This is a genomic window from Polynucleobacter necessarius (assembly GCF_900095195.1).
Lineage (GTDB): Bacteria > Pseudomonadota > Gammaproteobacteria > Burkholderiales > Burkholderiaceae > Polynucleobacter > Polynucleobacter necessarius_G.
In genome coordinates, this window is record NZ_LT606950.1 from 336,785 (window position 1) to 394,455 (window position 57,671).

Below are 57,671 nucleotides of genomic sequence, written 5' to 3' on the forward strand. Positions count from 1 at the left end.
ACAGGTGATAATGGGGCATGACAATCCAGAGCGCTTCTGAAATTACCTCTCATATCCTGGTTTTGGGGGTTGGCGGCACCATTGCGGGTGTAGCTAGAGACCCATCCAAGCCGTTTACCTACACTGCGGGGCAACTAGAGATCGGCGCTATTTTAGAGAAGTTGGGAGCAGGCTTACCAAGCTCGGTAAAACTGGTGTCACGGCAAATGGCCAATATTGACAGCGGGGATCTTAGTGAAGAACTACTAACCCAGATCGCCAATACAGTTATAGATGAGCTGCCGAATCCATTATTAAAAGGGATTGTGATTACCCACAGTACCGATACCGTTGAAGAAACGGGATTTTTTCTGGACAGCACTTGTGGCAAGCTTGCTGAAAAATTAGGCAAAAGGGTGGTCTTAACCGGTGCAATGCTGCCTTCCAATGCTGCGAGGGCGGATGGCCCGCAGAACCTCGCGGATGCCATCCAATGGGCTGACACTGCGCCTGAAAATTGCCCAGGTGGGGTATTTGCCGTTTTTGCTGGCAAGGTTTGCATGGCACGGGATTTGGCAAAGCGCCATACGAACACCTTCAATGCCCCGCTAATGGATTCACCATACTCCACAACCGGGTTGATTAACCCCTCATGGTTGTCACGTGTAAAAGCTGTCCAGTCTGCGTTGAGTGAAGATTTGCCAGTTCCACAGGGTGTTGGCCTTGGGTGGAGATTGTTACTAGCCATCCTAGCGCACGGCCGCAGTCTATCGATGCGTTGCTCGGAGCGGGTGTTGAGGGGTTGGTGCTGGCCGGCACAGGAATGGGCGGCGTTCATCAGTCATGGTTGGGGCCTCTCAAACAAGCGCAGATTCATGGTGTTGGCCTAGTTGGGGCATCCAGGACGGGGGCTGGCCTGACGGTAGCCATTTGGGATGGTTTGGACTCCGTGTCTGCAGGGGAGTTAAATCCGCCAAAAGCCAAAATTGCCCTTCAGCTAGCGCTGAATGCCGCAAAGAACCCCAAAGCAAATTCTAGATCCCTGACTTGGCAGGGTTTTTTGCTAGAATAGTGGTCTTGCCTGAATTTCGGTAAGGATTTAAAAAGTGTTGTGAGCAGTACCTACAATTTGTTACTACCTTGTCACACTGGCGCTAGTTTCCAAACCATCAGAAATTAGCAAGACGCCCAGGTGACTTTATCCTTAAGGAGTGTTTGATGCGTCATTATGAAATCGTCTTTATCGTCCATCCGGACCAAAGCGAGCAAGTGCCGGCGATGATCGATCGCTACAAAGCTATATTAGCAGCTGCGGGCGGCAAAATTCATCGTATTGAAGATTGGGGTCGTCGTCAGATGGCTTACATGATCGATAAGCTTGCCAAGGCCCACTACGTTTGCATGAACATTGAGTGCGACCAGAAAACTCTGGAAGAGCTCGAGCATGCGTTCAAATTTAACGATGCTGTTTTGCGTCACCTCATCATCAAAACTAAGAAAGCAGAAACTGAGCCTTCTATCATGATGAAAGAAGTGCAACGTGAGGAAGCGCGTAAATCTGCTCAAGCCGACGCTCCTGTAGCGGCGGAATAAGTTCGAAATTTGAAGGGGAATACACAGCTAGAGAACGTATCAGAGAAGCGGGGCGGCGTTGAATCATTTCACCCTCACTGCAATCTTGGTATCTAAAGACGCGATTCGATTTACACCAGCAGGAATACCGGTGATGCATTGTCAGCTTGAACACAGCGGACAAGTAAACGAGGTAGGAGTAGCTAGGAAAATTCAGATGAGTGTTGAAGCCATTGCAATCGGTCCAATACAACGGGATCTCGACAAGATGGATTTAGGAGCCGAGGCGGTGTTTGAAGGATTCTTAGCACCGAAGACTCTACGTAATCAAAGACTGGTTTTCCACATTAACCATATTCAATTAAAAATTTAAAGAGGAAATCATCATGGCGTTTGGAAAGAAACCAGATTTCAAAAAGAAACCCGCTCAGAATTCATTGTTCAAGCGTAAGCGTTATTGCCGTTTCACTGTTGCTGGCGTAGAACAGATCGACTACAAAGATGTAGACACATTGAAGGACTTTATTGGCGAAAACGCCAAGATCACTCCTGCTCGTTTGACAGGCACAAAAGCGAAATACCAGCGTCAGTTAGACACTGCTATCAAGCGTGCTCGTTTCTTGGCTTTGTTGCCATTCTCAGATCAACACAGAAAATAATTGGGAGCCCTCAATGCAAATCATTCTTTTAGAAAAAGTAACAAACTTGGGCAATCTCGGTGACGTCGTTCGCGTTAAAGACGGTTTCGCTCGTAACTTCTTAATCCCACAACGTAAAGCGCGTCGTGCAACTGAAGCAGCGATTGCTGACTTTGCAGCGCGTCGTGCTGAGTTGGAAAAATTGGCTGCTGAAAAATTGGCTGCTGCTGAAGCAGTTGGCGTCAAGCTTAAAGATTTGGTCCTTGAGGCCAATCAAAAAGCTGGCGTTGACGGTCGCTTGTTTGGTTCTGTAACCAATCATGACATCGCGGACGCATTGAAAGGTAAAGGTTTCACAATTGAGAAGGCTTCTATCCGTATGCCAACTGGCCCATTGAAAATGGTTGGTGATCATCCAGTGGCGGTTGTTGTACATACCGACGTCGTGGTTGACATCACAATTCGTGTGGTTGGCGAACAATCTTAGTTCGCCTGTAAACTAGCCTCATGGCTGAATCCCGTTCACGTTCCGTTACGCTGAATCCCGGCATGGCGGGTTCTGGGGATGCGGTCGTGCAGGCTCTAAAAGTTCCTCCCCATTCTGTAGAAGCCGAGCAATCCTTGCTCGGTGGTCTACTGATCGATAACTCAGCTTGGGACAACCTTGGCGGAGTTCTCAACAACAAAGATTTCTATCGCCCTGAGCATGCATTGATCTACAAGGTTATTGCGCGCCTCATAAGCGACAATCATCCTGCTGATGTCATTACTGTGTATGACGCAGTGAGGTCAGAGCAGGGTGGCGACTTAGTCAGCGTTGACTATCTCAATTCCTTAGCACAAAACACACCGAGCGCAGCCAATATCAAGGGCTATGCGGATATCGTGCGCGACCGCAGTATTTTGCGTCGCCTGATTGAGGTATCGGACAGTATTGTGAGCTCGGCATTTGTGCCTGAGGGTCGTACGGTTCGCACGCTTCTGGATGAGGCTGAGACTCGCATCTTGCAAATTGGTGAAGATGGCAGTCGTAAGGCCGATTACCTCGAAATCGAGCCCCTATTGCGCTCTGTAGTCGCCAGAATTGACGAGTTGTATAACCGCCAAGGCGGTAGCGACATTACTGGGATAGCTACAGGGTTTATTGATCTCGATAAACAAACCAGTGGTCTGCAAAAAGGTGACTTAGTGATTGTTGCTGGGAGACCCTCGATGGGCAAGACAGCCTTCGCACTCAATATCGCTGAGAACGTAGCGCTCGCTGAAGGTTTGCCGGTTGTGGTGTTCTCTATGGAGATGTCCGGTGAGCAATTGGCGGCACGTTTGTTGGGATCGGTTGGGCGCGTCGATCAGAGTCGTATGCGTACCGGTAAGTTGCAAGACGATGAGTGGCCACGGGTAACGGATGCCATTGCTCGCCTTAGTAATACGCAAATCCTCATTGATGAAACCGGTTCATTATCGAGTCTCGAGTTGCGTGCACGCGCACGTCGTATTGCCAGAAACTTTGGTGGCACACTTGGTCTAGTGGTGATTGATTACTTACAGTTGATGAGTGGCTCAGGTTCTGAGAATCGTGCTACCGAAATTTCTGAAATCTCCCGTTCATTGAAGTCACTTGCCAAAGAACTGCAATGTCCAGTCGTGGCGCTCTCGCAGTTAAACCGCGGTCTTGAACAACGTCCCAATAAGCGACCCATCATGTCCGATCTTCGTGAGTCGGGCGCGATTGAGCAAGATGCTGACTTGATCATGTTTATCTATCGTGATGAGGTCTATCACCCAGACACCACTACTGATAAGGGCGTGGCTGAGATCATCATTGGTAAGCAGCGTAATGGCCCTATTGGAACGGTTCGCTTGAGCTGGCAAGGCCCCTATACCAAGTTTGATAACTTGGCTTTGGGCTCAATCGGTTATTCCTCAGGCGGCTACGAGCCGTTCTAAAAAACTTCTATTACAAATTGGTATTACTGAGGCGCTTCACTTCGCTATACGCCTTGCTTCAGTGAATTTTGCTGCCCAATAGGGCGATGTAATGTAGTCGAGTCGCACGGTACCGCCTGCACTAGGTGTGTGTACGAAGCGACCTTGACCAACATAAATTCCGACATGGGAATACTTTTCACCCGTGGTATTAAAAAAGACAAGATCGCCTGACGCTGGTGGTTGGTTATCAATGCTTCTGCCCTGCGTGCTCATCTGTTGAATGGTCCGAGGTAATTTAATACCAGCTGCTTTGTTATAAACATACACAATCAGACCACTGCAATCAAAGCCACCTTTGGGGGTATTTCCGCCATAGAGATAAGGCACATCGACCAATCCTACGGCAGCAATCGAAATATCTTCGGTTCCAACGCTGATATCTTGCTGAAACTGCGCAACCTTGGAGGGCCCTGACTTGCTGTTAAAGATGGAGCAGCCTGATAACAGGTAGACACAAATAAAAATGCCGCACCCAACAAGAGTGCAGCATGAGAAGGTTTGTTTAGAGTGCGTCGGCACATGATCCGCAAGACGAGAGCGCTCACCCCGCGCTAGCGTTACGTGACCACTGTGACGCCAACCCTTAAAGCGATCTACTACATACGTTAAACCAGAAGAGCCTTCGGTTAAGTAGGGTGTATCGATCTGCGCGATGTTGCCTAAACAGACGATCTTAGTGCCGAGGCCAGCGCGAGTCACTAAGGTTTTCATTTGTTTTGGCGTGAGGTTTTGCGCTTCATCAATGATGACAAATTTGCTAACAAAAGTTCTGCCGCGCATGAAGTTCATGCTCTTAACTTTAATGCGGGAGCGAATGAGCTCTTGAGTGGCAGCTCGACCCCATTCACCAGCAGCATCATTGCGTTGGAGTACTTCGAGGTTGTCGTCAAAAGCGCCCATCCAAGGCTGCATCTTTTCTTCTTCTGTTCCTGGTAGGAAGCCAATATCTTCACCCACCGGCACTGTGGCACGAGTAATGATGATTTCGTTATAACGCTTGCTGTCCAAAACTTGTTCTAGTCCAGCGGCTAAGGCCAGAAGGGTTTTACCAGTACCGGCTTGACCCAATAGAGTCACAAAATCGACATCTGGGTTCATGAGCAGGTTCATAGCAAAATTTTGCTCACAATTACGCGCAGTCACACTCCAAACATTGTTCTTTTGGTGTGAGAAATCCCGTAAAGTTTGCAAAAGAGCAGTCTTGCCATTGATTTCTTTCACCTGAGCATAGAACGGTGTTGAGCCATCAGGATTTTCTTGAAACACAAATTGATTGATCAGCATGCTGGGCACTGTGGGGCCAGTGACTCGGTAAAACATGGTTCCAGATTTAGAGTCATCCCAGCTCTCCATATCCTTGCCATGCTTTGGCCAAAAGTCTGCAGGCAGTGACATCACACCTGAATACATTAAGTCACGGTCTTCTAGGACCTGGTCATTGAAATAATCTTCTGCAGGCAAGCCTAAGGCGCGCGCTTTAATGCGCATGTTGATATCTTTGGATACCAATACAACCTCTTGGCCATTGCGCGTTTTTTGCAGTTCGCTAACCACTGCCAAAATGAGGTTATCACCTTTGCCTTCAGGCAAACCTTCAGGCAACGCTTTAGTAGAGAGTTTGGTCTGGAAATACAGGCGGCCCGATACATCTTGGTTGCCAAGTTTATTTAAGGGGATGCCGTCATCCAATGTGCCGCTGGTGCCAGCAATCAATTGATCCAGCGAGCGGCTTACCGTACGGGCATTGCGCGCAACTTCAGTCATGCCTTTCTTGTGATTATCCAGCTCTTCCAGCGTGGTCATTGGGAGGTACAAATCGTGCTCTGAGAAGCGAAATAAGGAGCTTGGGTCATGCATTAAGACGTTGGTGTCCAATACAAACAAGCTAGGAGGGCCAGTACGCACTACCCGCTTTGGTTTTGCTGGTGCGGTAGCTTTACCTTCATTGCGCATTGAACTGCGATCCGATTTTATTTTTTCAAGAGCAATTTCCGCTGCGGATAAATCTTCCTCAGCATCATTTACCCAATCTGCACTTTTAACCACCACTGGTTTTGCTGGAGCTGGGCGTTTTTTTAAGTCATGAGTATCTTTGCGACTTAGCTTCACTTGATCAGCAATTTGAGTTGGGATGGGTGGCAATGGCATGCAGACTCTCCTAAAAGAAAAAACCGTCAAGCGTAGTGCAGTGACGGTTTATTGTGAAACGGGTTGCAAGGGCTTCCAAAAATCGGCGGGGGTTGTTCTCCAAACCTGCTCTGAGATCTTTCAGGTTTTTGATTTAAAGGATTGTCAGACTTCCCCGTCGCTTACGGTGCATGGATTCACTTTACCCCAAATTTTGGGGTTTGCAAGCACCTTGGAATAAATTGTTGTAAAAAATTACTTAGTAGCTTGGGCAGCTTGTAATGCCTCTGTCACATGGCCTGGAACCTTTAGGCCGCGCCACTCTTTTGCCAGCTTGCCAGTCGAGTCAAACAGAAAGGTGCTGCGCTCAATGCCGCGGACCTGCTTGCCGTACATATTCTTCATTTTGATGACGTCAAAGAGCCGGCAAAGCTTTTCTTCTGTATCGGCTACAAGCTCAAACGGTAGGCCCAATTTGCTGCGGAAATTGTCGTGTGACTTGAGGCTATCGCGAGAGACGCCAACAACTAAGGTGTTTGTTTTTGTAAACGCATCAATATTATCCCGAAATTCACCAGACTCGGCTGTGCAACCAGGCGTCATATCTTTAGGGTAAAAGTACAAAACCAGTTTTTTTCCTTTAGTAGACGCAGGTGAAAACGTGAGGCCCGATGTCGCTGGAATAGCGCATGCTGGAATAGGTTGGCCGATGGCTATTGTCATGATGGTTCCTTTAAGTGTGCCTCTGTAATGTGTATTTCGTTTATTCTGCGTTATTTGCTCAAGTTGCTCTAATTATCTTGAACAATAAGTTCACCACTGCGATTCGGGATTTCACCCCAAGTCAGTGGTAATACCGCTATTTTATCGAGTTGGTTGGTGGCTTTCCAAGATTGGTGAAGTTCGCCCATAGTAACAAGGTCGTGGCCTTGATTAAGCCAACCCATCAGTAGTTTTTCAAACGCTGGCAGTAGTTTTTGACCCTCAAGTTCGGCATGTAATGTGAATACTTGATCGTTTGGGTTGCTATTGGCTATTGCTAGCAGTTTGTTTACTGCGCCAAATGCATCGGCACCATCGGTGCCAATCAGTTCATCAAATGTCGGCAAGGTCGTTGGGTACTGCACATGTTTTGCGTTTCCTGATGGCAGTGCGAGTCGGTAAGGCACTAAGTTCGGCTCTGCTCTGCCATCGGACGAGAATTGGATTCCCCATTGATCAAGTTGCTCAAACGCTGCTTCATTCATTTGCCAACCAGCAGCACCATAGGTTGCTGGAGTATGGCCAAAAATTTCTACAAAGCGATCCCAACTCTTTTGCATCATCGCTTTTGTCCAGATGGCATCTTGATGGCGAACCGCATCCTGCCAGGCAACATGGTCCCAAGTATGAATACCAGTTTCATGACCAGCTTGATCAATCGCGCGCATTTCTGCAGCCGCGTTTTTTCCAATATCTGGACCCGGTAATAAAATCCCGTAGAGCAGGGTTTTAATGCCATAGTGCTCTACAACCGAAGTACGACCCACCTTCTTAAGAAAGCCTGGTCGAAATACGCGTTTGAGTGCCCAGCCAGTATGGTCTGGGCCCAGACTAAATAGAAAGGTAGCTTTTAAACCAAAGCGATCCAGCGTTCTCGCAAGATTGGGCACTCCCTCTCTGGTGCCGCGTAAGGTATCAACATCTACCTTGAGAGCAATCTTCGCCATGTAACCGAATGCTGGTGCTTATTCTTTATCGACTAAAGAACGGGCCTTCTCGACGTCCTGACGATAGGCTTCAAAAATATTCTTGAGCGCATCTGCCATCGTAGTGGTCGGTTTCCAGCCCAATTCACTCATCGTATTGTCGATTGCAGGGACGCGGTTTTGTACATCCTGATAGCCCTCGCCATAGTAGGCGCCCGAGGTTGTTTCAACAATCTTCACATCATTTGCTGTCTTGGCGTATTCCGGAATACTGCGCGCGATCTCCAACATTTGATTTGCCAATTCACGAACAGAGTGATTATTTTTGGGGTTGCCAATGTTGTAGATCTTGCCGTTAGCGACACCATCTTTGTTATCGATAATGAGCATTAGGGCATCGATGCCATCGTCAACATAAGTAAAGGCGCGTTTTTGGGCGCCACCATCTACTAGGTTAATTGGTTCACCGCGGACAATGTGACCCAAGAACTGGGTCACTACGCGAGATGAGCCTTCTTTTGGTGTGTAGATGCTATCGAGACCTGGTCCAATCCAGTTAAATGGACGGAATAGGGTAAAGCGCAGACCCTCCATGCCGTAACCCCAAATCACGCGATCCATGAGTTGTTTGGAGCAAGCGTAAATCCAGCGCGGTTTATTAATTGGCCCATACACCATACTCGATGTAGATGGATCAAATTCGCTATCCTCACACATGCCATAAACCTCAGAGGTTGATGGAAAGACTAAGTGCTTCTTGTATTTCGCTGCGGAGCGAACGATGGGTAAATTTGCTTCGAAATCCAGTTCAAATACTTTGAGAGGCTGTTGTACATACGTTGCTGGCGTCGCAATGGCAACTAAGGGCAGGATGACATCGCATTTGCGAATGTGATACTTAACCCACTCTTTATTAATGGTGATATCGCCTTCAAAAAAGTGCATGCGAGGATGATGGATTAGATCTCCAAGACGATCATTCTGCATATCCATGCCATAGGCATCCCAATCGGTTGTCTCCAGAATGCGCTTGGAAAGGTGGTGACCAATAAATCCGTTCACACCAAGAATGAGTACTTTTTTCATTATTACTGCCTCGTTTTAATCGAATTCGTATATCTGTATGCTGCTTATTACTTTGCCGGAAACCATTCCAAGACCTCAATGGCTTGTTGATTGCCGCAAATACCAAATACCCGATTATCAACCACTTGGATGCCAGGAGTCCCAAGATCCAGATTTACTGGAAAGGGTCCTTTGAGGCTGGATTTCGCAAGGATCATGGTTTGGCCTTGAAAGTCGGTAAAGGCTCCAGGGTAAGAGGGTGCCACTGCTCTGATTAGGTTATGCACCTGTTGCGCGGTCTGATTCCAGTAGATTTGCCCATCAGCGGGCTTGCGACCACCAAAATAACTGCCTTGATTTAGTAGGTTGGGTGAACGAGGTACATTGCCTTGAAGTAACTCAGGCAATACTGTCCGAATGACTTCAGCCGCAGCGCGACTAACTTTGCTAAAGACCTCTGTTGCGGTTTCATCGGGGCCAATGTCCACACTAGCTTGCCCCACAATATCGCCTGCATCTGGCTTCGTTTCCATGACGTGCAAAGTAGCACCGGTTGTTGTCTCACCATGCAAGATAGCCCAATTGACTGGAGCGCGACCGCGGTACTTTGGCAATAAAGAGCCATGCATGTTCAGTGCAGCAATCTTGGCGCATTCCAAGATTGGCGCGGGAATCATGTAGCGGTAATAAAACGAAAATAAATAATCCGGTGAAAGTGCCTGAAGCTTTGGAGTCAGACCGCCTAACTCTTCAATGCTGGGAGTAATGTAGGCAATATTTTTCTCTTGACAGAGTTTGGCAACGCTACCGAACCAAACATTTTCATTGGGGTCATCTTGATGGGTAACCACCAGATCAATCTGGATGCCTGCTTCCAGTAAGGCTTTTAGACAATTGACGCCGACATCATGGTAGGCGAATACGACTGCGCGCAATTATTTTTTCTCTAAGACGGTTTGCACAACGTAACGAGGGCGATTACGAATTTGCTGATAGATACGTCCAATGTATTCGCCGAGCAAACCCAAGCCAAAGAGCATTACGCCAATCAAGAAGAAAGTGAGCGCAAAGAGGGTAAAGACCCCTTCAACTTCGGCTCCAAGAACAAAACGACGCACTAACAGATAGGCAAACAGGCTGCCAGCTGCCAGCGAGAGCAGCATGCCCAGAATCGAGAAGATCTGCAAAGGCATGATGGAAAACCCAGTGACCAAATCAAAATTCAGGCGAATGAGTTGATATAGGCTGTATTTGGATTCCCCTGCAAAACGCTCTTCGTGTTTTACAGTGATTTCGATGGGGTTAGCAGCAAAGGTGTATGCCAATGCTGGAATGAACGTATTGCTCTCATCGCATTGGCGAACCAAGTCAACGATACGACGACTATAGCCTCGCAACATGCACCCTTGGTCCATCATCGTGATGCGGGTAATGTTTTCGCGCAGACGATTCATAGCACGGGATGCAAATTTTCTAAAAAAACTATCTTGGCGATCTGCGCGAATCGTGCCAACGTAATCGTGACCCTTCAGAAGTTGCTCGGTCAGGGCATCAATTTCTTCGGGTGGATTTTGTAAATCCGCATCCAAAGTAATGATGTGCTCACCTCTTGCGTATTCAAAACCAGCCATGATAGCCATATGTTGACCAAAATTACTATGAAACAACACAGCGCGTGTTACGTCTGGACGCAGCTCAACTTGTTTTGCCAAAATGCCCGCAGAGCGATCTTTGCTGCCATCGTTCACATAAACGACTTCGTAATGCAGGTTTCGTTTCTTAGCGAGAGTATCTAAAGCGGGGTACAGGCGATCAAACAATGCTTGGAGTCCATCTTCCTCGTTGTAAACGGGGATGACGATGCTCAGCGTTGGATTGGCGGCTAAATTGGCAGTCATGATGCGATTTTGCCTGATTTTGCTGGCAAAACCTCTAAAACCGAATAGGGCTAGTTTTTGCGGTGTTTCTTCAGAATTTCAATGAATCCGCAGCTGATGCGGCGGATATCTTCATCAGCCATTGCAGGAAACAGGGGGAGAGTCAAAATGGAGCGACCAACGCATTCTGCAATGGGTGTATCACTAGTTTTATATCCCTGGTTTTTATAGAGAGTAAAGCCAGTAATTGCAGGATAGTGCACACCAGTGCCAATACCGATTTCCTTGAGCTCGGACATTACTTGAGTGCGATCGCAGTCTAACTGTTCTAGTGGAAGAACCACTTGGAACATATGCCAATTTGTCTCCGAAAAATTTTCCACGGGTAACTCAAGAGGCAAATTTTCTAATCCAGCGGATTGGAGCCCAGCGCGTATAGCGTCAAAGTATTGGCGTGCTAATGCTGCACGACGAGTTTGATACGCAGGCAGTTGTTTAAGTTGGTGAAGACCGATCACAGCATTTACATCGGTTAAGTTATCTTTGCCGCCCAGCACATCGACATCCATGCCATCCATCCCTTGGCGGGTTAATCCTTGGAGGCGGAACTTTTCAGCGAGCGTTGCTTCATCGGCATTGTTAAGTACGAGGCATCCGCCCTCAACCGTAGTGAGATTCTTATTGGCCTGAAAACTAAAGCTCACTAAGTCCCCAAAGCTACCAATCTTTTGACCGTTCCATTGCGAACCAAAGGCTTGTGCCGCATCTTCAATCACACGTAGGTTGAATTGATTGGCCAAGGTATATAACTGATCCATGTCCACTGGCAAGCCTGCTAAGTAGACTGGCATGATGGCACGCGTTTGGGGGGTGATGGCAGCAGTTACCTTAAGGAGATCAATATTACGAGTGACAGGATCAATATCCACGAAGATCGGTTTAGCGCCAACACTCAAAATGACATTCGATGTTGCCACCCAAGAAATTGGTGTCGTGATCACTTCGTCACCCTCGCCGATGCCAGCAACTTGCAGGGCAATCTTCATCGTTGCCGTGCCATTAGCAAAACAACGCACAGGTCGTCCGCCAAAGTAGTTGCTGAGAGTAGCCTCAAACTCTGCCGACTTCGGACCCGAAGTTACCCAACCGGAGCGCAATGCGTCTGCAACCGCATCAATGGTTTCTTGATTGAAGCTGGGGCGAGTAAAAGGAATAAAGGCGGGGGCGTTTGACATGGCTCTTATATTACTTCACTCGATTACTGGCTTGAGGTGGAAACTTCTGGGTGTTTAACGATGACGCGCCGAGAATCTCGATCGATTTCTTGCATAGGAAAATTTTGTGCCTGAAGCGCTTCATATTGCTCAGGAACCATGATGGCATACGCTGTTTGATCCTCTTTCCAGCGAGCAATAAAGGCATCGAGCGTCTGCAACCACAGTTCGGGTTGCTGCTCGACACCAAAGCGTAATTCATCTGGATCTTCCACCATGATCATGGTTCTACCTAAGTAGAACGACATTGTGTGATCCAGTAAACGGACGGAATAAAAGTTCACGCCTGCTGGAATGGTTGCTTTAACGCGGTTCGCTAAATCGATGCCAGATACAGCTCTTCCTAAGGTTTCGTGACCGGTGCCAGCAATCATGGCGCACAAGAAAAAGCCGCAAGCAAAACTCACAATACTTTGAAGACCCTTGCGTCTCGATTGCCATGCTGCATAAAGGCTAAAGACAATGAGTGCGATTAATGCAGTAATAATCCAATACGTGTATTGAGCATAAGCCGTAATTTCATCTGGCCTTGCTTGCTTGCCGATTTCGGATAAGAAGAAAAATCCAGCGCATCCCAATAAAGCAGAAGCAATAGCTTGCAGCCACCAAGGAAGTTTCATGCTATTCGTGTGACCTAGCAGGTGGTCCAAGCGGTTTCCAATCAATAAAGCCAGCGCAGGAAAAATGGGAATGATGTAGCCGGGTAATTTGGAGCGCGACACACTAAAGAACGCAAAGATCACCGCAAACCAACATACCAATAACCAGCCACTAGAGAAACTGCGCTGACGTTCTTGCCACGCTTGCGTTATCGACCCCGGAATTTGAAGCACCCAAGGCAAGATGCCGATAAGTAATAGCGGTACAAAATAATAGATTGGTCCCGTTCGACTGTGCGCATCTTGCGTGAAGCGCTGTAGGTGTTCGTGAATAAAGAAAAATTCTAAGAACTCGGGATTGCGTTGTGCAACCAAGATAAACCATGGGGCTGTAATAAGAAGGTAGAGAGTGATTCCGCTAAACAAACGCAGCCGCGTCCAAACTTTCCAATCCCAAGTAGTGAGGGAGTGGGCGATAAACACCATAGTGGGTATTGCTGCACCAATTACACCTTTTGATAGGGTAGCGAGAGCCATAAAGAACCAACAAGCCCACATCCAATGTCGCGTGTCGGACTGATTTTGAGAGGTTTGCGCTATTAAAAGACTGCACAGAGCTGCAACTAAAAATGCAGACAGCCCCATATCCAAAGAATTGAAGTGACCACTAATGATCCACATCGGGCTGGACGCCAAAACTACTGCAGCTAACCATCCTGCTCTGGCGTTATAAATACGCGCCCCGGTAAATCCAATTGCCACAATCGTGAAGAATCCAGTTAACGCCGTCCACAATCGAGCCTGCCAATCACCAATTCCGAAAACTTGAAATGCTGCGGCAGTTGCCCAGATTTGCAGCGGTGGCTTCTCAAAATATTTATAGCCGTTATAGCGAGGGGTGATCCAATCGCCGGTCACCAGCATTTCTCTAGCCATTTCTGCATACCGACCCTCATCGGAAGGAATGAGGTGGCGATAATTTAGAGTGCCAAACCAGATCAACGCATAAATCACGAGCAAGAGCAAAATCTTGCCGGAGTGAAGGGCAGCCGATTGGCGTATGTGCCAAAACTGCATTAAGTCGGCTCCACAATCAGCGCTAAGAGAACTTGACGACCTTCGCCGGCCAAAATGTTGTAGGTACGACAGGCTGCTTGAGAATCCATAATTTCAAAGCCGATCTTGGCATCAATCAGGGCTTTGAGGAGTTGCGGTTTTGGAAAGCGTTGCTGACGACCTGTCCCAATGAGGACCAATTCTGGCTTGAGGGCGATCATTTGAGCAAAATGGTTTGCTTCCAAAGCGTCAAAGGATTTGGCTGACCATTCAGAAATAGCCCCATCTGAGCATAGTAAAACCGCATGGGCGTATGGGACTTGGTTGATTTCCATGTAGCCATCACCATAGCCGGTGATCGTATTGGCTCCTGAATGGGGGTCAGGTTGAAGTTTCACGTGGACTCTCTGTCATAATTGTGTGGATTATAGCTGGCTGTTTTTTTCCGAGATTTCAAGAACTTACCCATTAATTTATTGTGAAACCCGTTCTAAAGTCCCAAAAACTCAATCACGTCTGTTACGACATTCGTGGGCCAGTGCTCGAGCTCGCTCAGCGCATGGAGGAAGAGGGTCACAAAATCATCAAATTAAACATTGGAAATGTAGGGGTTTTTGGCTTCGATCCACCTGAAGAGATTCAGTTGGACATGATTCGGAATTTAAGCAATGCCTCTGCGTATTCAGATTCCAAGGGTATTTTTGCGGCCCGCAAAGCCATCATGCAGTATTGCCAAGAAAAAGGCATTCAAGGCGTCAATTTAGATGATGTGTATACCGGCAACGGCGTATCTGAACTGATCGTGCTGTCGATGAACGCATTGCTCAATGATGGTGATGAAGTTCTCGTGCCTACACCAGACTATCCGCTGTGGACTGCTGCAGTCAGTTTGTCTAGTGGTACACCAGTGCACTATCTGTGTGATGAAGCAAAAGAGTGGGCGCCCGACTTAAATGATTTGCGTAAAAAAATTACGCCACACACAAAAGCGATAGTGGTGATTAATCCAAATAATCCTACTGGTGCTATCTTCTCAAAAGAAGTATTGCTAGAGCTTACACAAATTGCCCGCGAACACGGTTTAATTCTGTTTGCAGATGAGATTTACGACAAGATGTTGTATGACGGTGAGAAGCACATTTCTCTGGCTTCCTTATCAAATGATGTCGTTGTCATTACCTTTAATGGCCTATCCAAAAACTACCGCTCATGCGGCTACCGCGCTGGCTGGATGGTGGTTTCCGGGGATAAGGAAATGGTGCGTGACTATATCGAGGGCCTCAATATGTTGGCATCGATGCGTTTGTGCGCAAACGTTCCAGGTCAGTACGCTATTCAAACAGCGTTAGGCGGTTACCAAAGTATTAATGATCTCGTTAACGAAGGTGGACGACTTGCGAAGCAGCGCGATCTCGCTTGGAAGTTAATTACCGATATTCCAGGAGTCACCTGCGTCAAACCAAAATCGGCGCTGTATTTATTTCCTAGATTAGACCCTGATGTTTATCCGATTGAGGATGACCAACAGTTTGTAGCAGGTCTATTGAAAGAAGAAAAAGTATTGCTTGTGCAGGGCTCTGGTTTTAACTGGGGCAAGCCTGATCATTTCCGCGTAGTGTTCTTACCTCATGAGGATGTGCTTAAAGAGGCGATTGGTCGCCTTGCCCGTTTTCTTGAGCGTTATCGTAATAAGCATGGCCGCAAGGCTTCTTCAACCGCAGCAAAGGCATCATGAAACCGATTCAAGTAGGTCTATTAGGTATTGGCACCGTTGGTGGTGGCGTATTCACTGTTCTCGAGCGCAACCAAGATGAGATCACCCGCCGTGCAGGTCGTGGTATTCGAATTAATACCGTTGCCGATTTAAACGTCGAGCGTGCGAAAGAGATCGTTCAAGATCGAGCTCAGATCGTCAATGATGCACGTGCCGTTATCAATAACCCTGAAATTGACATTGTGGTGGAGTTGATCGGCGGCTATGGTATTGCCAAAGACTTGGTACTAGAGGCGATTGCTGCTGGAAAGCATGTAGTGACCGCAAATAAAGCATTAATTGCAGTGCACGGCAATGAGATTTTTAAAGCGGCTCATGCTAAGGGTGTGATGGTGGCTTTTGAGGCAGTCGTTGCTGGTGGAATTCCGATCATCAAGGCGCTGCGGGAAGGCTTAACCGCCAACCGTATCGAATGGATTGTCGGCATTATTAACGGCACTACCAACTTCATTCTCTCTGAGATGCGTGACAAAGGCTTGGACTTTGAAACCGTCCTGAAGGAGGCGCAACGCTTAGGCTATGCAGAAGCAGACCCCACCTTTGACATTGAAGGCGTTGATGCTGCGCACAAGGCAACCATCATGAGCGCAATCGCATTTGGTATTCCAATGCAGTTTGAAAAAGCGCACGTCGAAGGTATTACCAAGTTAGCTGCTATCGACATACGTTATGCCGAGCAACTGGGTTACCGTATTAAGTTATTGGGCATTGCTAAGAAAACCCCAACTGGGGTGGAGTTGCGCGTTCACCCAACCTTAATTCCTGCGAAGCGTTTGATTGCTAATGTTGAGGGTGCTATGAATGCCGTGCAGGTATTCGGTGATGCTGTAGGCACCACTTTGTATTATGGCAAGGGTGCTGGCTCCGAACCCACGGCCTCTGCCGTGATTGCGGATTTAGTGGATATCACTCGTTTGCTAAGTGCTGATGCCGAACATCGTGTTCCATATTTAGCCTTCCAGCCAGATGCGGTCCAGGACACTCCCGTTTTGCCGATTGGCGAAATCTCCACAAGTTATTACTTGCGTATGCGCGTTGCAGATCAGGCAGGCGTATTGGCGAATATCACCAAAATTTTGGCTTCTCATGGCGTATCCATTGATGCCCTTTTACAAAAAGAAGCCGATGAAGGTGAAAGTCGGACTGATCTGGTTGCATTGACGCATGAAACCAAAGAGAAGAATATGTTGTCAGCGATCAAAGAGATTCAGAATCTCAAAACGGTGGCTGGCGATGTAGTGAAGATTCGTCTAGAAAATCTGTCTTAAATTTATTTCCGCACAATTCTGTAAAACCCATGCGTTACCAATCGACTCGTGGCAATAGCCCACAACAATCCTTCTTAGAAATTTTGTTGGGTGGGTTGGCGCCAGATGGCGGCCTTTATTTGCCGACGCATTACCCGCAAGTTGCCCCTACTCAGCTGGACTCTTGGCGTGGATTGTCCTATGCGGATTTGGCCTATGAGGTCTTGAGTCTGTATTGTGATGACATTCCTGAAGCAGATTTGCGTGCTCTTTTACGCAAAACCTATATCGAGCAAGTTTATTGCAACGGCCGTCCACAAGATAATGCTAAAGACATCACCCCTTTACATTGGTTGGGTGAGGAGCGGGGCACTCGTATCGGTTTATTAAGCCTTTCGAATGGCCCAACTTTGGCATTCAAAGATATGGCGATGCAATTGCTTGGCAATCTTTTTGAATACGCATTAAAACGCACCGGTCAGAATCTCAATATCCTGGGCGCTACGTCTGGTGATACAGGTAGCGCTGCTGAGTATGCCATGCGTGGTAAAGAGGGTGTCCGCGTATTTATGCTTTCGCCTCGCGGCAAAATGAGCGCCTTCCAATCGGCTCAGATGTATTCATTGCAGGACCCTAATATTTTTAATCTGGCAGTTGCTGGCGTCTTTGACGATTGTCAGGATATTGTGAAAGCGGTGAGTAATGATCCCACTTTCAAAGCCAAGAATCAGATTGGTACCGTGAACTCCATTAACTGGGGTCGAGTAGTCGCTCAGGTGGTGTACTACTTCCAGGGGTATCTGCTGGCGACAAAATCTAGCTCCGAAAAAGTTTCATTTACTGTGCCCTCTGGAAACTTTGGCAATGTTTGTGCTGGCCATATTGCCCGCATGATGAGTTTGCCGATTGAGCATCTTGTGGTGGCCACCAACGAGAATGATGTTCTGGATGAATTCTTCCGTACCGGGGTTTACCGTGCACGTAAGTCTGCCAAGACATTGCACACCTCAAGCCCATCCATGGATATCTCCAAAGCAAGTAACTTTGAGCGGTTTGTTTTTGATTTTATGGGTCAAGATGATAACGCTACTGCTGCAATGTTTAAGCAAGTTGATACTACCGGTGGCTTTGATATTTCCCAGGAAGCTGTATTCAAAGATCTCGGTAAATACGGTTTTCAATCTGGACGAAGCACACATGCAAATCGTCTCGAAACGATTCGTGATATCGAGAGTAAGTACGGTATCATGATTGATACGCATACAGCAGATGGTGTAAAAGTTGCTCGCGAGCACTTGCAAGCAGGCGTCCCAATGCTGGTTCTAGAAACGGCTTTACCAATTAAGTTTGAAGAAACGATTCAAGAGGCATTAGACTGTCCCGCTGAATGCCCGCCTGCATTCAAAGATATCAAATCAAAGCCGCAGCGTGTGGTCAATATTGATGCCGATGTCAATCAGGTTAAAGAATTTATAACAACACACGTTGGTTAAATATCGAGCTCAGAACTTGAACAAATTCACAAGGTGATCATGGCAGTAAATAAGCCCCCAATGTTGACAGCGCAGCAGGCTTTAGATCATTTGATTTCACATGCAAATCCTGTAGTGCAGAGTCAAAAGGTAGCTACTCAAGAGGCGCTCGGTCGAGCGCTCGCTGAAGATGTTGTGAGCTTGGTAGATGTTCCTCCATTGGACAATACCTCAATGGATGGTTACGCGGTCCGAACAGCGGATACCTTAACATCGGGCCAAATCTTGAAGGTTGCGCAGTCCCAGACGGCTCTACCGATTTAGTTCAAGTTATATCGTTCCAACATTGGGTCAGTGGATTCGTCGTCGTGGCGAAGATTTAACGGCAGGCAAAGCCGCATTAACCGCTGGCACGTTTTTACGGCCTCAAGAGTTGGGCGTTGCTGCATCTGCGGGCCAAACCCATTTAAATGTAAAGCGCCGAGTAAAAGTGGCAGCGTTTTTTACGGGCGATGAGTTGGCCTTGCCAGGTGCACCCCTCAAACCAGGCGGCATCCTACAACTCGAATCGCGATACCTTGCTGGCATGCCTGAAATTATTAGGCTGTGATGCTACTGATTTAGGAATTGTCCCCGATCGATTGGATGCAACGCGACAAGCACTTCGTAATGCGAGTAAAGATCATGACTTGATCATTACCTCTGGTGGGGTATCCGTGGGTGAAGAAGATCATATAAAGCCTGCTGTGACTGCTGAGGGACGTTTGGGTCTTTGGCAAATTGCGATTAAGCCCGGAAAGCCGTTAGCCTTTGGTGCCGTTCGAAAGTCAGATGAGTCGAAAGATGGTGAAGCGTGGTTTATTGGCTTGCCTGGCAATCCAGTTTCGAGCTTTGTCACTTTCTTATTATTTGTGTGCCCATTTATTTTGAAGCTTCAGGGTCGTGATGTAAAAGCGCCACACTCGTATTTCATGCGGGCTGATTTCGACTGGCATAAGGTGGATCGTCGTAATGAATTTTTACGCGTTAAGCTTAATGCCCAGGGCGGACTGGATTTATTTCCCAATCAAAGTTCCGGGGTGCTGACAAGTGCCTCTTGGGGAGATGGTCTGATTGACTGTCCACCTGGACAAGCCTTTAGTTGCGGCGACCTTGTGAAGTACATCCCCTTTGATGCGCTTCTAAAGTAATCGGTATACGATTGCCATATAAAAATCGAACTACGATTCTTTGCATCCTTGCGTGAAGCGTTTGGCACTTCGCAGGAAACAATCAATGTACCTGCGACGGTTAAGACGGTTGCTGAGGTCATCATGGTGGTGCCAACCCCGGATGGGGCTGAAGTAGCCTTTTTTCCACCAGTTACGGGCGGCTAATATGCCAATCCGAATTCAAGAAAATGATTTTGATATTAGTGCAGAGATTGCTGCATTACGTCAGGGCGATCCAAGGGTCAGTGCCGTAGTCTCTTTTTTAGGTACGGTACGCGACATCAATGATGGCAGCCAAGTGAAGGGGATGACCCTAGAGCATTACCCTGGCATGACAGAAAAAGCTCTGGAGGAGATTATCGCCCAAGCTAAAACTCGCTGGGATATCTATAACACGCTCGTCATTCACCGCGTTGGCCCCTTATTGCCTGAAGATCAGATCGTTCTAGTTGTAGTCACCAGTGCGCATCGAGGGGAGGCATTTGCTGCTTGCGAGTTCATCATGGACTACCTAAAAACAGCGGCCCCATTCTGGAAAAAAGAAGATACCCCGACAGGGGCACGTTGGGTTGATGCCAGAGTATCCGATGATGCCGCGCTAGAGCGTTGAAAAAAATAACCACCATTTTGTATAACTGCAATCCATGATGAGGGCTTCTATGAAGAAAATATTGGCATTACTGCTTTGTTTAACCACCCTCAGTGTTTATGCAAATACGGAGCGCCCTATCGTGCAAATTGATACTGGCATTTTGCAGGGTACCGTTGAACACAATATGAAGGCATTTAAAGGCATTCCCCATGCCGCTCCTCCGCTTGGTGAATTGCGTTGGCGTCCGCCTCAGCCTGCCAAATCCTGGGAGGGTACTCGCGATACCAGTCAGTTTGGTGATGTTTGTCCCCAGCCGTATGTGAAGAACTTAAGTACTGGTCTTCGTGCACCCGGCAATGAAAACTGCCTGCATTTAAATGTATTTACGCCCACGCAAAACGCTAAGAATCTGCCAGTGATGGTTTGGATTCATGGGGGTGGTATGTTGGTAGATGGTGCACGAGATGCGCAATTTACCCCAATTAATCTGATTAAAAATGGCGTTATTGTTATCACCTTTGATTACCGCCTGGGTTCCCTGAGGTTCTTTGCGAGCAAGGAGTTAATTAAGGAAGCAAAAGCTAGAGGTGAGCCTGTTGGTAATTACGGCACGATGGACCAAATTGCTGTTTTGAAATGGGTTAAAAAGAATATCGCAGCGTTTGGAGGGGATCCCAATAACGTCACTATTTTTGGTGAGTCTGCTGGGGGACGCAGTGTTACCTGGTTAATGGTCTCAGATTCAGCTAGAGGGCTTTTTCATCGAGCGATTGCAGAAAGTGCTCAGCAAAGTCCACTGCGTGGCTTGACTCAAAAACATTTGGGAATGACGCCGCAGGTTGATATCGATGCTAAGGCGTGAAGACAATGAAAGAGCTGCGCAGCCTCCCAAATGCTTCATTTACGAGAAATTTTTGCGCTAGAGCGTTTAAAGGATGCTTTTTAATACTGAACAAATCACCCTTCGGGGTGATTTTTTTATGTAGATTAACGAAGGCTGAAAAATGCCAGTTTTTGATCTCTGGGCAGACCCTTTAACTTCGCTTCCGCCTTCGAAGCTTCTGAGCGATTGGGGTGCTCTTGAGTGGCTAGAAGAGTGACTGGCCTGCGTGAGCGTGTGTAGCGTGCTCCTTCTCCAGAGTTGTGGGCTTCCAGTCGATGTTCCAGACGGTTTGTAATGCCAGCATAGTAGCCGCCATCGGAGCACTCGAGAAGATAAACAAGCCAGCTCAAAAATAGATCAAATTCGGTTTAAAAAAGGCTTTAAAAGCCTTGAAATTGGCAATATTGCCCCTATATTCTATAGGCATAAATAAAGACAGTATTGAGGCATACAAAAATGAGAATCGATAAATTAACAACTAAATTTCAGCAGGCTTTGAGTGAAGCTCAGAGCATTGCTTTAGCAAAAGATAACCAATATATCGAGCCAGCCCATGTGTTACTGGCCATGTTGCGTGATTCGGACGGTGGCTCCAAGAGTCTTTTGACGCGTGCTGGCGTGAATGTGCCTGGCTTGGAAAAGGGTGTCGAAAAAATTATTGCAAACCTACCAGAGGTGCAGGGCACTAGCGGCGAAGTACAAGTTGGTCGCGACCTAAGTAATTGGTTAAATTTATGTGAAAAAGAGGCCAATAAACGCAATGACCAATTTATCGCTGGCGAACTATTTCTATTGGTGGTAGCTGATGACAAGGGTGAACTTGGTAAAGTTGCGCGTGAGAATGGTTTAAATCGGAAATCGTTAGAAGCGGCTATTGATTTAGTGCGCGGAGGAGAATTGGTGAATAGTGCAGATGCTGAAGGTCAACGCGAGGCCTTAAAAAAATACACAGTCGACTTAACTGAGCGTGCGCGCATGGGTAAGCTTGATCCAGTGATTGGGCGTGATGACGAAATTCGTCGCACTATTCAGATATTGCAGCGTCGTGGAAAAAACAATCCAGTACTCATCGGTGAGCCTGGTGTTGGTAAGACTGCGATTGTGGAAGGCTTGGCTCAACGGATTGTCAACGGTGAAGTGCCCGAGACGCTTAAGGACAAGCGTGTATTGGTACTAGATATGGCTTTGTTATTAGCTGGCGCCAAATACCGCGGTGAATTTGAGGAGCGTCTCAAGGCGGTTCTCAGCGACGTTGCTAAAGATGAAGGTCAAACCATCATCTTTATCGATGAGATTCACACAATGGTGGGTGCAGGTAAGAGTGATGGCGCGATGGATGCTGGCAACATGCTCAAGCCTGCCTTGGCACGTGGTGAGTTGCATTGCATCGGCGCAACCACTCTAGATGAGCACCGCAAATATATCGAAAAAGAGCCTGCACTCGAGCGTCGTTTCCAAAAGGTGATGGTGGAAGAGCCCAGCGTAGAGGCAACCATTGCCATTTTGCGTGGTTTGCAAGAGCGTTACGAGCTTCACCACGGTATTGAAATTACCGATCCAGCGATCGTTGCAGCTGCAGAGTTATCGCACCGTTACATTACTGATCGTTTCTTACCAGATAAGGCTATCGACTTGATCGATGAGGCAGGTTCGCGCATCCGCATGGAAATTGATTCCAAGCCAGAGGTCATGGATAAGCTTGATCGCCGCTTGATTCAGCTCAAGATCGAGCGTGAGGCTGTTAAAAAAGAAAAAGATGAGGCTTCTCAAAAGCGCTTGGCACTGATTGAGGAAGAGATTAAGCGCTTGGGAGCTGAGTACGCTGATTTGGAGGAGATCTGGAAGGCCGAGAAGGGCGCTGTTTTGGGTGCTGCTCACCTCAAAGAGGAAATCGAAAAAGTTCGCGCAGAAATTGCTAAGCTCCAGCGTGAAGGCAAGCTCGAGAAAGTGGCTGAGTTGCAGTACGGCAAGCTTCCAGAGCTCGAGGCGAAATTAAAGTCTGCAACAGCGGCGGAAGCTAAAGGCGACAAAGATGGTGTCGTTAAGAACAAGCTATTACGAACACAAGTTGGTGCCGAAGAGATTGCAGAAGTGGTCTCTCGTGCAACGGGGATTCCGGTATCGAAGATGATGCAGGGCGAGCGCGACAAGTTGCTGAAGATGGAAGAGTTGTTGCATAAGCGTGTAGTGGGGCAAGACGAAGCGATTCGTGCAGTTTCGGATGCGATCCGTCGTTCCCGTGCTGGTTTGGCTGAAGAGAATCGTCCTTATGGATCATTCTTGTTCTTGGGGCCAACTGGTGTTGGTAAGACTGAGTTGTGCAAAGCTTTGGCTGGATTCCTTTTTGATAGCGAGGATCATTTGATTCGCATCGATATGAGTGAGTTCATGGAGAAACATAGTGTTGCGCGTTTGATTGGTGCGCCTCCAGGTTATGTAGGTTACGAAGAAGGTGGTTACCTAACTGAGCAGGTCCGTCGCCACCCATATAGCGTCATCTTGTTTGATGAAATCGAAAAAGCCCACTCCGATGTCTTTAACGTCCTCCTGCAAGTGTTGGATGATGGTCGTCTGACGGATGGTCAAGGTCGTACGGTAGACTTTAAGAACACTGTGATTGTGATGACTAGCAATATTGGCTCGCATTTGATTCAATCAATGGCCGATAAGAAGCAAGCGGAGATCAAGGAAGCGGTCTTTGAAGAGTTGAAGAATCATTTCCGCCCTGAATTCTTAAACCGTATCGATGAAATCGTCGTGTTCCATAGATTAGGTAAAGATAGCATCGCCAACATCGCAAAGATCCTACTGAAAAATCTCTCTGAACGCCTAGCTAGGGTTGATATGCAGTTGGAAGTGAGTGATGCCGCTTTGAGTAAATTGGCTGAAGTGGGATTTGATCCGATCTTTGGCGCAAGACCGCTCAAACGTGCAATTCAACAGCATATTGAAAACCCAGTTTCCAAGATGATTCTGGAGGGAAAATTTGGACCCAAAGATGTAGTACCTGTAGATGTGGATAAGAATGGCGAATTTAGCTTTACTCGCCAGGTTCACTAAGTCTGAACGTACTCATTTAATGCTTTGCAGGAATATTCCTGCACCAGTACACTCGGTACATGACTGTTGCGCTCGGTAGGCGTGGCAGTGATGTCCGCTTATTGGTCTCATTAGCCTAGCGCACGGCAGCTCCCATTTCTTTCATTTAGTGCCTCCTCCCATGTTTCCATGGTTGAAGGATGCCTTTGCATTGAGTTATGCCGAGCTCGGTTTGCTCATGTCTATTTTCTTTGTGACCTCGTGCATTATTCAGGCGGCTTCCGGTTTTCTGGTGGATCGTATCGGTGCCAGACCAGTCTTATTTGCGGGGGTAAGTTTGCTGGCATTAGCGGCATTAACGTATTCGCAAAGTACGGGATATTGGATGTTGATTGTTGGTGCGGTGATTGCGGGATGCGGCAATGGGATTTTTCATCCAGTGGATTACACATTGATTAACCATAAGGTGTCGCAACCCAACTTACCATATGCTTACTCCATGCATGGAGTAACCGGATATTTGGGTTGGGCTGCTGCACCAGCATTTATGGTTGTATTACCCAATTGTCGGATTGGCGCACAGCTTTTTTATCTGCCGCCTTATTGGAGGTAATCATTCTGCTCATTCTTTGGGTTAATAAAAGCCAATTGCTGGATAACTTCACGAACGTCATGCCGACAGCCATGCTAGTGTTCAAGCAGCCAATCCAGGGGCATCTCCAGCGAGCGCCTTTGCCTTTTTGAGGTTGCCGGCTGTTTGGTTGTGTTGGGTGTTCTTCTTTTTTAGTATGGTACCGACCTCGAGTTTGCAATCCTTTGCGCCGAGTGCGCTATTTACCATTTACCTAGTGCCGTTAAGTATTGGTAGCTATTACATTACGTTATTGGCATTAGGTAGCGCAGGTGGCGTTTTATTTGGTGGATTTCTGGCGGCAAAATTGCAGGCGCCAGAAAAAATTGTTTCCACATGCTTATCTATTACAGTGCTCCTGTGCATTGCGCTGGCTACTGGATTTATCGCGTCCGATCTCATTCCGATTATTTTCTTTGCACTTGGTTTTGGATATGGTGTGGTGGCACCGTCTCGTGATTTGTTGGTAAAAAAGGCGACGCCACAAGGTGTGGCTGGTCGTGTTTACGGCATTGTGTACTCAGGTATTGATTTAGGTGCTGCTGTAGGCCCATTTATCTTTGGCTTATTCATGGATGCAGGCTTACCTAAGGCACTATTTATTGGTATCGTCCTATTCCAATTGATGATCATCCCGACCGTATTCAAGGTCTCATCGGATATTGCCCCAAAGGCTAAGTAATCTCTTTGATAGATTTCATAATATGAAACATCATTACACTGCGTAAAATGCGGGGCCCCACTTAGCCGAAGAGTAGATTTTGTGAAATGAATCAATATTTCACAAAATAAGAATTTGTTTCTAAGTAACTGAATTTATTCGGTTAAATAATTTTCAAAAAATCTGATATTCCCCTTTCTGAGTTTTGATAAGCCTATAAACTCTTATATAAGACATAAGACTTAAATGGTCTAAAACGTCGTCCAATTTTGAAGTATTTGTTTAACTTAGGGAGAAATAACATGGCAGATCGCAAAGCTGAAATTGCAGCAATTCAGAAGGACTGGGACACAAATCCATGCTGGAAAGGTATCAAGCGCGGTTACACAGCAGAGGACATTGTATGTCTTCGTGGCTCATTGAAGATTGAGCACACATTGGCTAAGCATGGCGCTGCAGGCGTTCACTTTGAAGACCAATTGTCATCTGTGAAGAAGTGTGGTCACTTGGGTGGCAAGGTATTGTTGCCAACAACAGAATCAGTGCAGAAATTGATTGCTGCCCGTTTGGCAGCTGACGTCATGGGTGTTCCAACCATCATCTTGGCGCGTACCGATGCTGAAACAGCGGATTTGTTGACATCCGATTACGATGAAAACGATAAGCCATTCTTGACTGCAGAAGGCTTCTACAATACACGTAAAGGTTTGGATCAAGAATTTCTCGTGGTTTGGCTTACGCTGAATACGCCGATATGGTTTGGTGTGAAACTGGCACTCCTGATTTGGAATTTGCGCGTCAATTTGCAGAAGCAATTCGTGCGAAATTCCCAGGCAAGATGTTGGCATACAACTGTTCACCATCTTTTAACTGGAAGAAAAACTTGGACGATGCAACGATTGCGAAGTTCCAACGTGAATTGGGTGCAATGGGCTACAAGTATCAGTTCATTACTCTCGCTGGTATTCACTCTATGTGGTACAACATGTACGACTTGGCGCAAGACTATTCTAAGCGTGACATGACTGCGTATGTTGAGAAAGTTCAAGAGCCAGAATTTGCTGCACGTGATCGTGGTTACACCTTCGTTTCACACCAGCAAGAAGTGGGTACTGGTTACTTTGATGATGTCACCACCGTTATTCAGGGTGGTAAGTCATCCGTTACCGCATTGACTGGTTCTACTGAAGAAGAGCAGTTCCATTAGGAATCCCTAAGTAGTCTTGTAGTAGCAGTAACATCCTTACTGCCACGGCATCTAAATTACCCCACAAGGGTGACTTAGATGCCGTTTTCGTTTACATTCTTTCCATGGCAAATTGCATACTTTGCACCGACACACTCAAGCCCCAGGAGGGAGAGCTGATTTGGCGTGGTGATGATTGCCGCATCATTATGGTTAATGACCCAGACTTTCCGGGATTCTGTCGCGTAATTTGGAATCGGCACGTCCCGGAGATGTCCGATCTTACCTGCGGTGAGCGCGAACACATCATGTCTTTAGTGTTTGCGGTTGAGGAGGTGATGCGCGATGTAATGCAGCCTGACAAAGTCAATCTTGCAGCACTAGGAAATATGGTGCCGCATATTCATTGGCACGTCATTCCAAGGTTTAAAGACGATGCATTTTTTCCAGGATTGGCGTGGTCAACAAGAACTCAAGAAACTACTAAATCCATTCTAGAGAGTCGAATCAAATTGGCCCAGAAACTGCCTGCTGCTATCCGCGAAGAAATCTCGCAAATGTATTAAATCAAGCGCTTTAGGGCTTCGAGGTAGTTCTCGGGGCTGAGCGGTTTACCCTCGCGCTGCGCTTCCCACATCACTTGACCTAGGCACTCCATCATTTGGTGTTGTGCTTCGTGCATCGACCCCAGTTTCTTAGAAAGTGATTCTGCGATCGCCTTAATGCCTGGCGGTTGGTCGATCGAAATTTGTTCGCTAATAGACAAATGCATTGAGAGATGCAAGAACGGGTTCGTTTCCCCGCGCTCAGGAGCGTAATCCTGCTCAAGTGCGCCCTCAGGGTCGGCTAAGAGAGCATGGTATTCGGGATGTTGCTCCATCCAATCGCTTGCCAGGGTTTGCATGGGATCCAGAATTTGCTGATCGGTTTTCTTTTTCCAGGTGTCGCAGAAAAAGCGGCGAACCTCTTCACGGGTTGGATTAAATATCGCCAGGAACATTTCCTTTGCTAGTCTTTTGCTTAAACCCGCAGAATGGCTCTACGATGCATTGTGCGCAATCTGGATTGCGTGCCTTACAAGTGTATCGCCCATGCAGAATTAACCAGTGGTGCGCATCTATTAGGTATTCTTTTGGTACGCGTTTTAGCAATTGTTTCTCTGCTGCCAACACATCTTTTCCAGGAGCTAGGCCGGTTCGATTAGAAACCCGAAAGATGTGTGTATCTACCGCAATGGTGGGTTGCCCAAATGCTGTATTGAGAATGACATTCGTTGTTTTTCTACCAACGCCTGGAAGTGCTTCGAGCTCTTCGCGCGTTTGTGGAACTTCGCCACCATGTTTTTCTATTAAGAGGCGACAGGTTTCCTGAATATGCTTGCCTTTCGAGTTAAAAAGGCCAATGTGTTGAATAAAAGGGCGCACACCCTCTTCACCTAAGTTCAATAGTGCTTGGGGAGTATTAGCGACTTTAAAAAGCTTGCGGGTGCCTTTATTCACAGATACATCGGTAGCTTGAGCCGATAGCAGCACGGCAATTAAGAGCTCAAAGGGTGTGTTGTATTCGAGTTCGGTAGTGGGTTTGGGGTTATTGGCTTTGAGCTGCTCAAAAAAAGCACGACGCTTTTCAGGATTCATCATGATTTTTGTTGTGCTCTCGCAATCGCGGCTGCAATGATCGCACGTTTGCGCTCTTTTTCTTCTTCTGCACTCAATGGCTGTTCCGCATTAACTGCTGCGAGTTTGTCAGCTGCTTTTTTCGCTAAGCGTTCATCATTATCCCGTTGCTCACGGTCAAGGCGTGCTTCACGTTGATGGTAGCGCTGGCGAGCAATGTCTGCTAAGTCTTGCGACCAGGCATTCCAGCCGGTTTTAGTGCCCGTGACATCGATCATGCTGATGCAGTCTACAGGGCAAGGGAGGATGCACAGATTACACCCAGTGCACCATTCCGTCAGCACGACATGCATTTGTTTGGAGGCACCAACAATCGCATCTACGGGACAGGCTTGAATGCACAACGTACAGCCGATGCATCTTTGTGGATCGATAAACGCTACTGGCCTGGGTCTCTCAATGCCGCATTCTGGATCGATGGTTGGATGCTTCTCAAATGCGTCTTGAGGATAGATCGGGGTTAGGATATGACTTAGTCTTTTGATACCTTCAATACCGCCTGGAGGGCAGCGATTTGGAGGGACTTGTCCAGATGCCATGGCTTTTGCATAGCCTCTGCAGTCAGGATAGCCGCACTTTGTGCATTGGGTTTGAGGTAAAAGATCCTCTAAGAGATTGGCGAGTTCGTTCACCGGTTTAGAAGTCATTACTGAGGAGTTCTAGTAAAGCGGGGGCTGATCAGCCCCCTGTTTTGTATCGCGCGCGAGATTTGAATTACGAATGTCTCTTTGTTGCTTGTTGTTCACGAATGAAAGTTTTGATTTTTGGATACACCTTATCGCGCCAACGGCGACCAGAGAAGATGCCATAGTGACCAGCACCCGCAACTTCGTAATGATCCTTGCGCTCTTTTGGGATGCCAGCACATAAGCCATGAGCAGAACGTGTTTGACCGCTTCCAGAAATATCGTCTAACTCGCCCTCAACCGTGAGGAGAGCGGTCGTTTTAATGTCTTGGGGTTTGACCAACTCGCCAGCCACTTCCCAGGTGCCGTTTGGTAATGCATATTCTTGGAATACCGTTTTGATCGTATCCAGGTAGAACTTGGCATCTAAGTCCAATCCAGCGTTGTATTCATCATAGAAGCGGATATGCGCCTCAGCATCCTCTTCATCGCCGCGAACCAAATTCGCAAAGTAATCCCAATGGGATTGCAAATGGTTCTGTGGGTTCATGGCGATAAAGCCAGTGTGTTGCAAGAAACCAGGATAGACACGACGTCCAGCGCCAGGATAGGTTGGGGGAACCTTATAAATCACGTGGCTCTCAAACCAATCATGTGACTTTTGTTCCGCTAAGTTATTCACAGCGGTTGGGGGCTTGCGTGCATCGATTGGACCACCCATCATGATCATGGAAGCAGGGGTTGCTTCGCCTGCGGAGGCTATGAGAGAAATGGCGCCCAAGGTTGGAACTGTCGGCTGATATACTGAGATCACATGTAAGTTTTCTGCGCCGATAAAGCGGATGAATTCTTGAACATAATGAACATAGTCGTCTAGACCAAACTCACCTTCGCTCACGGGAACGTTGCGTGCATCAATCCAGTCGGTGATGTAGACCTTGTGATCTTGCAAAAGGGTGCGTACGGTATCGCGCAAGAGAGTTGCGCGGTGGCCAGATAACGGTGCCACGATCAATACAGATGGATCCTCTTTGAGTTTCTTGATGGTTTCTGCATCATCTGAGAAACGCTTAAAGCGAATTAATTTACAGAATGGTTTAGTGACCTTCGTAATTTCATGAATCGCAACTTCATGGCCATGAGCCATTACCGAACGAATGCCAAACTCGGGTTTTTTATAGTTCTTGCCTAAGCGATACAGAAGTTCATAGCTGGCAGCTAAACGCTCCGATCCAGGTACCTTAGAAGCTGGGTTTGAGGCATTAACGAAAGCCTCAGAGGCAGCGCGCGCCCAAGAGCTGATGGGCTGAAGTAAGGCTTTTTGGAATTCGTGTAACTGATAAAGCATGATACCTCCTGTAAATCGATATAACCGCTAACTAGCCTTTAGGCAAGTACGCGGGCGATTGCTTTGGCTACTTTATCAATATTTTTGGTATTGAGCGCAGCCACACAAATGCGTCCAGTGAAGAGGGCATAAATGCCATCTTCTTTCTGTAAGCGATCCACTTGCTCGGCAGTTAAGCCTGAGTAAGAAAACATACCGTGCTGCTTTTCAATAAAAGCAAAATCTTGCTGAACCCCAGCAGCGGCTAATTTTTCCACTAAGCCATGACGCATTGCTTTAATACGGTCACGCATCTGTGCTAATTCATCTTTCCAAAGCTGACGAAGTTCAGGTGAATTTAAAACAGCGGCAGCAATAGCAGCGCCATGAGTTGGTGGGTTGGAATAGTTTGTACGAATAACACGCTTCAATTGAGAAAGTACGCGCGTGGATTCGTCTTTGCTTTGAGTCACGATTGATAGTGCGCCAACACGCTCACCATAGAGTGAGAATGATTTGGAAAAGGAGCTGGATACAAAGAATGACATGCCAGATTCCGCGAAGAGGCGAACAGCAATGCCATCTTGCTTAATCCCGGCTGCAAAGCCTTGATAGGCCATATCTAAGAAAGGAATTAAGCCTTTGTTCTTGCAGATATCGATCACTTGGCGCCACTGTGCTTCCGTGATATCTGCGCCAGTCGGGTTGTGACAGCAAGCATGCAATAACACCGTTGTGTTTTTAGGGAAAGACTCTAAAGACTTCACCATGCCATCGAAATCGACACCGCGTGTTTTGCCGTCAAAGTAGGTGTACTCAACGACGTCAAACCCCGCAGATTCAAAAATGCCGCGATGGTTTTCCCAGGTAGGGTTGCTAATAGCGCAAGGTGCACCCAAGTTCAGACGCTTAATAAAGTCTGCGCCAACACGCAATGCGCCAGTGCCGCCTAAGCATTCAGCAGTGACTACGCGACCATCTTTGATCAGCGCAGAATCGGCACCGAACAATAAATTTTGTACTGCGCTGTTGTAAGGGTTTGGGCCTTCAATCGGAATATAGCTACGTGGAGAGTGTTTCGCCACAATCGCTTCTTCAGCTTTGATAACGGCTTGCAAGAGGGGCACTTTGCCTTCGTCTGTGTAGTAGACGCCAACACCTAAATTCACTTTGTCAGGACGCTGATCAGCAACGTATGTTTCGGTGAGGCCAAAAATGGGATCTTTAGGGGCGAGCTGGACGGATGCAAACAGGGTCATGTGATCTAAACGTAGTGGTTAAATGGTGAATTAAAGTCGGTTTTTCGGGTAATTGACGTTAAATTGGGCTTAATTGTCTGTTTTTGAAGTCAGAATCAACTATTTCTAAATAAAAACGGCAAAATCAATGTTTGTACTAAATTCGCTGTGAATAAATCTCATAGATGAAATGATAGCCGAGATGCCCCCTAAGTCACCCAAAAATAGCCCCAAAATGGAAGTCCAGGAAGCGCAGAAAAACCCTGCTGCAGACCCGTTGGGCGAGGTAGGGCATGATCTGGATCCAACCAAGTTTGTTAGCTTTCCTGGGTCACCTTATCAGCTCTATCAACCTTTCCCTCCAGCCGGAGACCAGCCAGCGGCGATCGGGGGTCTGGTAGAGGGGGTTGAGGATGGGTTGACCTTTCAGACTCTCCTCGGGGTAACTGGCTCAGGTAAGACCTTCACAATGGCCAACGTCATCGCTAGAACAGGGCGTCCAGCCATCGTTTTTGCCCCGAACAAGACCTTGGCGGCTCAGCTCTATAGCGAATTTCGGGAATTTTTCCCTAAAAACGCGGTGGAATACTTCGTAAGCTACTACGACTATTACCAACCGGAGGCCTATGTTCCTCAGCGCGACCTGTTTATCGAAAAAGACTCTTCGATCAACGAGCATATTGAGCAAATGCGTTTGTCTGCCACGAAGAGTTTGTTAGAGCGTCGCGACGTCATCATTGTTGCTACGGTATCTGCAATTTACGGTATTGGAAATCCCGGTGACTATCACAGCATGGTGATGACATTGCGACCTGGCGACAAGATGAGTCAGCGTGAAATTTTGGCAAGACTCGTCGCGATGCAATATGAACGCAATGAAATGGATTTCAAGCGTGGCGTGTTTCGAGTGCGTGGTGACACGATTGATATTTTCCCAGCAAAACATAATGAACTGGCTGTGCGGGTTGAATTATTTGATGACGAAGTAGAAAGTTTGCAGTTCTTTGATCCGCTAACGGGAAAAATTCGGCAAAAGATTCCTCACTTTACGGTCTATCCAAGTTCGCACTATGTGACCCCTCGCGAGACAGTGCTCAAAGCCATTGAAACGATTAAAGAAGAGTTGCGCATTCGGTTAGATGAGTTTGTTAAAGATGGCAAGCTGGTAGAGGCGCAACGGCTGGAACAGCGCACCCGATTTGATTTGGAAATGCTTAATGAGCTCGGCTTCTGTAAGGGCATTGAGAACTACTCACGCCATCTCTCTGGTGCCGCACCGGGTGAAGCTCCCCCGACCTTGGTGGATTATTTGCCGAATGATGCGCTGATGTTTTTGGATGAGAGCCACGTCTTGATTGGCCAGTTGAACGCGATGTACAACGGCGATAAATCGCGCAAACATACCCTGGTGGAGTTTGGTTTTCGCTTGCCTTCAGCAATGGACAATCGACCTCTCAAGTTTGTCGAGTTTGAAACCAAAATGCGCCAAACTATTTTTGTGTCTGCAACACCAGCGGAATATGAGAATGCACATCAAGGACAAGTTGTTGAGCAAGTAGCAAGACCAACTGGATTGGTTGATCCGGAAATTGAAGTTTTGCCAGCAAGCACCCAAGTGGATGATCTGCTTAGTCAAATTCATGAACGCGTAAAGGTTGGTGAGCGCGTATTAGTGACTGTACTTACCAAGTGGATGGCAGAGCAGTTAACCGATTTTTTATCGGACAATGGTGTCAAAGTACGTTACGTGCACTCTGATATTGATACGGTCGAGCGCGTCGAAATTTTGCGCGATTTGCGGCTCGGTGTATTTGATGTGTTGGTGGGCATCAATCTGTTGCGCGAGGGATTGGATATTCCTGAAGTATCCCTAGTGGCGATTTTGGATGCCGATAAAGAAGGCTTTTTGCGTTCTGAACGATCCTTAATTCAGACCATCGGGCGAGCGGCCCGAAATGTCCGTGGCAAAGCTATTCTGTATGCCGACAAAATAACGGATTCCATGCGCCGCGCGATGGGGGAGACTGAGCGTCGTCGTGCCAAGCAGATAGCCTTCAATACGCTGCACGGGATAAAGCCTAAGGGCGTGCAGAAACGCATTAAAGACATTATTGATGGCGTTTATGACGTCAAAGAGAAACATCAAGAGATGCAGGTAGAGCAGGAGCGTGCTCGCTATGAGGATATGAGCGAGAAAGATTTATCTAATGAAATCAAGCGCTTAGAAAAACAAATGAACGCTGAAACCAAAAATTTGGAATTTGAAAAGGCTGCTAATACGCGAGATAGGCTCACCAAGATCAAAGAAATGGCGTTTGGGGCTCGCTCTCGGGACCCGATGCTTTAATTCCTCGCTTTCAAGGGGGATTTTTGGGATAATTCCCGAGCAGTTTGCTGGGTCTTATGGTAAAGTTGAGCGTAATGGTTGGGTATTACCGACCCGTCCATTGGCTGTCCATAACAATCCATTGTCAAGGTGACATATGAGACTTACTACTAAAGGTCGTTTTGCAGTAACCGCGATGATTGATTTGGCTCTGCGCGAGGCGCACGGGCCTGTAACGCTTGTCGGAATTAGTCAGCGACAAAAAATTTCACTCTCTTACCTCGAACAGTTATTCGGCAAATTACGTCGATTCAACATCGTGGACAGTACGCGTGGCCCTGGTGGCGGGTATACGCTCGCTCGCCCATCCAATGAGGTAAGTGTTGCCGACATTGTTGTGGCTGTCGATGAGCCATTGGATGCCACTCAGTGTGGCGGAAAAGGAAACTGTCAATCAGAGGAAGATAGTCATGGCTGTTGTATGACACACGATCTGTGGAGCAATCTCAATTTAAAAATGGTTGAGTATCTCAGCTCGGTGACTCTGAAAGATTTGGTTCAGCAGCAAGAGGGGCGTGGCGTAGTGATTCAGGATATGCGCCAGAAAAAAGTCAAAGTAGAAAGCGCAAAAGCGGAAAAACTTACTCCAGCTGTTGCTGCGAAAAGGGGCCTGTAACCAAAGTGCCGCTGGTGAACTCCGTATTTAATTTGGCGCGACAAAGCTAACTCTTACATTATTTGAAACACAATATGAACGCACCAAGAATACTGCCTCAACAACCGGTTCCAATGTTTAGTCCAAAACACTTTCCAGTGTACATGGATTATTCAGCAACTACACCGATTGATCCGCGTGTGGTTGACAAGATGTTGCCGTATTTGCGTGAGCAATTTGGCAATGCGGCATCCCGTAGCCATGCCTATGGTTGGGCTGCAGAAGAGGCTGTTGAGTGGGCGCGTTCAGAAGTGGCTCTACTAGTTCATGCTGATCCAAGAGAAATTATATTTACGAGCGGAGCGACTGAGAGCATCAACTTAGCTCTAAAGGGTGCAGCCCATTTCTATAAGGATCGTGGCAATCACATTATTACGGTGAAGACTGAGCACAAGGCGACCTTGGATACTTGTCGCGAACTTGAGCGAGAAGGTTTTGAGGTGACGTATTTAGATGTGTTGCCCAATGGCTTGATTGACTTCGTGCAATTGGAAACCGCAATGAAGCCTGGCACCATTTTGGCTTCGGTAATGTATGTCAACAACGAAATCGGCGTTGTGCAAGACATTCCACGTATCGGTAAACTCTGCCGCTCACGTGGCGTTATCTTTCATGTTGACGCAGCGCAAGCTACTGGCAAAGTAGAAATCGATTTAGAAAAAATTAAAGTGGACTTGATGAGCTTTTCAGCGCACAAGACCTATGGTCCTAAAGGCATTGGCGCCTTATTTGTGCGCCGTAAGCCCCGTATTCGTATTGAGGCCCAGATCCATGGTGGCGGCCATGAGCGCGGTATGCGTTCTGGCACCTTGGCGGTTCACCAAATTGTGGGTATGGGTGAAGCATTCCGCATTGCGCGTCTCGAGATGGCCGAAGAGAGTAAGCGTATTCGTGCGTTGCGCGACCGCTTGCTTGATGGTTTAAAAGATATTGAAGAGGTGTATGTGAACGGTGACATGGATAGTCGTGTGCCGCACAACCTCAATATCAGTTTTAACTATGTTGAAGGCGAATCCATGATGATGGCGCTCAAAGATTTAGCGATCTCATCCGGTTCTGCTTGCACCTCTGCCTCCCTAGAGCCTTCGTACGTTTTGCGCGTGCTCGGTCGTAACGATGAATTGGCACACAGCTCCATTCGCTTTACCTTGGGTCGCTTTACAACTCAAGAAGAGGTGGACTTCACCATTCAGTTAGTTAAAGACAAGATTGCGAAATTACGCGAACTTTCTCCACTGTGGGAAATGTACAAAGATGGAATCGACTTAAGCACGATTCAATGGGCTGCACACTAAAAGATATATTGAAAAGTTAACGAGGAAATACCATGGCATACAGCGAAAAAGTCATTGACCATTATGAAAATCCCCGCAACGTTGGCTCTTTTGAAAAGAGTGACACCAGCGTTGGTACCGGCATGGTTGGGGCGCCGGCATGTGGTGACGTGATGAAGCTACAGATTCGTGTGAACGATCAAGGCGTGATTGAGGATGCCAAGTTCAAAACGTATGGTTGTGGCTCTGCAATTGCCTCATCTTCATTGGTTACTGAATGGGTCAAGGGTAAGACCTTGGATCAAGCATTAGAAATTAAGAACTCTTTAATTGCTGAAGAGTTAGCATTGCCACCTGTGAAAATTCACTGCTCGATTTTGGCGGAAGATGCAATCAAGGCTGCGGTTGCTGACTATAAAGAAAAATATCCAACCAAATAAGCAATAACTGAATCATCATGGCAATTACCTTAACTGAAAAAGCAGCAAAACACGTTACTCGCAATCTTGAGAAGCGCGGTAAAGGTTGCGGCCTACGTTTAGGCGTGCGCACTACGGGTTGTTCAGGCTTAGCGTATCAGCTCGAGTATGTGGATGAACCTGCTGTTGAAGACCAGGTATTTGAGTCAAATGGCGTAAAAGTATTTGTTGATCCAAAGAGCTTGGCTTACTTAGATGGAACAGAATTGGATTTCGTGCGTGAGGGTTTGAACGAAGGATTTAAGTTTCAAAATCCCAACGTAAAAGACGAGTGTGGTTGTGGCGAATCCTTCCGCGTCTGACGATTACTTTCGCTTCTTTGGCCTAAACCAGCAATTCAAAATCGATTTGCCTGCGCTTGATCAGGCATACCTAACCATCCAAAAAGAAGTGCATCCTGATCGCCATGCACGCGGCAGCAAGTCGGAGCAACGGATAGCAATGCAAATGGCTACATTAGCCAATACCGCGCACCAAACACTGAAGAATCCTATTCAACGAGGTTTATATCTCTGCCAATTGCATGGTGTAGATGCCACCCTGGAAACCAATACTGCCATGCCGGCCGTCTTTCTCATGAAGCAGATGGAATGGCGCGAAAGCCTGGATGAGCAAGCAGAAGATTTGCCGGCCTTAGAAGAATTGATGTCTGAAGTAGAGCAATCCAAAGAAGATACATTGATGGAAATTGTCCAGGCTATAGACGGCGCTAAAAACTATCAGCGTGCCGCTGAGCTTTTGCGTGGCCTCTTATTTATTGATAAGTTTGCTGCTGAGCTTGATGATGCTATTGCAGCCTTAATCTAGTCTACCCGTACACTATCGTTCCATGGCACTCCTACAAATTTCTGAACCCGGTAAGTCGCTTGCGCCCCATCAGCGTCGCATTGCGGTGGGAATCGATTTGGGAACAACGAATTCTTTAGTAGCGATTATTCAAGATGCATTACCAAAAGTGCTTGCAGACGAGCAAGGACGCGAATTGCTGCCATCAGTGGTGCGGTATTTGCCAAATGGCCACACTCAAGCAGGGTTTGAGGCGCTAGAACATGTGGTGAGTGATCCTAAGAATACGATTGTTTCCGTAAAGCGCTTTATGGGTCGCGGGCTTACAGATGTGGAGCACATTGAGAACGCACCATACGATTTCGTTGATCAACCTGGCATGCTCAAACTACGAACCGTTGTAGGCGATAAAAGTCCAGTCGAAGTGTCGGCCGAAATTTTGGCGCGCTTGCGTCAACTGGCTGAAGATTCGGTGAATGATGAGATTGTGGGCGCTGTGATTACGGTACCAGCGTATTTTGATGATGCACAACGTCAAGCAACCAAAGATGCAGCAAAGCTGGCTGGAATTGAAGTATTACGCCTGCTAAATGAGCCAACCGCTGCAGCAATTGCTTACGGTTTAGATAATGCCTCCGAAGGAATCTATGCGGTATATGACTTAGGTGGTGGCACGTTTGATATCTCAATCCTGCGGATGAGTAGGGGGGTATTTGAAGTTTTTTCCACTGGCGGTGATTCTGCTTTAGGCGGCGATGACTTTGATCATCGTCTCTACTGTTGGGTAATTGAGCAGGCTAAATTACCACCGCTATCGATTCATGATCAGCGTACCTTGCTTCAAGCGTGTAAACATGCCAAAGAGTTGCTCAGTCACAACCCCTTAGCGCGTGTGCATGAGACCCTTTCGGATGGTACGGTCGTTAATGTTGGTATTAGTCAGGCCCAGTTTTTTGAGATTACTCAGAACTTGGTAAATAAAACCCTTATAGCCTGTAAAAAAGCATTGCGAGATGCTGGCCTTAAGGCTGAAGAGGTAAAAGGTGTAGTCATGGTTGGCGGATCGACACGGATGCCAAACGTGCAACGTGCTGTTGGCGAATTGTTTGGAACCCAACCCTTAAATAATTTAAATCCAGATCAAGTGGTGGCTCTTGGTGCAGCAATGCAAGCGGATTTGTTGGCAGGTAATCAAGGTAAAGATGATGAGTGGTTATTACTCGATGTCATTCCACTCTCCCTCGGTATTGAAACCATGGGCGGATTGGTTGAAAAAATCATTCCACGTAATACGCCGATTCCAGTTGCTAGAGCGCAGGATTTCACAACCTTTAAGGATGGGCAAACTGCGCTAGCAATACAAGTTGTCCAGGGTGAGCGTGAGTTAGTGCAGAACTGCCGATCTCTTGGTCGTTTTGAGTTGCGCGGTATTCCACCGATGGTGGCAGGTGCCGCTCGCATTCGAGTGACTTTTCAGGTTGACACTGATGGGGTGCTATCGGTCAGCGCTACTGAGCAAGGTTCTGGAGTCCAAGCTTTCATCGATATCAAGCCTTCGTATGGTTTAACGGATGCTGAAATCACGCGCATGCTACAAGATGGATTTGCCTCCGCTAAAGAAGATCTGTTGGCGCGGTCATTGCGTGAGGAGCAAGTAAGCGCCCAACGTTTATTGGATGCTGTGCAAACAGCTTTAGACAGTGATCGCCATTTGCTGACTCTAGAGGAGCAGGCGGCTATTGATCAAGAGATGGCGAAGCTGCAAAAGATTTTGTTGGAAGAGACCGATAGTTCTGTGGTCCGGAAAGCGGTTGATCATGCTGCAAAAGCAACCGATGCGTTTGCGCAAAAACGCATGAACTCCAGTATTCAAAAGGCACTATCAGGCAAGAATGTTGCTGAGATATAGAGTATTTCATAAAAATAGATAACACCATGACGCAAATTGTTGTTGTTCCCCACAGTGAATATTGCCCAGAAGGCGCAGTCGTTGAAGCATCACCAGGCACTTCAATTTGCGAGGCATTGCTCGAGAACGATATTCCGATTGAGCATGCTTGCGATATGGTTTGTGCCTGCACTACCTGTCACGTGATCGTCAAAGAGGGTTACCAAAGCCTGAATCCCCCCGATGAAAATGAGGAAGACATGCTGGATCGGGCTTGGGGTTTAAATCCCCAATCCCGTCTTTCTTGCCAAGCCATTGTGGCCAAAGAGGACCTCGTGATTGAAATTCCCAAGTACTCGATTAATCACGCCAAGGAAAATCACTAAAACAGATCAATCCAGGCACTAATTTAGCGCATTGCGTTCAAATGAATGCATTGATGGTCAGCGCCATGGATGGTAACCACTAATATGAAGTTGTTCATTCTGTAGTGTGTTTTCCGTAGTACCTCCATAAATCTTTTTAAGCCATCCTTCGGGGTGGCTTTTCTTTTTGGTGGTGATTAACAATCCACAGATTGATCTAATGAACTAATCATCTTTCGAATTCTGAATTTCTTAGTTCACTTACAAGACTGCAATTCCTACACTGAATGCAACAGAACTTCAGGAATCAACATGACGGTATTGATAGTGGGTGGTGATCGTATTTCGAGTATCATGAAATATTTAGCCCAGAACGGCTTTAATGACATTTTGCATTGGGATGCAAGACGAAATGGTAATACCCATCGGTTTATGCCACAGAGTGCGCGTTTAGTTGTGATTTTGATTAATTATCTTAATCACGGCATGGCTAAAAAGATTAAGCGTGATGCGGAAGAGTTGGGCGTGCCTGTACTTTTTAGTAAAAATTCTGCCTCTGAGCTAAGTCAGATATTTCGGGCAGATAAGCACCTCATTCATTAGGTTTTCATCCGCCCGGCAAACTTTTATTGCGAAACTGCCTCGCGAATCATGCCAGCAGCAACAGTATGATTTGTGGCTTCGTCAATCAAGATAAACGCACCAGTACGCGGAGATTGGTCGAATAAGTCCGCAACAATCGGCTTTTGCAAAATAAAATCCACTCGCCCAATTTCATTGGTAGAAAGCGCATGGACATCACTGGCATGCGATAAGGTCTGAACATCCAAGACTTGTTGGATATTTTTAACCTTTGCGCCAACCGTATTGGTGGTGTGACGCAGCGCGTATTTACGACTCAGAGAGAGTGGCTCGCTATCTAACCAGCATAAATCAGCGGAAAGTTGTTTGCTAAGTACGGGCGGATTGGTATCTTCAGCGCTAATAAATAAAGAGCCACGCGATACGTCAATATCCTCAGCCAATTGAATTGCTGCGGCTTCGCCAGTTTGAGCAGATTCCACAGCATTATTACCTTTGCTGCCTGAGCCATTCCCGAGATAAATCTCAGTAACCGTAGCTTCCGAGCCGCCTGGTAATACCCTAATCTTTTGGCCTTTGCGAACGCTGCCGAATTTAATCTCGCCGAGATAGCCACGGAAATCATCTGAAGCGCATCCATTCTGACGTGCTACATATTGCACGGAGAAGCGTAAGGCTAATTTTTCGGATTCAGGGCTGGTATCAAGACCTTCGAGTAATTCCAGCAGAGTAGAGCCATTATACCAAGGGGTGTGTTGGCTTCTGGTAACAACATTGGCCCCAAATAAGACTGAGATGGGAATTAATGTTGGAGTGGGCAAACTAATTTTGCTGGCGAGGTCTTCAATGGCGGATTTGACGGTGTTGTAAACCCTCTCATCAAATTCAAACAAGTCCATCTTGTTGATGGCAAATGCCACGTGACGCAAGCCTAATAGATGCACAATCGCTGCATGACGCTTAGTTTGGGCGAGTAATGTCGCTGGGCTAGTGGTGAGATCAACGCGAATCGCATTTACTAATATGACTGCTACATCAGATTGGGATGCTCCCGTAACCAAATTGCGAGTGTACTGTTCGTGACCAGGAGCGTCAGCCGTAATAAATTTACGCTTCGGTGTTGAAAAATAGCGATACGCTACATCAATGGTGATACCTTGTTCACGCTCAGCTTCCAGGCCATCAGTTAAAAGCGCCAAATCTACCACAGCATCAGAGGAGGTAACGCGCGCATGTTTCGTCTTAGAAATGGACTCAAGTTGGTCTACCAAAATCGATTTCGTGTCATAAAGTAGACGACCAATTAAAGTGCTCCTGCCATCATCAACGCTACCAGCGGTAATGAAGCGCACTACGTTTTGATGCGCATTTTGATATGCCGTACTGATCGATGAATGCTTGTACATCGTTCTCTTGAGGGTAGACTTTTTCGATTGCAACGCCATAGTGGTCTTCAGTTGTTTTGACCATATCGACGGTTTCTTGATGCAAGCGACCCGTCGCCAAGGTAAAAACTTGATATTGGCATTGGCCTTGGTAATCGCATCGGTAACGACCATGTCTTCAGCAGCTAGGCTGGTTGCAAAACGAACATCTGAAAACCGTTTAGATATATCGGACAGGCGCTTCTTTAAAACAGTTGATTTATCAGCAAGTTCAGTTGGCGTAAGAGTGCTTGGTGGAATGGACCAAAAAGTCGGTTTTTCGAGGGAATTTTGAAGGTTTTGCTGGGTCATTTACATACTCCGAGAGGGGGCAAATAGGCTGCCTCCAGCTCTGACACAGCAGTTTATTGGCTATTTTTATTACTTACAAATATATAAAAGTCATCTTTTTATATATAAAAGTAATGGAAACGAGTGATTTACCTGCCTAAAACTACTTTTTAATCCAAATCAATATCAGACTCAGGCTTGAGTGCCGCTTTTACTTTGGCTTCATCAAGCTTGGGTGAGCATAACTCGATGAATTCATAGGCAAATCCGCGCAAAAAGGTGCCTTTTCGTAGTGCAATCCGAGTGGTGTTGTCCTCAAATAGTTGGCCGACATCCAATAGGCTCAATTTTGTGTCTCGATCAGTTTGATATGCCATGGATGCGATGATGCCAATCCCCGGGCCTAATTCAACGTAAGTTTTTATAACGTCAGCATCAAGTGCGGACATTACGATATCGGGCGTAATTCCAGCTTTAGCAAAAGTTTTATCAACCAATTTTCTGCCAGTGAATCCTTCGTGATAGGTAACGATCGGAAATTCAGCAAGATCTTCAAGAGTTAAATTTTGCTTACCTTCAAGAAGGCGGTCTTTCGGCACTACTGCAGTGTGGTGCCATGAATAGTACGGAAACGTAACGAGCTCAGGAATGCCTTCTAAAGCTTCGGTGGCAATACCAATATCCGCCTGACCCTCTAGTAATAACTCCACAATTTCTTGTGGGCTGCCTTAATGAAGTGCTAGATGAACGCCCGGGAACTTCTTCTTAAATTGACTGACAACATTTGGCAGGGCATAGCGCGCTTGTGTATGGGTCGTTGCAGTTGTGAGTTGGCCTTTATCTGCCTGACTAAATTGAGCACCCAGCTGTTTAATGTTTTTAGTATCTAGCAAAATACGCGCGACGATCGTTAAGAGTTCTTTGCCAGGTTCGGTAAGGCCAAGAAGGCGCTTGCCTTTGCGGACAAAGAGCTCAATGCCCAATTCATCCTCGAGATCCAAGATGTGCTTACTTACCCCGGATTGAGAGGTGGCAAGTGCATTGCCAACTTCAGTCATAATGATGATAATTCGATACGTAAATTCAAACCAAAGGACAAAAATACGATCAATCTTGGCAAGTACACCATCAGTTGATTGATCCTCGGTAACAATATCCAACTCATGTGGGCGTGCACAGGCGAGAACGGAAGCGCCTTGAGAAATCGACTCTGATTGATCGTGCTTCAATTTGTCTTTACTAACTTCAATAACTCATGGACTTTATCTGCAATTTCTTCTTTGCTAGGACGCTCTTTGCGATTCTTGACTTGTAGGCCAAAGGCAACGTTATCAAATACTGTCATGTGCTTAAACAGTGCATAGTGCTGGATACAAACCCCACTTGACGATCTCGTACGGGGGTAGTGGAAGTGTCTACGCCATCCAAAATAATGGTTCCACTATCAGGTGTTTCGAGGCCCGCAATAATACGCAACAGAGTGGTTTTCCAGCAGCCAGATGGACCTAGGAGGGCGACTAGTTCTCCGGAGGGAAAATCCAGAGAGACGTTATTTAGCGCAACAAAGTTCCCGAAGGTTTTGTTGATATTTTTTACTTCAATACTCATAGTGGTCCTTCAATTGCTGGGGCTGCGTTTGTTTCGAATTTCAGACGCCATTCCACATAGGTTTTGGCGGCTAGAGTTAATAGTGCTAATAGGGCTAATAAGGACGCCACAGCAACTGCAGCGACAAAGTTGTATTCGTTATAGAGAATTTCAACCTGCAACGGAATGGTGTTGGTATAGCCGCGAATGTGTCCCGAAACGACCGAGACGGCGCCAAACTCACCCATGGCACGAGCGTTACAAAGGATGACGCCATAAAGTAGGCCCCACTTAATATTGGGCAAAAGCTTTGGATTTGAACAATTCATTCCTAATTCATTTCTGAATGATTTGTCTAATCCAAGCAACGACCCATTAGTGAATCAAGTATTTCTGAATGAAGTGCCAGTTACTAAAAGTCAGAATACAGCGCTTGATCCATTATTGGTTCGAAAAGATTTTCCGATTCTTTCTGAGCGAGTCAATGGTCGTCAATTAGTCTTGTTTGATAACGTTGCGACAACCCAAAAGCCCCAAGCAGTGATTGATCGTATTAGCTATTTTTATGAGCACGAGAATCCCAATATTCACCGTGCTGCCCATGAATTAGCTGCGCGCGCAATCGATGCTTATGAAGGTGCTCGTGAAAAGGTAAGAGTATTTCTCAACGCTAAATCGGTTAATGAAATCGTTTTTGTGCGTGGTACGACCGAAGCTATCAACTTGGTATCACAAAGTTGGGGCCGCCAAAACCTCAAAGAGGGCGATGAAATCATTCTCAGTAATCTTGAGCATCACGCAAACATTGTTCCTTGGCAGTTGTTGGCCAAAGAAAAAGGATTAAGTATTCGTGTGATACCCGTTAATGATGATGGCGAGTTGCTGTTGGATGAGTATCAGAAGCTGTTCAATAGTCGCACTAAGCTTGTGAGTTTTACCCACGTATCCAATGCATTGGGTACGATTACGCCAGCTAAGAAGATTATTGAAATTGCGCATGCCGCTGGAGTGAGGGTGCTGCTGGACGGTGCCCAATCCATTTCGCATATGAGAGTGGATCTGCAAGACCTCAATCCGGACTGGTTTGTATTTTCTGGACACAGGGCTTTTGGACCAACGGGTATTGGCGCTCTGTATGGCAAAGAAGATTTGCTTAATGCCACTCAGCCATGGCAAGGTGGCGGCAATATGATTCAAGATGTGACGTTTGAGCACACCAAGTTTCATGATGCTCCAAGCCGTTTTGAGGCGGGTACAGGCAATATTGCGGATGCGGTAGGTTTTGGTGCCGCCAGTGATTACGTCAACTCTGTTGGCATAGATTTAATTGATCAATACGAGCATCAACTCTTGTTATATGCAACCCGCTTACTCAAAGATGTTCCCGGTATTCGATTGATTGGGACTGCACAACATAAGGCTAGCGTTTTATCTAGCGTTTTATCGTTTGTGATTCCAGGAATCAAGACTGAGGATATTGGTGCGGCGTTAAATAAAGAGGGTATTGCAGTTCGCTCAGGACACCACTGTGCGCAGCCTATCTTGCGTCGCATGGGGGTAGAAACGACCGTTAGACCATCCTTAGCTTTTTACAATACTTGCAAGAGGTGGATAGGATGATTGCTGTATTGCATCGTATTCGCTCCCAGCATAGATAACCATCAGTTTGGTTAGAGTAGAAATAAAAAGGCCACTGAAAAGTGGCCTTTTAATCGTATGAAAATGAATTATGCAAAGGGTTCTTCAAGCTCGGCATATGCGCTTGCAGGGGTTGGGTTAATTGGTTTATCAGTGCATCTTGGCTCAAAGAATGTTTTTTAGCAAACTTATATCTCCAAGGAGGCAGTCTATTAGACTACCTGCTAGGTTTAGGCATCGTTGGCAGTTTTGTTTTGGGAGTGGTGTTGATTGCCGGGCATGTGAGCAAGGAAGGTGTGGCTGAAAATTTTTACGAACATACACCATATTAAATCAAATGCAGATAAATAAAAAGGGTGCTAATGCGCACCCTTTTTATTAACTAAGAATTTAGTATTCGTTTATTTTTCTACGAATGCACGTTCAAATACGTAGTCACCCAGCTGTCCAAGACTTGGTGAGACCTTAAAGCCTTTGGCATCAAGCATTTTTGACGTTTCTTTTAGCATGGATGGGCTGCCGCAAATCATGGCACGGTCAACTTCAGGATCAAGAGGCGGCAAGCCGATGTCTTTAAATAGTTGACCTGATTCAATAGCGGTAGTTAAGCGACCAGTGTGCTTAAAGGCTTCACGGGTAACGGTTGGGTGGTAGATGAGTTTTTCACGGATCAATTCGCCTAGATATTCATCTTGCGTTAATTCATTTTTAATGTAATCAGCATAGGCTAGCTCGCTAACTAAGCGAACCCCATGAATCAATACAACTTCCTCAAACTTTTCGTAAGTCTCTGGATCGCGAATAATGCTCATAAAGGGCGCAAGTCCAGTGCCAGTGCTAAATAAGTAAAGGTGTTTACCTGGGTTGAGGTCGTCAAGCACTAAAGTGCCAACGGACTTTTCGCTCACCAAAATGGGGTCACCCACTTGGATTTTTTGTAGGCGTGAGGTTAGGGGGCCATCTTGAACCTTAATGCTTAAGAATTCCAAATGCTCTTCATAGTTCGGGCTAGCGACGCTGTAAGCGCGAACGAGTGGTTTGCCTTCAACCTCAAGACCAATCATTAAGAAGTGGCCACTACGGAAGCGTAAGCCTTTGTTACGGGTGGTGGTGAAGCTAAATAGGGTGTCGTTCCAGTGGTGGACGGTTAAAACGGTTTCGGTGTGATATGCGGCCATAACAAGCTTTTAATAAATTTGCAAAACCTTGATTATCCTCAAAATCTGCTCATTTTTTGAGGGTTTGATGGATTAACTTTTCATAACCAATGCACTTTTGGTAATAAGGCAGGTCTTTCTGCCGATTGAGCCCATCTCCCACTATGATTAAGGGATGACTCGTGCTCAATACCTCTATCTCTCGTTCATTAGTCTTAGCTTGGTTATCTTTGCAGTGATATTGCAACAGGTTGGCTACCAAGGCGTCAGCTTTTTGCCTTGTCCATTGTGCATCTTGCAAAGAGTTGGGTATCTGGGCATTGGCATTTCTTGTTTATTTGCTGCGAGCTTCCATTCCTCGCGGAAGTTCTTTCACATCGTCGCCATTTTATCGGCTATATATGGCCTTGGCGTAGCTGCTCGTCATGTATGGTTACTATCTCATCCTGGGGCTTCTTGTGGCATTGATCCCCTTGAGACATGGATTAATCAGTTTCAATTAGCTCAAGGTCTTCCATGGCTATTTAAGGCTGATGATCTGTGCTCTGCAAAACTTCCCGCAATTCTCGGGTTACAAGTTCCTGAATGGTCTTTGCTTTGGTTTACTTTTTTATTGTTGATCTTGCTAGTTACTTTTCTGAGAAGAGCAAAGTAGTGCGGATAAAAAATCTCACACCATGGGTCGTGGGACTCAGCCTCCAATATGCAGGCAGACCCGTTGTTGGGTTTGCTGCACTGGTGGATTTGTTTTTGTCAGGGCTGGAGCTGTCAAAGTGGCTGGACTTCCGTAGAACTCTCCCTGTACCAAAATCCTCGAGTCATGAAATGCAAGTTGATCTAGATTCTTGGTAATCACAATATTAGCTTCACTGCTTGTACTCTTAGGCTGTTCAATATCGCTATAGAGATTCGCACCAGATTGCAAAAGGTGTCGTGCAATTTTGATGTAATGAACGTGCGCTCTTTCGGATGAGCCCTGAAGATCGGTAATCGAATCTATATTGATAGCCACTTTTAATGAATTGAGTCGATTGTTTTGCAAAACAAAGTGGAGGCGTTTGGTATCTTTTACTAATGAAATTGGCAATTCAATCACGATTCGGTTTGGTGAGAACCCGAGAGCATCAACCACTTTTCTAAATGCTGAGCCATGATTGTCATCTATGGCAGAGATGAGGCCCTCATGAACATTCAGAAATAAAAGAGCGTCATCAATGCCATGTAGCGTGAAGTTTAATAAATGAATTGTTCGACACAGGCGGTCTAGACTGGTAATTTCGTTATCATCGACTGGTTTGGAAAAAAGGTCCCCAGGCTTTATTTGATTGCCATAGGCATCAATGCAGCGAACAAATGCTTCATAGGCGTATGGGTTAACCAGATCTGTGGAGCGGAAGATTGGTTGAAATACGCTAGAAAGCGTTAAATTTTGCCAGCGAGCGCTGATCTCGCCAGCACCATTTAAAAATAATGGACGATTAACGTTATTACTTTTAAGGCCATCAATAAACAATTGGGTTTTGCTAGGAACTCTCATTTGATGGCCGATACCTTTCTATCGTTTCTTATTGGCAAATACATCAATCGCGATTTGATCGTAAATATCGCCGTCATCAAATTGTTCTTTTTGAGCCTTTTTCCAGCCACCAAAAACGGCATCGACAGTAAATGTTTTTACGGGCGGGAAGTTGCCACCATATTTTTTCGTAATTGCGGGAGTAGGGTTATTTGGGCGGAAGTAGTGTTTAGCAATAATCTCTTGCCCATTTTCTGTGAACAAGAAATCTAGATACGCTTTTGATAGTTTCTCGGTACTATGCTTTTTGGCATATTTTTCAACAACCGCCACAGGAGCTGGTGCTTCGATCATGATCGATGGATACACCACATCAAATTTTCCTGCACCAACTTCTTTATTGATCAGCTCAGCCTCATTTTCAAAGGTGATGAGAGCGTCGCCAATATCACGCTGGGTGAAGGTGGTCGTTGCGCCTCTGCCACCACCAATCGAGGATTGGTACATTTGTAAAGAGGTCGCGCACAAACTCTTTTGCTTGTTTCTCGCTCTTGGTCTTCTGGAGCGCATAGCCATATGCTGTTAAATAGGTATAGCGACCATTTCCAGAAGTTTTAGGATTCGGAATAATGACTTGTGTGCAGGCTTGGTTAAGCCTGACCAATCTTTAATATTTTTTGGATTCCCTTTGCGCACCAAAAAGACGGTTACAGAAGAGTAGGGTGCAGATTGCTTCGGAAACGCGTTGCGCCAATTTGGATTCACTAAATTGCCACGTCCAACCAAGATATCGATATCTGGCGATTGATTCATGGTGACAACATCGGCCTCAAGACCGCCAATAATTGCGCCAGCTTGTTTGCTGGACCCGCCATGGGATTGATTGAGGTTGGAGCTGTTCCGGTTTTGGCTTTCCATTCGGCAGCAAATACTGGGTTAATGTCTTTGTAGAGTTCGCGAGAAACGTCGTATGAAACGTTCAAAATCGTATTGGGGTTTTTGGTTTGTGCAAAAGCACTGGCTCCGATTAGGGCACAGATTGCAAAAAGACTGCTGGTTTTAGTAGTGAATTTCATGATGTTCCAATGGGTTTATTAAAAGTGAAATCTACTAAATAGTAGCTTAATATTGTCAAACCGACTTGGGAATCAAGAACATTTGCTAAGTAATCCTGCTCTAAGAATATTCAGTTAAGGTTTGGGGTGTGTTAATAGCGTTTTTGGTTATTAGCTTATTCATAGAGCTTCTTTTACAAAGGAATTCGTCTCGCCTAAGATGTAGGCACTTATGACCCTCCATAATTAGGAATTTTGATGACCTACTTCACTGATAACTCCCAAGCTATTTGTCGCACACTGCTAGTGAGATTAAATCGCGTTACTGACGGCACAAAGGCTACGGTGCTGGCAAAAATTGAAGGCCGCAATCCAGCTTACTCCGTGAAATGTCGTATTGGTGTGGCGATGATTAACGATGCTCAAGAGAAGGGTCTTCTCGGCCCTGGCAAGGAAATCGTAGAGCCAACATCGGGTAATAGGGGTATTGCGCTGGCTTTCGTTGCCGCAGCGCGTGGCATCCCGCTTACGCTCACTATGCCAGAAACAATGAGCTTGGAGCGTCGCAAACTCCTGACAGCATTAGGCGCCAAGATCGTGTTAACTGAAAGTCCGAAAGGGATGAATGGTGCCGTTGCCAAGGCAAAAGAAATTGCGGAATCGGATCCCAATAAATATGTTTTGCTTCAGCAATTTAGCAATCCCTCGAATCCAGCGATTCATGAAAAAACGACTGGTCCTGAAATTTGGGAAGATACAGACGGCAAGATCGATGTCTTCGTTGCTGGTGTTGGAACAGGCGGTACTATTTCTGGTGTGGGCCGTTACATCAAAAATGAAAAGAAAAAGACTATTGAAGTGGTTGCAGTGGAGCCAACTGCAAGTCCAGTAATTACGCAAAAACTGAATGGCGAAGAAATTAAACCCGCACCACATAAGATCCAAGGTATCGGCGCCGGGTTTATCCCCGACAACATCGATTTATCGGTGGTGGATAAGGTTGAGCAAGTCAGCAATGAAGGGGCCATTGAGTTTGCTCGCCGCATCGCCAAAGAAGAAGGTATTTGGTGGGCATCTCTTGTGGTGCCGCCACCGCCGTCGCAGTCCGCCTAGCCAAAAAGCCTGAGTATGCTACAAAACTATTGTGGTTGTTCTGCCAGATGCGGCTGAGCGCTACTTGAGCTCCGCACTATTTGAAGGCGTCTTTGATGAAAAAGGATTGCCCGCATAACTTAACCTCAGTTATTCCAGCGAAATAAAAAGGCACCAAGCGGTGCCTTTTTATTTCTCATCAGAATCAGATTAATTCGGATCTATTCTGATCTTTAGCTTCTTTACTCTTCCTCGCGACGCAAATGAGGGAAGAGAATCACATCGCGAATATTGGGTGCATCGGTTAGCAGCATAACTAAGCGGTCAATGCCAATACCACAACCACCAGTAGGAGGCATGCCGTATTCGAGGGCGCGAATGAAGTCGTGATCGAAATACATGGCCTCTTCATCACCTGTTTCTTTTTGCTCAACTTGCTTGCGGAAGCGATTGGCTTGATCTTCAGCATCATTGAGCTCTGAGAAGCCGTTGGCTATCTCGCGTCCGGTAATAAAGAGCTCAAAGCGCTCGGTAATGCCTGGGCGTGTATCAGACTCTCTGGCTAGTGGGCTTGCTTCGATAGGGTAGTCAATGATGTATGTAGGCACCCAAAGGTGCTCCCCAGCAACCAATTCAAATAAGGCTAATTGCAAAGCACCGATACCCGTGTTCTTGAGCGTTGGAGAATCTGGGTTCTCGCCACCTTTTTTCAATTCAGCACGAATGAACGCAGCATCTTCTAACTGAGCAGCTTCATAGTTTTTACCAGATTGAGCGCAATATTTCAGAATCGCTTCATTGATGGTGAGGCGTTGGAAAGGCTTGCTTAAATCGAGTTTACGACCTTGGTGGGTCAAGACAGCAGTGCCTTGCGCGTCAATCGCTGCAGCGCGAATCAGCCCTTCCGTGAAATCCATTAACCAGCGGTAATCCGTATAGGCCGCATAAAGCTCCATCATCGTAAATTCGGGGTTGTGGCACGGGCTGACACCTTCATTACGGAAGTTGCGGTTGATTTCAAAGACACGCTCAAAGCCACCAACAACTAGACGCTTAAGATATAGCTCTGGGGCAATGCGCAAGAACATTTGCATGTCGAGCGCATTGTGATGCGTAATGAACGGTTTTGCTGCTGCGCCACCAGGAATCGGGTGGAGCATCGGTGTTTCAACTTCCATAAAGTCAGCATCAAGCATATGGCGACGGAGTGATGCGATGGCTTTACTGCGGGCCTTAAAAGTCTCGCGACTTTCTGGATTAACAATCAAATCCACATAGCGTTGGCGATATTTTGTTTCGAGATCGGAGAGGCCGTGGAACTTGTCTGGTAATGGACGCAATGATTTGCTAAGTAATCGCAACTGATTGCATTCAACGGAGAGTTCACCCTTATTGGTCTTAAAGAGGTTGCCCTCAGCAGAGATAAAGTCACCCATATCCCAGTGCTTAAAGGCGCCATGCGTATCCGCACCGGTTAATTCATCGTTTATGTAGAACTGAATTTGGCCGCTACGATCTTGAATCGTCGCAAAACTGGTTTTACCCATGACACGTTTCAGAACCATACGGCCAGCTACTTTGACATGAATCTTTTTGGCAGCCAATTCTTCTTTGGTCAGGCTGTCATAGTGTGCATGTAAGTCAGCGGCCAGATGGGTGGGCACGAAGTCATTTGGAAACGCAACGCCGTTTTGGCGCAACTTAGAAAGTTTTTCGCGACGTTCAGCAATGATGTGATTCTCATCAACGGCTTCTGTGGCTGGAGGTAAATTCGTTTTATCGTTCATAAGGTTTGACATTAAACGCCTTGCTTTAGGCTGGCTTCAATAAAGGCATCAAGATCACCATCCAAAACTTTTTGGGTGTTGGAGATCTCAACGTTAGTGCGTAAATCTTTAATACGACTTTGATCTAAGACATAAGAGCGGATTTGATGGCCCCAACCGACATTGGTCTTGCTCGTTTCCAACTTATCCTGCTCTGCACGACGCTTTTGCATTTCATGTTCGTACAGGCGTGACTTGAGCATGCTCATTGCTTCAGCACGGTTGCGGTGTTGGCTTCGATCATTCTGGCACTGAACCACAATCCCAGTCGGAATGTGGGTTAAACGGACCGCAGAGTCTGTTTTGTTAATGTGCTGACCACCTGCACCCGAAGCGCGATAGGTATCAGTACGAATATCCGCAGGATTGACTTCAATCTCAATCGAGTCATCAATCTCGGGATACACATAGATCGAGGCAAATGAGGTATGACGTCCGTTAGAGGAATCAAACGGGGATTTGCGCACTAGACGATGTACCCCAGTCTCTGAACGAAGATGACCGTATGCATATTCACCATCGACTTTGATCGTCGCGCTCTTGATGCCCGCGACATCACCATCAGATTCTTCCAGAATTTCAGTTTTGTAACCCTTACGCTCGCAGTATTTCAGATATTGACGATAGAGCATTCTGGCCCAATTACAGGCCTCGGTGCCACCAGCACCTGCTTGGATACCAATAAAGCAATTGCATGAGTCCATTTCGTTATGAAACATGCGACGGAATTCGAGGTCATTAATGATCTTGCTGTAACCCTCAACATCTTGCTCAATGGCGGCGATAGTTTCAAAATCACCCTCGTCTTTGGCCATATCAAAGAGCTCAATAGCTCCAGTGATGTTGTTGTTTAAATCCGTTAAAGTCGCAACCACGCCATCGAGCAATTTTTTTTCTTTGCCCAGCGCTTGCGCTTTCTTTTGATCGTCCCAAATGGAGGGGTCCTCTAGGATCGCCTTAACTTCAGTAAGGCGACGCGACTTGACGTCGAAGTCAAAGATACCCCCGAAGAGCTTGCTCGCGTGTGAGCAGATCGGACAAAGTATTTGAAATAGTATTTAGTTGTTCAGCTTCCATCCCCTAATTATAAGGGGGTTATTGGGGTATAACCTCTGAGGCTAATTGCTTGCTGGACTATCGTCGTGGGCTTCAATCATCAACTGCACCCGTGCTTGGCCCTGATAGCGATCGGTGACGAGGCGGTAAGCAAGCCTTGCTTTGGGCGGCAGGGTTTTGGTGCGATTAAACCAAACGGCGGTTAGTGGCGAACCTGGTGACTTAGCCCCGGTACTTTCTCCCAACGGACGAACTTGAAGACGCAGGTGTTTCTCTTTCATGAGGCTTTGTTGCGCAATTTCAAACTCACCATAGAAAACCGGTTGTGGAAAGCCTTGTCCCCATATTTCTTCTGCGAGCAGATCGCCAATCTCGGGGGTAAATTGCGAAGGAAGGAGGGCGCCATCGTGCGGGTGCCGTCGCTTAAGGATGTCGTCGGTTAATAGGCTATTAGCCACCTCCTGAAAGCAGGCATCAAACCTTTCAAAATCATCTTTGCGAATGGTCAGGCCTACCGCCATGGCATGACCCCCAAATTTGAGAATCAGGCCAAGTTCTTTTTTGGACACCACATCCAGTGCATCGCGCAAATGAAATCCAGTCAGCGATCTGCCAGAGCCACGAAGTTCTTCTCCTAAATTACCATCTGGTGCAAAAACAATTGCAGGTCGATTAAATCGTTCTTTCAAGCGTGACGCCACAATTCCAACAACACCTTGGTGCCAATTTGGGTTCCATAAGCAAATACTGGTGCGTTGCTCTATCGATCCAGATAACTGCTCCTCAGACAGGTGAGCTAATGCCGTTTCTTGCATGCCACTCTCAATAACACGGCGTTCGCGATTAATGCGATCTAGTTCTTGCGCCAATGTCACGGCTTCATCCACGCTATCCGTCAGCAATAAACGGATGCCAAGCGTCATATCCGCTAAACGCCCAGCTGCGTTTAGTCTAGGACCAATTGCAAACCCGAGATCAAAGGTATTCGCCTTACAAGGATCTCTGCCTGCTGCCTGAAAAAGTGCCTGCATTCCAGGCTGCGCAATTCCAGCGCGAATACGTTTTAAACCATTGGATACCAAGATGCGATTGTTGCGATCCAGTTGAGCAACGTCTGCAACCGTACCTAATGCCACGAGATCTAACAGGTTTTCTACTTTTGGTTGTGTTTCGTTGGTAAATTTGCCGCGTTTGCGTAGCTCAGCACGCAATGCCACCAAAACATAAAACATGACGCCAACACCAGCAAGTGCTTTACTTGGGAATGTGCAGCTTGGTTGATTGGGATTCACAATCGTGGCGGCCTTTGGTAAACGATCGCCAGGTAAATGGTGGTCGGTGACAATCACTTCCATGCCTAATTCACGAGCACGGTCTACACCTGCTTCACTAGCTATCCCGTTATCGACAGTTATGAGGTATTTGGGTTTCGGAATTTGTTGTGCAGCCAACTCTACTACCTCGGGAGTCAGGCCGTAACCCATCGTAAATCGATTCTGGACCAGAAACTGAATTGGGGTATCAGAACCCCCAAGCATCTTTAAGCCCCGCAGACCTACTGCACAGGCGGTAGCGCCGTCACAGTCGTAATCTGCAACGATCAGCATAGGTTCTTTTTTCTCCAAAATATCTGCCAACAGGCTGGCGCTACTCAGGCAGTTCTTCAGTTCAGTAGGCGATAAAAGATTCTTTAGTTCCAATGAAAGTTCATCTGGAGATGTCAAGCCACGAGCAGCATATAGTCGAGCCAGCAAAGGATGCAGACCACTTTGCTCAAGCCAAGTAGCAGTGCGCTCAAAAAATGTTCGTTGAGAAAAAAGGCTCATGTCGAAATTATTTCATTCCAAGTACGTAATTTAGGTTTCTTCCAAAAGACCCACGATTTCAGAAATATGTCTTTTGCTGTGAAGACTCTCTCACGCACCTTGCCATGCTGAAAATCGATGAGTAAAAATTCATCTAGATGTTTTTGGGAGAGTGCCTTGCAGAGGACTGGCCAAATAGGTTCTGGCTGATCCAGCCAGGCAAATACTCCAGCAAGAGTATCAGTAGTGATAGTTTGAAGATTGTGGCTACAGGGAATGTCGCAATATTTTGCGAGACCTTGTAATATAGGATGCTCGCCATAAATCCGTTTTGCCTCCGTAAATGATTTCGGAGCCCGCACGTCATTGAGTTTCCCAATGCCGCTGATCCACAAAGAATTAATGTTCGGGAGACCGCGTTGCTCACGTGCCTCATTGGTAGGATCAATATGCCAGAGCATCTGAATTTCATTTTGCAATTTGCGCCAACGTTTAGCGATGCCCTCTTCATCAGAGTCGCGCGGCATCCACCAGTCAATATTGCGGCCATGGGCTTGATCAATGCTGTGTGTGGCCAAACTGGAGAATGGACCTGCGGCAATAAACCAGTATTGCTTGTCATGAAATAACACTGGCCCTTGAAAATCTTCCTCGAGCAAGGGTAAGGCGGCTTTCAGAAACTGGGAGGATTCACTTTCGGTCAGATCAATCTGATTCTGATTCATCAAAATGAGGTGGTCTCGTGTAGCGTGCAAATGAACAGGCTGTAGGCAAGCGATAGTTTGTTCAGGATTCACGGCTACAGATGACTGGCCCAATAGCAAAACTGTAGCAATCGGAACCCGCTCCCCCAGCAAGAATCGTTCATGCGGAAGCCCCTGTGGTGGTTGGCTACTCTGGCTTTGTCCCTCCAGAACATCCTCTCCCGAAAGCATGAGGGTAAAGCGCCGAAGCTTGCTTTGGGCGCTTTGGGTTGTGTGGGCAGGAATGTTCATTCCCCTGATTTTATGAGGCATTTCAATATTCCATCGGTTGACTGTGCAATTGTCTAAACTGTGGCTATGTTGAGACTTCCCATTGAGCTAGAAATCGGCCTGCGCTATACCCGTTCCAAGCGTCGTAAGACGGTTGGCAAGCGTGATGGCTTTCTGTCCTTTATTTCTGGAATCTCTACTGTGGGCATAGCACTCGGAGTGGCTTCTTTGATTGTCGTCCTCTCCGTCATGAATGGCTTTCAGAAAGAGGTGCGCGATCGTATGCTCTCCGTGTTATCCCATGTTGAGATTACTGCCCCTGATGGTTTGGCTAATTGGGAGCCTTTGGCGCTGAAGGTTGCTGCGCAACCTCATGTGATTGGGGTTGCACCGATGGTGAGTTCGCAAGGCCTGCTCACACGTGACAACGTGATGCGAGGGGTGGCGATCCGTGGAATTTTGCCAAGCGAAGAAGGTAAGGCATCTGATTTACCCAAACAATTTGTTGCGGGAAGTATTGACGACCTTAAGCCAGGGAGTTTTGGTGTTGTATTAGGCGCTCAACTTGCGTCATTGGTTGGCGCTCGTGTAGGGGATCGTATTAATCTGATTGTTCCTGAAAGTGATTTGACTCCAGCAGGTGCGATGCCTCGGATGCGCACGCTGCAAGTGGTTGGTATTGTGGACAGTGGTCATTATGAATATGACAGCTCACTAGCCATCCTGCATTGGAAAGATGCCGCAGCCCTGTTTCGCTTGCATGATCCATCTGGCTTGCGGGTTAAGTTGGATGATATGCAGCGTGCTCCAGAGGTTGCGAATGCGCTGGCTGCTGTCGTTCCTCAAGCTCTTTGGGTAAGCGATTGGTCGCGTTCGAATCGCAATTGGTTTGCTGCTGTGCAAACGGAAAAGAAAATGATGTTCATCATCCTGACATTGATCATCGCAGTGGCTGCATTTAATTTAGTGTCGACTCTCGTAATGACTGTGAACGAAAAGCAAGCGGATATTGCGATCTTGCGAACAATGGGTGCTAGTCCAGGACTCATTCAGAGAATATTTTTGGTGCAAGGTTTGGCAATTGGATTATTAGGTTCCCTAGCAGGTGTTGGCTTGGGATTATTAATCGCACTTAATATCGATGTCATCGTTCCTGCCATTGAGGCGATCTTCCGAGTGCGTTTCCTGCCGCGTGAGGTGTATTTCATTAGTGAATTGCCATCTGATGTCCGAATGGGTGATGTGCTCACAGTGGGTCTGATGGCATTTGGTTTGTCAGTGATCGCTACCTTGTACCCGAGCCGTCGTGCGGCAAAGGTCCAGCCAGCGGAGGCTCTGCGATATGAGTGAGATGACGAACGTTCTGATTTCTAGTGGGTTGGCAAAGACCTATGGTCAAGGAGCGACTGCGGTTGAAGTGCTGAAGTCTGTAGATTTGTCTGTTGCTTCTTCTGAGAAAGTCGCGATTGTGGGCTCCTCGGGTTCGGGTAAGAGCACCTTATTGCATTTGCTGGGTGGCTTAGATACTCCTAGCGCAGGATCAGTCATCCTAGACGGCGCCAATATAAACCAATTGTCTGTGGCGAAATTGGACCGCTTGCGTAACCAGCGTTTGGGTTTTATCTATCAATTTCATCATCTCTTGGATGAATTTAGTGCAGTCGAAAACGTAGCCTTGTTATTGCGTATTCGCGGTTTGGAAAACGACGAAGCAATGGATCATGCTAGCGCGATGTTAAAAGCTGTCGGCTTGGATAATCGCGCATTGCATACCCCTGCTGAATTATCTGGCGGCGAGCGTCAGAGAGTTGCTGTTGCAAGAGCCCTAGTTGGAAATCCCATCTGCGTACTAGCAGATGAACCCACAGGTAATCTTGATACTGAAACAGCAGATGGCGTATTTGATTTAATGTTAGAGATTGCGCGCGAGCAGGGTACCGCGTTTGTGATTGTTACCCATGATCCAGTGCGGGCAAAGCATTGCGATCGTATTCTGCATCTTGAGCGCGGTGTTTTAAAGACCTTTGCTGAATAAGACAAAGGCGACCGATCCCATGTGGATTGATACTCACTGCCATTTAAATGCGCCCGAGTTCTCGGGCACATTGCCAGCGATTATTGCGGCAGCGAAAGAAAAAAATGTTCGCGCAATCTTGTTGCCGGCTGTAAGGGCAGCGGACTTCCAGAATGTCAAAGTGCTTAGCTCCCAATATCAAGATGACATTCCAGGCCTTGTGTACACATTGGGTATTCATCCGCTATATACCAATCAAGCGCATGAGCAAGATATCCAAATTTTGGATGAACAAATACGGCAATCTTTAGCTGATCCACGATTTGTGGGGATCGGAGAGATAGGCTTAGATTATTTTGTCGAGGGCTTAGACCCCCATAAACAAGACTATTTT

At 46.7% G+C, this 57,671-nt stretch carries 53 protein-coding genes and 10 pseudogenes (1 of these 63 cut by a window edge); 34 read left to right on the top strand and 29 right to left on the bottom strand.

Features of this window, described 5'->3' with window-relative positions; all coding sequences use genetic code 11:
- The first annotated feature begins 17 nt into the window (after positions 1–17).
- From BQ1619_RS01930 to dnaB, 7 genes are all read left to right on the top strand, one after another.
- Complete coding sequence (locus tag BQ1619_RS01930) at positions 18–869, top strand: asparaginase domain-containing protein (RefSeq protein ID WP_197711821.1); 852 nt, start codon at positions 18–20, stop codon at positions 867–869.
- Complete coding sequence (locus BQ1619_RS10560) at positions 758–1,051, top strand: L-asparaginase family protein (RefSeq protein WP_415065862.1); 294 nt, start codon at positions 758–760, stop codon at positions 1,049–1,051. Before BQ1619_RS01930 ends, BQ1619_RS10560 begins: the two co-directional genes overlap by 112 nt.
- Positions 1,052–1,197: 146 nt before the next feature.
- Complete coding sequence (gene rpsF / locus BQ1619_RS01935; RefSeq protein WP_114661949.1) at positions 1,198–1,572, top strand: 30S ribosomal protein S6; 375 nt, start codon at positions 1,198–1,200, stop codon at positions 1,570–1,572.
- A 58-nt stretch (positions 1,573–1,630) separates the two neighbouring features.
- On the top strand, positions 1,631–1,924 hold the full coding sequence (gene priB, locus BQ1619_RS01940) for a primosomal replication protein N (protein WP_114661950.1): 294 nt from the start codon (positions 1,631–1,633) through the stop codon (positions 1,922–1,924).
- A gap of 13 nt (positions 1,925–1,937) precedes the next feature.
- Positions 1,938–2,210 carry a 30S ribosomal protein S18 gene (gene rpsR, locus BQ1619_RS01945; protein WP_114661951.1) on the top strand — a complete coding sequence of 91 codons (273 nt, stop codon included), beginning with the start codon at positions 1,938–1,940 and terminating at the stop codon, positions 2,208–2,210.
- A gap of 13 nt (positions 2,211–2,223) precedes the next feature.
- On the top strand, positions 2,224–2,676 hold the full coding sequence (gene rplI / locus BQ1619_RS01950; protein ID WP_114661952.1) for a 50S ribosomal protein L9: 453 nt from the start codon (positions 2,224–2,226) through the stop codon (positions 2,674–2,676).
- Positions 2,677–2,696: 20 nt separating this feature from the next.
- Entirely contained in the window at positions 2,697–4,136 is a 1,440-nt protein-coding gene (gene dnaB, locus BQ1619_RS01955; RefSeq protein WP_415065865.1) for a replicative DNA helicase, read from the top strand.
- A gap of 36 nt (positions 4,137–4,172) precedes the next feature.
- Here dnaB and BQ1619_RS10160 read toward each other — a convergent pair whose 3' ends face one another.
- The 10 genes and pseudogenes from BQ1619_RS10160 to BQ1619_RS02005 all read right to left on the bottom strand — a co-directional run bounded on the left by BQ1619_RS10160 (position 4,173) and on the right by BQ1619_RS02005 (position 14,262).
- Positions 4,173–4,697 carry a C40 family peptidase gene (locus BQ1619_RS10160; protein WP_174222113.1) on the bottom strand — a complete coding sequence of 175 codons (525 nt, stop codon included), beginning with the start codon at positions 4,695–4,697 and terminating at the stop codon, positions 4,173–4,175.
- Positions 4,698–6,326, bottom strand: a pseudogene (locus BQ1619_RS01960) (PhoH family protein); the annotation flags it as partial.
- A 234-nt stretch (positions 6,327–6,560) separates the two neighbouring features.
- Positions 6,561–7,028, bottom strand: a complete 468-nt coding sequence (locus tag BQ1619_RS01970) for a peroxiredoxin (RefSeq protein WP_114661955.1) — start codon at positions 7,026–7,028, stop codon at positions 6,561–6,563.
- A gap of 68 nt (positions 7,029–7,096) precedes the next feature.
- Positions 7,097–8,014 (bottom strand): polysaccharide deacetylase family protein, encoded by a 918-nt coding sequence (locus BQ1619_RS01975; protein WP_114661957.1) that lies wholly within the window; start codon positions 8,012–8,014, stop codon positions 7,097–7,099.
- A gap of 18 nt (positions 8,015–8,032) precedes the next feature.
- Positions 8,033–9,079: a bifunctional UDP-4-keto-pentose/UDP-xylose synthase gene (locus tag BQ1619_RS01980; protein ID WP_114661959.1), complete on the bottom strand. Its 1,047-nt coding sequence runs from the start codon at positions 9,077–9,079 to the stop codon at positions 8,033–8,035.
- Positions 9,080–9,126: 47 nt separating this feature from the next.
- Positions 9,127–9,993, bottom strand: coding sequence for a formyltransferase (locus tag BQ1619_RS01985; protein WP_114661961.1), 867 nt, complete (start codon positions 9,991–9,993; stop codon positions 9,127–9,129).
- Positions 9,994–10,956, bottom strand: coding sequence for a glycosyltransferase (locus BQ1619_RS01990; protein WP_114661964.1), 963 nt, complete (start codon positions 10,954–10,956; stop codon positions 9,994–9,996).
- A gap of 50 nt (positions 10,957–11,006) precedes the next feature.
- Complete coding sequence (locus BQ1619_RS01995; RefSeq protein WP_114661966.1) at positions 11,007–12,170, bottom strand: DegT/DnrJ/EryC1/StrS family aminotransferase; 1,164 nt, start codon at positions 12,168–12,170, stop codon at positions 11,007–11,009.
- A gap of 23 nt (positions 12,171–12,193) precedes the next feature.
- Complete coding sequence (locus tag BQ1619_RS02000; RefSeq protein WP_114661968.1) at positions 12,194–13,885, bottom strand: ArnT family glycosyltransferase; 1,692 nt, start codon at positions 13,883–13,885, stop codon at positions 12,194–12,196.
- Positions 13,885–14,262: an Mth938-like domain-containing protein gene (locus tag BQ1619_RS02005; RefSeq protein WP_114661970.1), complete on the bottom strand. Its 378-nt coding sequence runs from the start codon at positions 14,260–14,262 to the stop codon at positions 13,885–13,887. Before BQ1619_RS02005 ends, BQ1619_RS02000 begins: the two co-directional genes overlap by 1 nt.
- 80 nt (positions 14,263–14,342) lie before the next feature.
- On the opposite strand from BQ1619_RS02005, the gene BQ1619_RS02010 reads away from it, so the two are divergent.
- The 7 genes and pseudogenes from BQ1619_RS02010 (at position 14,343) to BQ1619_RS02035 (ending at position 21,022) form a co-directional block, all read left to right on the top strand.
- Positions 14,343–15,599: a pyridoxal phosphate-dependent aminotransferase gene (locus BQ1619_RS02010; RefSeq protein WP_114661972.1), complete on the top strand. Its 1,257-nt coding sequence runs from the start codon at positions 14,343–14,345 to the stop codon at positions 15,597–15,599.
- The gene (locus BQ1619_RS02015) at positions 15,596–16,906 is read left to right on the top strand and encodes a homoserine dehydrogenase (RefSeq protein WP_114661974.1); all 1,311 of its coding nucleotides are present in this window, start codon (positions 15,596–15,598) and stop codon (positions 16,904–16,906) included. Before BQ1619_RS02010 ends, BQ1619_RS02015 begins: the two co-directional genes overlap by 4 nt.
- A 29-nt stretch (positions 16,907–16,935) precedes the next feature.
- Positions 16,936–18,378, top strand: coding sequence for a threonine synthase (gene thrC / locus BQ1619_RS02020; protein ID WP_114661976.1), 1,443 nt, complete (start codon positions 16,936–16,938; stop codon positions 18,376–18,378).
- 60 nt (positions 18,379–18,438) lie between these two features.
- Positions 18,439–19,547, top strand: a pseudogene (locus BQ1619_RS02025) (molybdopterin molybdotransferase MoeA).
- A 48-nt stretch (positions 19,548–19,595) separates the two neighbouring features.
- Entirely contained in the window at positions 19,596–19,733 is a 138-nt protein-coding gene (locus BQ1619_RS08585) for a MoaD/ThiS family protein (RefSeq protein WP_162784577.1), read from the top strand.
- Position 19,734: 1 nt separating this feature from the next.
- Positions 19,735–20,178, top strand: coding sequence for a molybdopterin synthase catalytic subunit MoaE (gene moaE, locus BQ1619_RS02030; RefSeq protein WP_114661977.1), 444 nt, complete (start codon positions 19,735–19,737; stop codon positions 20,176–20,178).
- A 49-nt stretch (positions 20,179–20,227) separates the two neighbouring features.
- A complete protein-coding gene (locus tag BQ1619_RS02035; protein WP_162784578.1) occupies positions 20,228–21,022 on the top strand; it encodes a carboxylesterase family protein in 795 nt (264 codons plus the stop codon).
- 125 nt (positions 21,023–21,147) lie between these two features.
- Here the strand turns inward: BQ1619_RS02035 and BQ1619_RS02040 are convergent, their stop codons facing one another.
- A complete protein-coding gene (locus tag BQ1619_RS02040) occupies positions 21,148–21,393 on the bottom strand; it encodes a GIY-YIG nuclease family protein (RefSeq protein ID WP_114661979.1) in 246 nt (81 codons plus the stop codon).
- A 106-nt stretch (positions 21,394–21,499) separates the two neighbouring features.
- Between BQ1619_RS02040 and clpB the strand changes: the two genes are divergently transcribed.
- The 5 genes and pseudogenes from clpB to BQ1619_RS02060 all read left to right on the top strand — a co-directional run bounded on the left by clpB (position 21,500) and on the right by BQ1619_RS02060 (position 27,126).
- Positions 21,500–24,103, top strand: a complete 2,604-nt coding sequence (gene clpB, locus BQ1619_RS02045) for an ATP-dependent chaperone ClpB (RefSeq protein WP_114661980.1) — start codon at positions 21,500–21,502, stop codon at positions 24,101–24,103.
- 160 nt (positions 24,104–24,263) lie between these two features.
- Positions 24,264–24,695 carry an MFS transporter gene (locus BQ1619_RS08925; RefSeq protein WP_197711822.1) on the top strand — a complete coding sequence of 144 codons (432 nt, stop codon included), beginning with the start codon at positions 24,264–24,266 and terminating at the stop codon, positions 24,693–24,695.
- A 94-nt stretch (positions 24,696–24,789) separates the two neighbouring features.
- Positions 24,790–25,395, top strand: a pseudogene (locus BQ1619_RS08930) (MFS transporter); the annotation flags it as partial.
- Between the two features lie 425 nt (positions 25,396–25,820).
- Positions 25,821–26,581: pseudogene (aceA, locus tag BQ1619_RS02055) on the top strand (isocitrate lyase); the annotation flags it as partial.
- Between the two features lie 104 nt (positions 26,582–26,685).
- A complete protein-coding gene (locus BQ1619_RS02060; protein WP_114661981.1) occupies positions 26,686–27,126 on the top strand; it encodes an HIT family protein in 441 nt (146 codons plus the stop codon).
- Here BQ1619_RS02060 and BQ1619_RS02065 read toward each other — a convergent pair.
- The 5 genes from BQ1619_RS02065 to BQ1619_RS02085 form a co-directional block, all read right to left on the bottom strand.
- Positions 27,123–27,560 carry a DUF1841 family protein gene (locus BQ1619_RS02065; protein ID WP_174222087.1) on the bottom strand — a complete coding sequence of 146 codons (438 nt, stop codon included), beginning with the start codon at positions 27,558–27,560 and terminating at the stop codon, positions 27,123–27,125. The two genes, BQ1619_RS02060 and BQ1619_RS02065, sit on opposite strands and share 4 nt — an antisense overlap.
- Entirely contained in the window at positions 27,541–28,197 is a 657-nt protein-coding gene (gene nth / locus BQ1619_RS02070; RefSeq protein ID WP_114661982.1) for an endonuclease III, read from the bottom strand. Before nth ends, BQ1619_RS02065 begins: the two co-directional genes overlap by 20 nt.
- Positions 28,197–28,883 (bottom strand): electron transport complex subunit RsxB, encoded by a 687-nt coding sequence (rsxB, locus tag BQ1619_RS02075; protein ID WP_114661983.1) that lies wholly within the window; start codon positions 28,881–28,883, stop codon positions 28,197–28,199. Before rsxB ends, nth begins: the two co-directional genes overlap by 1 nt.
- Positions 28,884–28,950: 67 nt before the next feature.
- Positions 28,951–30,210, bottom strand: coding sequence for a polyhydroxyalkanoate depolymerase (locus tag BQ1619_RS02080; protein WP_114661984.1), 1,260 nt, complete (start codon positions 30,208–30,210; stop codon positions 28,951–28,953).
- Positions 30,211–30,248: 38 nt separating this feature from the next.
- Positions 30,249–31,448 (bottom strand): amino acid aminotransferase, encoded by a 1,200-nt coding sequence (locus BQ1619_RS02085; RefSeq protein WP_114661986.1) that lies wholly within the window; start codon positions 31,446–31,448, stop codon positions 30,249–30,251.
- Between the two features lie 214 nt (positions 31,449–31,662).
- On the opposite strand from BQ1619_RS02085, the gene uvrB reads away from it, so the two are divergent.
- The 9 genes and pseudogenes from uvrB to BQ1619_RS02130 all read left to right on the top strand — a co-directional run bounded on the left by uvrB (position 31,663) and on the right by BQ1619_RS02130 (position 39,863).
- On the top strand, positions 31,663–33,774 hold the full coding sequence (uvrB, locus tag BQ1619_RS02090; protein ID WP_231968623.1) for an excinuclease ABC subunit UvrB: 2,112 nt from the start codon (positions 31,663–31,665) through the stop codon (positions 33,772–33,774).
- 136 nt (positions 33,775–33,910) lie between these two features.
- Positions 33,911–34,479: pseudogene (locus BQ1619_RS02095) on the top strand (Fe-S cluster assembly transcription factor).
- A gap of 24 nt (positions 34,480–34,503) precedes the next feature.
- Positions 34,504–35,763 carry an IscS subfamily cysteine desulfurase gene (locus tag BQ1619_RS02100; RefSeq protein ID WP_114661990.1) on the top strand — a complete coding sequence of 420 codons (1,260 nt, stop codon included), beginning with the start codon at positions 34,504–34,506 and terminating at the stop codon, positions 35,761–35,763.
- 32 nt (positions 35,764–35,795) lie between these two features.
- Positions 35,796–36,182: a Fe-S cluster assembly scaffold IscU gene (gene iscU / locus BQ1619_RS02105; RefSeq protein ID WP_114661992.1), complete on the top strand. Its 387-nt coding sequence runs from the start codon at positions 35,796–35,798 to the stop codon at positions 36,180–36,182.
- A gap of 17 nt (positions 36,183–36,199) precedes the next feature.
- A complete protein-coding gene (gene iscA, locus BQ1619_RS02110; protein WP_114661994.1) occupies positions 36,200–36,523 on the top strand; it encodes an iron-sulfur cluster assembly protein IscA in 324 nt (107 codons plus the stop codon).
- Complete coding sequence (hscB, locus tag BQ1619_RS02115) at positions 36,501–37,028, top strand: Fe-S protein assembly co-chaperone HscB (protein WP_114663472.1); 528 nt, start codon at positions 36,501–36,503, stop codon at positions 37,026–37,028. The genes iscA and hscB overlap by 23 nt, the downstream gene beginning before the upstream one ends.
- A gap of 22 nt (positions 37,029–37,050) precedes the next feature.
- Positions 37,051–38,916 (top strand): Fe-S protein assembly chaperone HscA, encoded by a 1,866-nt coding sequence (gene hscA, locus BQ1619_RS02120; protein ID WP_114661995.1) that lies wholly within the window; start codon positions 37,051–37,053, stop codon positions 38,914–38,916.
- A 26-nt stretch (positions 38,917–38,942) separates the two neighbouring features.
- Complete coding sequence (gene fdx, locus BQ1619_RS02125) at positions 38,943–39,281, top strand: ISC system 2Fe-2S type ferredoxin (RefSeq protein ID WP_114661996.1); 339 nt, start codon at positions 38,943–38,945, stop codon at positions 39,279–39,281.
- 291 nt (positions 39,282–39,572) lie between these two features.
- Entirely contained in the window at positions 39,573–39,863 is a 291-nt protein-coding gene (locus BQ1619_RS02130) for a DUF2325 domain-containing protein (RefSeq protein WP_114661997.1), read from the top strand.
- A gap of 23 nt (positions 39,864–39,886) precedes the next feature.
- Here the strand turns inward: BQ1619_RS02130 and BQ1619_RS02135 are convergent, their stop codons facing one another.
- From BQ1619_RS02135 to cysW, 4 genes and pseudogenes are all read right to left on the bottom strand, one after another.
- Complete coding sequence (locus BQ1619_RS02135; RefSeq protein ID WP_114661998.1) at positions 39,887–41,248, bottom strand: sulfate adenylyltransferase subunit 1; 1,362 nt, start codon at positions 41,246–41,248, stop codon at positions 39,887–39,889.
- A gap of 479 nt (positions 41,249–41,727) precedes the next feature.
- A pseudogene (locus tag BQ1619_RS02145) lies at positions 41,728–42,615 on the bottom strand (CysB family HTH-type transcriptional regulator).
- 176 nt (positions 42,616–42,791) lie between these two features.
- Positions 42,792–43,165: pseudogene (locus BQ1619_RS02150) on the bottom strand (sulfate/molybdate ABC transporter ATP-binding protein); the annotation flags it as partial.
- A pseudogene (cysW, locus tag BQ1619_RS02155) lies at positions 43,162–43,449 on the bottom strand (sulfate/thiosulfate ABC transporter permease CysW); the annotation flags it as partial. The pseudogenes cysW and BQ1619_RS02150, both read right to left, overlap by 4 nt.
- A gap of 22 nt (positions 43,450–43,471) precedes the next feature.
- Here cysW and BQ1619_RS02160 point away from each other — a divergent pair.
- Positions 43,472–44,802 (top strand): annotated as a pseudogene (locus BQ1619_RS02160) (family 2A encapsulin nanocompartment cargo protein cysteine desulfurase); the annotation flags it as partial.
- A gap of 381 nt (positions 44,803–45,183) precedes the next feature.
- On the opposite strand, the gene BQ1619_RS02165 reads toward BQ1619_RS02160, so the two are convergent.
- The gene (locus BQ1619_RS02165) at positions 45,184–45,960 is read right to left on the bottom strand and encodes a ferredoxin--NADP reductase (protein ID WP_114661999.1); all 777 of its coding nucleotides are present in this window, start codon (positions 45,958–45,960) and stop codon (positions 45,184–45,186) included.
- A 154-nt stretch (positions 45,961–46,114) separates the two neighbouring features.
- Here BQ1619_RS02165 and BQ1619_RS02170 point away from each other — a divergent pair, with 154 nt between their 5' ends.
- The gene (locus BQ1619_RS02170; protein WP_114662000.1) at positions 46,115–46,594 is read left to right on the top strand and encodes a disulfide bond formation protein B; all 480 of its coding nucleotides are present in this window, start codon (positions 46,115–46,117) and stop codon (positions 46,592–46,594) included.
- 36 nt (positions 46,595–46,630) lie between these two features.
- On the opposite strand, the gene BQ1619_RS02175 is transcribed toward BQ1619_RS02170, so the two are convergent.
- From BQ1619_RS02175 to BQ1619_RS09545, 4 genes are read right to left on the bottom strand one after another with little or no spacing between them, the layout of a single operon-like run.
- Entirely contained in the window at positions 46,631–47,476 is an 846-nt protein-coding gene (locus BQ1619_RS02175; protein ID WP_114662002.1) for an EAL domain-containing protein, read from the bottom strand.
- Positions 47,477–47,494: 18 nt separating this feature from the next.
- Complete coding sequence (locus tag BQ1619_RS10390) at positions 47,495–47,983, bottom strand: substrate-binding domain-containing protein (protein WP_231968435.1); 489 nt, start codon at positions 47,981–47,983, stop codon at positions 47,495–47,497.
- Positions 47,984–48,037: 54 nt separating this feature from the next.
- Positions 48,038–48,373, bottom strand: coding sequence for a substrate-binding domain-containing protein (locus BQ1619_RS10395; protein ID WP_231968436.1), 336 nt, complete (start codon positions 48,371–48,373; stop codon positions 48,038–48,040).
- The gene (locus BQ1619_RS09545) at positions 48,265–48,531 is read right to left on the bottom strand and encodes a hypothetical protein (RefSeq protein ID WP_231968437.1); all 267 of its coding nucleotides are present in this window, start codon (positions 48,529–48,531) and stop codon (positions 48,265–48,267) included. The genes BQ1619_RS10395 and BQ1619_RS09545 overlap by 109 nt, the downstream gene beginning before the upstream one ends.
- A gap of 237 nt (positions 48,532–48,768) precedes the next feature.
- Here BQ1619_RS09545 and cysK point away from each other — a divergent pair.
- Positions 48,769–49,741, top strand: a pseudogene (gene cysK, locus BQ1619_RS02185) (cysteine synthase A).
- A 103-nt stretch (positions 49,742–49,844) separates the two neighbouring features.
- Here the strand turns inward: cysK and lysS are convergent.
- The 4 genes from lysS to BQ1619_RS02205 form a co-directional block, all read right to left on the bottom strand.
- Complete coding sequence (gene lysS, locus BQ1619_RS02190) at positions 49,845–51,389, bottom strand: lysine--tRNA ligase (RefSeq protein WP_114663473.1); 1,545 nt, start codon at positions 51,387–51,389, stop codon at positions 49,845–49,847.
- Between the two features lie 11 nt (positions 51,390–51,400).
- A protein-coding gene (prfB, locus tag BQ1619_RS02195; RefSeq protein ID WP_114662004.1) for a peptide chain release factor 2 occupies positions 51,401–52,505 on the bottom strand; the annotation gives its coding sequence in 2 pieces (ribosomal slippage) (positions 51,401–52,423 and positions 52,425–52,505; 1,104 coding nt in all).
- 41 nt (positions 52,506–52,546) lie between these two features.
- Positions 52,547–54,310 (bottom strand): single-stranded-DNA-specific exonuclease RecJ, encoded by a 1,764-nt coding sequence (recJ, locus tag BQ1619_RS02200; RefSeq protein WP_114662006.1) that lies wholly within the window; start codon positions 54,308–54,310, stop codon positions 52,547–52,549.
- Positions 54,307–55,284, bottom strand: coding sequence for a hypothetical protein (locus BQ1619_RS02205; RefSeq protein WP_231968438.1), 978 nt, complete (start codon positions 55,282–55,284; stop codon positions 54,307–54,309). The genes recJ and BQ1619_RS02205 overlap by 4 nt, the downstream gene beginning before the upstream one ends.
- A gap of 66 nt (positions 55,285–55,350) precedes the next feature.
- On the opposite strand from BQ1619_RS02205, the gene BQ1619_RS02210 reads away from it, so the two are divergent.
- The 3 genes in view from BQ1619_RS02210 to BQ1619_RS02220 are tightly spaced (at most 19 nt apart) and all read left to right on the top strand, a layout consistent with a single transcriptional unit that may run on beyond the window.
- Positions 55,351–56,613, top strand: a complete 1,263-nt coding sequence (locus BQ1619_RS02210) for a lipoprotein-releasing ABC transporter permease subunit (protein WP_114662010.1) — start codon at positions 55,351–55,353, stop codon at positions 56,611–56,613.
- Positions 56,606–57,298: an ABC transporter ATP-binding protein gene (locus tag BQ1619_RS02215; protein ID WP_114662012.1), complete on the top strand. Its 693-nt coding sequence runs from the start codon at positions 56,606–56,608 to the stop codon at positions 57,296–57,298. Before BQ1619_RS02210 ends, BQ1619_RS02215 begins: the two co-directional genes overlap by 8 nt.
- A 19-nt stretch (positions 57,299–57,317) precedes the next feature.
- On the top strand, positions 57,318–57,671 hold the 5' end (the start) of the coding sequence (locus tag BQ1619_RS02220; protein WP_114663474.1) for a TatD family hydrolase. It continues 459 nt past the right edge of the window; the window shows 354 of its 813 coding nt (coding positions 1–354); the start codon lies at positions 57,318–57,320; its stop codon lies off the right edge, out of view.

Coding starts and splice junctions, on each gene's coding strand:
- BQ1619_RS02215 (WP_114662012.1), top strand. CDS start 56,606: ATGAGTGAGATGACGAACGTTCTGATTTCTAGTGGGTTGGCAAAGACC.
- recJ (WP_114662006.1), bottom strand. CDS start 54,310: ATGAGCCTTTTTTCTCAACGAACATTTTTTGAGCGCACTGCTACTTGG.
- lysS (WP_114663473.1), bottom strand. CDS start 51,389: ATGAACGATAAAACGAATTTACCTCCAGCCACAGAAGCCGTTGATGAG.
- BQ1619_RS01980 (WP_114661959.1), bottom strand. CDS start 9,079: ATGAAAAAAGTACTCATTCTTGGTGTGAACGGATTTATTGGTCACCAC.
- fdx (WP_114661996.1), top strand. CDS start 38,943: ATGACGCAAATTGTTGTTGTTCCCCACAGTGAATATTGCCCAGAAGGC.
- BQ1619_RS02080 (WP_114661984.1), bottom strand. CDS start 30,210: ATGCTTTATCAGTTACACGAATTCCAAAAAGCCTTACTTCAGCCCATC.
- BQ1619_RS01930 (WP_197711821.1), top strand. CDS start 18: ATGACAATCCAGAGCGCTTCTGAAATTACCTCTCATATCCTGGTTTTG.
- iscU (WP_114661992.1), top strand. CDS start 35,796: ATGGCATACAGCGAAAAAGTCATTGACCATTATGAAAATCCCCGCAAC.
- rpsR (WP_114661951.1), top strand. CDS start 1,938: ATGGCGTTTGGAAAGAAACCAGATTTCAAAAAGAAACCCGCTCAGAAT.
- BQ1619_RS02000 (WP_114661968.1), bottom strand. CDS start 13,885: ATGCAGTTTTGGCACATACGCCAATCGGCTGCCCTTCACTCCGGCAAG.
- BQ1619_RS02205 (WP_231968438.1), bottom strand. CDS start 55,284: ATGAACATTCCTGCCCACACAACCCAAAGCGCCCAAAGCAAGCTTCGG.
- moaE (WP_114661977.1), top strand. CDS start 19,735: ATGCCAATCCGAATTCAAGAAAATGATTTTGATATTAGTGCAGAGATT.
- hscA (WP_114661995.1), top strand. CDS start 37,051: ATGGCACTCCTACAAATTTCTGAACCCGGTAAGTCGCTTGCGCCCCAT.
- iscA (WP_114661994.1), top strand. CDS start 36,200: ATGGCAATTACCTTAACTGAAAAAGCAGCAAAACACGTTACTCGCAAT.
- BQ1619_RS10395 (WP_231968436.1), bottom strand. CDS start 48,373: ATGGAAAGCCAAAACCGGAACAGCTCCAACCTCAATCAATCCCATGGC.
- BQ1619_RS02210 (WP_114662010.1), top strand. CDS start 55,351: ATGTTGAGACTTCCCATTGAGCTAGAAATCGGCCTGCGCTATACCCGT.
- BQ1619_RS02085 (WP_114661986.1), bottom strand. CDS start 31,448: ATGACCCTGTTTGCATCCGTCCAGCTCGCCCCTAAAGATCCCATTTTT.
- BQ1619_RS01970 (WP_114661955.1), bottom strand. CDS start 7,028: ATGACAATAGCCATCGGCCAACCTATTCCAGCATGCGCTATTCCAGCG.
- BQ1619_RS02135 (WP_114661998.1), bottom strand. CDS start 41,248: ATGTACAAGCATTCATCGATCAGTACGGCATATCAAAATGCGCATCAA.
- BQ1619_RS01990 (WP_114661964.1), bottom strand. CDS start 10,956: ATGACTGCCAATTTAGCCGCCAATCCAACGCTGAGCATCGTCATCCCC.
- BQ1619_RS02130 (WP_114661997.1), top strand. CDS start 39,573: ATGACGGTATTGATAGTGGGTGGTGATCGTATTTCGAGTATCATGAAA.
- BQ1619_RS01975 (WP_114661957.1), bottom strand. CDS start 8,014: ATGGCGAAGATTGCTCTCAAGGTAGATGTTGATACCTTACGCGGCACC.
- BQ1619_RS01995 (WP_114661966.1), bottom strand. CDS start 12,170: ATGTCAAACGCCCCCGCCTTTATTCCTTTTACTCGCCCCAGCTTCAAT.
- BQ1619_RS09545 (WP_231968437.1), bottom strand. CDS start 48,531: ATGAAATTCACTACTAAAACCAGCAGTCTTTTTGCAATCTGTGCCCTA.
- rplI (WP_114661952.1), top strand. CDS start 2,224: ATGCAAATCATTCTTTTAGAAAAAGTAACAAACTTGGGCAATCTCGGT.
- BQ1619_RS02170 (WP_114662000.1), top strand. CDS start 46,115: ATGACTCGTGCTCAATACCTCTATCTCTCGTTCATTAGTCTTAGCTTG.
- BQ1619_RS02100 (WP_114661990.1), top strand. CDS start 34,504: ATGAACGCACCAAGAATACTGCCTCAACAACCGGTTCCAATGTTTAGT.
- dnaB (WP_415065865.1), top strand. CDS start 2,697: ATGGCTGAATCCCGTTCACGTTCCGTTACGCTGAATCCCGGCATGGCG.
- uvrB (WP_231968623.1), top strand. CDS start 31,663: ATGGAAGTCCAGGAAGCGCAGAAAAACCCTGCTGCAGACCCGTTGGGC.
- BQ1619_RS02060 (WP_114661981.1), top strand. CDS start 26,686: ATGGCAAATTGCATACTTTGCACCGACACACTCAAGCCCCAGGAGGGA.
- rsxB (WP_114661983.1), bottom strand. CDS start 28,883: ATGACTTCTAAACCGGTGAACGAACTCGCCAATCTCTTAGAGGATCTT.
- BQ1619_RS02065 (WP_174222087.1), bottom strand. CDS start 27,560: ATGTTCCTGGCGATATTTAATCCAACCCGTGAAGAGGTTCGCCGCTTT.
- BQ1619_RS02015 (WP_114661974.1), top strand. CDS start 15,596: ATGAAACCGATTCAAGTAGGTCTATTAGGTATTGGCACCGTTGGTGGT.
- thrC (WP_114661976.1), top strand. CDS start 16,936: ATGCGTTACCAATCGACTCGTGGCAATAGCCCACAACAATCCTTCTTA.
- nth (WP_114661982.1), bottom strand. CDS start 28,197: ATGAATCCTGAAAAGCGTCGTGCTTTTTTTGAGCAGCTCAAAGCCAAT.
- BQ1619_RS02035 (WP_162784578.1), top strand. CDS start 20,228: ATGAAGAAAATATTGGCATTACTGCTTTGTTTAACCACCCTCAGTGTT.
- rpsF (WP_114661949.1), top strand. CDS start 1,198: ATGCGTCATTATGAAATCGTCTTTATCGTCCATCCGGACCAAAGCGAG.
- BQ1619_RS02175 (WP_114662002.1), bottom strand. CDS start 47,476: ATGAGAGTTCCTAGCAAAACCCAATTGTTTATTGATGGCCTTAAAAGT.
- BQ1619_RS08925 (WP_197711822.1), top strand. CDS start 24,264: ATGTTTCCATGGTTGAAGGATGCCTTTGCATTGAGTTATGCCGAGCTC.
- BQ1619_RS02165 (WP_114661999.1), bottom strand. CDS start 45,960: ATGGCCGCATATCACACCGAAACCGTTTTAACCGTCCACCACTGGAAC.
- clpB (WP_114661980.1), top strand. CDS start 21,500: ATGAGAATCGATAAATTAACAACTAAATTTCAGCAGGCTTTGAGTGAA.